We start from the raw sequence: 56,847 nt of genomic DNA on the forward strand, positions 1-56,847 counted from the left end.
TCCATTAGACCATGCTTTTTTAGAGCGCGAACAAAACTGCGTTTGACAATGATGCGCTACGGATCGAACCTGCCGGGGCGCATCCACGTTTGAACCGGGGGGAGTTCTTCATGCTTGCACGGACTTTTTTTGCCGCGATGCTCGCAACATTTGCCTGGCTGCCGCAAACATATGCCGGCAGCCAGACCGTTCCTGCAAACGCCGAGGGGCAGGTCGAGTTCAACACTCCGTCCGGCAATATCGGCTGCATCTATACGCCGAAGGGCGGCACCAGCACCTACGAGCCGCAGGATGGCGGACCGGAGCTGAGCTGTTCGCGTGTCGAGCCCAGCTACATCACCATCATCCTCGGGCCGAAACGCCCGGCGACGCTGATCAAGTATCCGGGCGAGCAAGGCTGCTGCGGCGACGTCACCAAGCTGGCCTACGGCAATAGCTGGAGCAAGGGGCCGTTTTCCTGCCAGTCATCCACCAAGGGATTGACCTGCACCGGCAAGCATGGCCATGGCTTTTTCGTCAGCAAGGCCAAGGTGACGGTGAAATAGTCCGGCTCAGTTGGCCGTTTCCAGCTCGCCGCGTGCCTTGGCCGCTGCAACCTGGCGGATCGCATCGGCAAGCGTATCGGCGTCCTGGGCTCCCATTACGGCATATTTGCCCTCAAGCAGAAAGCACGGCACGCCCGATATGCCCATGCGCGAAGCGGTGGCGATTTCGGTGCGCACCGCCTCGACATCAGCGTCGGTCGGCAGCAGCGTTTCGACCACGGAGGCATCCATGCCGGCCTCGCGGGCGGCTTCGATCAGCACGGCATGATCGCCGAGATTGGCGCCTTCCTCGAAATTCAGCTGGAACAGCCGGCGCACCAGCCGGTTCTGAACGGCCTCGCCGGCAGTCCCGGCCCAGCGAATGAGCCGGTGCGCATCCAGCGTATTGGGCGCGACCTTGATGGCGTCGAAGGCAAAGGAAATCCCTTCAGCCTCGCCCAACGGCTCGATCCGGGCATGGATTTCGCGGATGCGTTGCTCGCTGCCGAATTTCGCCACCATGTAGTCGCGGCGGTTCTTGCCTTCGGGCGGAATCGTCGGGTCGAGCTGGAAGGGCCGCCAGCGGATGTGAACGTCGATATCGACGGCGGCAATCGCCTTGTCGAGCCGTTTCTGGCCGATAAAGCACCAGGGGCAGACGACGTCGGAGACCACATCGACGGTAATCGAGTTCTCGTCGTTCATCTTGATCTCCTGTTCTGAAGAGGTCACTTCGGTTTGCGCCACCAGGTCGGCAACTGATAACCGTATATGGGCGTCTTTTGCGGATGTTCCAGATAGTTCCAATAAGCGAGCCATTGCCGGTTGTTGTGCTGCGTCGGCACCATGTAGTTACCGGAGATCAACAGCCGGTCGAGGACGCGGACGGCGGCGACATAGTCCTCCTTCGAGCGAGCTCTCAACATCGCCTCGATCGCCGCGTCCACCGCCGGATCGGCGACGCCGGCGAGGTTGAACGAGCCTTCGGCCTTGGCGGCAGCGGATCCCCAGCGCCCGGTTTGCTCGATACCGGGCGACAGCGAGTTGTTGAAACCGGTCGAGCCGACCAGCACCTCGAAATCGAAACGCTGCTTGCGCGACTGGATCTGATCACCGTCGAGGCTGCGGATACCGACATCGATGCCGAGCTTCTCAAGCGTGCGCTGATAGATAGCGGCAAGTCGCTCTTCGTCCTGCGAGGCGGTCAGGATCTCGAAACCGAACGGCTTTCCCTCGGGATCGAGCATCGCGCCGTCCTGCACCGTATAGCCTGCGCTCTTCAGCAGCTCGAATGCGGCCTTCAGCACCTTGCGGTCCTGGCCAGAGCCGTCGGTGACAGACGGCCTGTAGGTGCCGTCCATGACATCTGCAGGCACGCGGCCGGGGTAGGGGGCCAGCAGGGCCTTTTCCTTTTCGCTGGCCGGGTGGCCGAGCGCGGAGAGTTCGGAATTCTGCCAAAAGCTCATCGTTCGCGTGTATTTGCCGCCGAATAGATTCTTGTTGGCCCATTCGAAATCGTAGAGCATGCCGAGCGCACGCCGCACGACCGGATTGGAAAATTTCGGCAGCCGCGTGTTGAACAGAAAACCGTTGACCACCGGCGGAATGCCGGTGTCGAAAGTTTCGGCGATGACCTCGCCCCGGTGGAAGGCCGGAAAGTCGAGATCGCGCTCGCGTTTGACCGGGTCGCTGTCGTCGTCGATGGCGCAGATGCCTTTCTTGAACGCTTCCTGCTTGGCGTTGGCGTTGAGGAAATATTCGATGGTGATCTGGTCGTAATTGTCGAAGCCGCGCTTGGACGAAACGTCCTTGCCCCAATAGTCCGGATTGCGCTTGAACACGATGCGCTGGCCAGGCACGACTTGCGCCACCGTGTAAGGGCCGCTGCCGACCACCGGCTTCAGCGTGGTCCTGTCGAATGTGTCCTTGTTGAAAGCGTGTTTCGGGATGATCGGCGTCAGCGCAATGATCAGCGGAAATTCGCGGTCGGCCTTGTCGTTGAAGGTGAAGCGCACGCTGCGGTCGCCGGTCTTTTCGAGCTTGGCAATCGCTTTCATCCGCTGGCTGTAAGGTGGCCGGCCCTTCTCGGTGAAGACGTCATAGGTGAACAACACGTCTTCCGGCGTCACCGGTTCGCCGTCCGACCATTTGGCCCTGGGATCGAGGTGGAATTCGATGCCCTTGCGCTCGGGATCCATGTCGGCGGTATCGGCTAGCAGGCCGTAGAGACTGAAGGCCTCGTCGTAGTTGCGCTGCATCAACGGCTCGAAGACGAGATTGCCAAAGGCTTGATCCATCATGCCGCGCGCCGTGGTGCGCAGGCTTTTCATTATGACTGGATTCAGATTGGCGAAGCTTCCGACGACGCTTTAGGTAATGCTGCCGCCCTTCGGCGCGTCGGGGTTGACGTAGTTGAAATGCTTGTAGTCGGCCGGCAGCGCCGGCTCGCCCTGCATGGCAAGCGCGTGCTTCGGTTCCGACAGGGTCGGTTGCAGGGAAAGGCCGACAAACAACATTGTGGCGATCAGCCAAATGACAACGCGGCCCATGACCGTCTCCTTCCCGATTCGATGCGCAGCATACATGAGCCGGTCGTGCACCGGCCAACCCCCTGAGCCAATCCTTCGGCCAAGATTCGCGAGGCTCGGGCTGGATTCGGCATCGCTTGCAGTGTAACACGCCGTCCGAAGTCATTCTGTTGCCTCATTTCGGCAACAGGTAGCTGGACCACACGGCGCGAAAAAGCCGGTTCCGGGATCATTTGAGAGGAATGCACGACATGACCAGCCTGAACAGCAACGCGTACCGCCCGTCGGTCATGGCCGCTGGCGTGGTCGGCATTCTCGGCGCCGGGATTCCCGCTGCTTCCGCGCAGCAGCAACAGCAGATTCCGCAAGGCTGGTTCAAGGCCTGCACCAAGCAGGAAGACGTCGACATCTGCAATGTCCAGAACATCACCACCGCCGGCAACGGCCAGCTCATCACCGGCGTCAGCCTGATCGAATTGAAGGGCAAGGTGAACCGCAAGGTGTTCCAGGTGACGGTTCCGACCGGCCGGCTGGTTCCTCCCGGCATCGGCCTCCAGATCGACGGCGGCAAGGCGCAGAAGCTCGACTATGTGATCTGCTTCCCGGACCGCTGCGTGGCGGAAGTGCCGCTGACCGATCAGCTCGTCGCATCCTTCAAGAAGGGATCGGCGCTGACACTGACCTCGATCAATTTCCAGAACCAGCCGAATCCGATCAAGATTGCGCTGACCGGCTTCAGCGGCGCCTTCGACGGCCCGCCGCTGCAGCAGTCGGACATCGAGGACCGGCAGAAGAAGCTCCAGGAGTTCGTCGCCAAGAACAACCAGGATTTTGCCAAGAAGCTCAAGGAAGAGCAGGAAAAGGCGAAGGCCGCCAACTGATCGACTGCCGCCAACTGATCGACGGGTTTTCGAACAAACAAAAAGCGGGGTTCATGCCCCGCTTTTTTTGCTGAACCGGGTGATTGTCGGGTCCAGCCATGTCTCAAGCCGGCCAAGCCCTAGCTAAGTCATCAATGTCTCGATTGGTGCTTCGGTTCGTAGCGCCCGTCCGGCCTCTTCTCGAACATCTCACCTATCTGTGGATGCCGGACCGGTTCGCCCGACCGGTCCTCGAGCAAATTCTGCTCGGACACGTAGGCGATGTATTCCGTTTCCGAATTCTCGGCGAGCAGATGATAAAAGGGCTGGTCCTTGCGCGGCCGCACGTCAGCGGGGATCGCCTCGTACCATTCGTCGGTGTTGGCGAATTGCGGGTCGACATCGAAAATGACGCCGCGGAACGGAAACAGCCGGTGGCGAACCACCTGTCCGATCGAGAATTTGGCTGTCTTCATCGCACTCACCACTTGAACTTCTTGGACGCCACGCATCCTGGAACACGCAAGGAACGCTCCAAGACTTTAGACTCTAACGCATCGGTCCGGCAAAGATTGGTCCAGACCTTGCCGTCGACATGTTCGTTATTTGGCGCAGACTCTGCGTCAATTCAATCCCGAAGCGCGTGACGCCGGGTTGAGTTCGCAAGATGCGGAGCAAGGGCGGTACCCAAGATCGCTAGCGCTCAGCCGGTTTTCGCAATCCACCAAAAAATGCCGCAAAACCGCTGCCGGGTCGCAGACCCTCGCGCATAAAAAACGCCCGCAACGGCGCAAACCCTTCAAGCACGCCAAGACCAGCGCTGCGCGCCAACTGGGCCGGCAGCATGTCGGAAAGCAACGACATGTTGAGCAGGTTGACCGCGCTGCTGCGTGCCAGGATGTCCGGCCGCCGCTTGAAATCATAGGTCGCAAGCGCCTTGGCGGCGCCCGGGTCCGAGCGATTTCTGCTTGCGGTACCAATCAGGTCGTCGATGTCCCTGATGCCGAGATTAAGGCCTTGCGCGCCGATTGGGGGAAACACATGGGCGGCTTCGCCGACAAGCGCCACGCGGTGCTGCGCAAACCGCCACGGGCTCACGGCTGAAAGGGGGTAGACCTGTCGGCCGGGCTCAACCGACACGCGGCCCAGCATCGATTGCATCCGCTGTTCGACCCGCGTCGAAAGCTCGGCGTCGTCAAGTGCTGCAAGGTCCCTGGCGGTATCGGGCTTGAGCACCCAGACAAGGCTGGACCGGTTGCCGGGCAGGGGAACCTGTGTGAACGGACCGGTCTCGGTGTGGAATTCGGTCGAAGTAAAGGCATGGTCGCTGCGGTGACCGAAATTGAGCACCAGCGCCGCCTGCGGATAGGATCGGACCGATGTCCGGATGCCGGCTGCCTCGCGGGCCGGCGACTGACGGCCATCGGCGGCAACCGCCAACGACGCCTCAATCTCGCTGCCGTCGGCGAGAACGGCATGGGCATGGTCGGCATCGAGGCGCCATGCCTCCACCATCGACTTTCGCCACTCGATGCCCGCATGCGCGCCGACAGCCTCGGCTAGCGCGCGGTTGAGAACGCTGTTGGGCACGTTCAGTCCGAATTGCTCTTCGTCGATCTCGCTGGCGCGAAAGGTCACTGTCGGGCCGCGGATCAGCCGGCTTGTTGCATCGACGATGCGCATCACCTTGAGCGGCGCTGCGTGCGGCCTGATTCTATCCAGGATCCCGAGCCGTTCTAACATCTTCAGGGCAGGGTTCATCAAGGCTGTCGTCCGGGCATCGGGGCCGGCTGCCTCGGGTCCGACGAGCGTCACCGGAAAGCCGGTCTCGGCAAAGCCAAACGCCGCGATCAGCCCTGCGGGGCCGCTGCCGGCAACGAGTATCCGTGCTGTTTCCCGATGATCCAAATTCGGCTTCCCGATTGCGAGGTGAGGCCTATCCGACCTGCCGGTCCATATAGGTCAGGTGATGTCGCTTGATCAACGCGGCGATTCGGCCCATTCGGTTGCCATGACCGGCCAACAAGACGATTTCAGCCACCTGGACGGTATCGGCCGTGCGATGGCGAGCGTTGCGCGCAGCCCTCGACTGACGGTGAGCGTTGTTGCTGGCATGGGCATCGCCCTTGCATGGCTCCTTCTCGGCGCAATTGCAGTTCGTGGTGCCGTAAGCCGGCTCCCGGGCACCGATGCACCCGGTGACACTATGCTGAGATATCTGCCGCAACTGCCGCTGCCGGATTTCCTTGCGCGTTTCTTCGCCCTCTGCCTTGCGCCGGCGCCGCTTCACGCAAGCCTAGGCGCGCAAGGCGGGGCACTCACCGCGATGTGGCTGTTGATGGCCATCGCGACCATGCTGCCCTCCGCGGCGCCGATGATCCGGACCTATTGCGAGATCGCAGATACCGCCAGGATCAAGAGGGAGCCGGTCGCCCATCCGTTGGTCCTCGTCGCTGGATATTTAAGCGTCTGGCTTGCCGCCTCGGCAATGTTCGCAGCCCTGACGCTAGCAGTCGATGCATTCGCGTCACCCGGGCAGATGCTCGATCCGGCGGTTGGAATTGCCGGAGCAGCCGCGCTGTCGATCGCTGGTCTCTATCAGTTCAGCTGGCTGAAGGAAGCCTGTCTGGAGAAGTGCAGAAATCCGTTCTCGGTCCTGTTCGCCAACTGGAGCGCCAGGCCCATTCGCATTTTCCGGCTCGGCATGGAGCAGGGCCTGTGGTGCCTTGGATGCTGCTGGGCGCTGATGCTGGTAATGTTTGCCGTCGGCGTGATGAACGTGTTCTGGATGGCGCTCATCGGCCTGTTTAGCCTGGTCGAAAAACAGACGGCAGGCAATCTGCCGACGCGGCTGGCCGGCGCGATACTGCTTGTCTGGGCAGCCACGCTGCTAGTAGTCTCGACATGAGGGGGAGAATTCGATGACAGACCAAAACTGGGCAATGAAGGGAGAGCTCGTCCTCTCCTGCAATTGCACGGTTTTTTGCCCTTGCGTGCTGTCGCTCGGCAATCATCCGCCGACAGAAGGCTATTGCCAGACCTGGGCCGGATTCCGCATCGATGCCGGCCATTTCGGCGAGGTCGACCTGTCTGGTCTCAATCTTGGGCTGGTCATGGAAATCCCCGGCTATATGAGCCGCGGCAATTGGACTGCCGGCCTGTTCATCGACAAGCGCGCCTCGGTCTACGCTGTGAAGGCACTGACGAAGATATTCACCGGCAAGGCCGGCGGAACCACATCGCTGCTCTCGATCCTGGTCGGACAGTTCCTCGGCGCCGAGCAGGTGCCGATCACCTACGAGACGCGTGAGAAAACGCGCATCTTTCAGATACCGAAGATCATCGATGGCGCGGTGACGCCGATCACCGGCAAGGATCGCGACAAGGATACGGTCATCACCAATTCGGAATACTGGATCGCGCCGGAGATCATCGTCGCCAAATCCGACAGGAGCAAAATGCGGGCCTTTGGCCGCAACTGGAACTTTGCCGGCCGCTCGGCCGAAATCTGCAAGCTGGACTGGCGGGGACCGTGAGCAAGAAGACGACGGCCAGGAAAATCGCCGACCGGATTCCGCGGCCGAAGAAGAAAGTCACATGGCCGCAGGCGCGGGCGTTCTCGGTCCATCTCTTGACCGCGTCGGGCTCATTCCTGGCGTTTCTGTCGCTGGTCGCAGCAAGCGAGCAGCGCTGGACGGCGATGTTCTGGTGGCTAGGGCTGGCGCTGTTCGTCGACGGCATCGACGGGCCGATCGCCAGGAAGCTCGACGTCAAGGAAATCCTGCCGACATGGTCGGGCGAACTCCTCGACAACATCATCGACTACGTGACCTACGTGCTGATTCCAGCCTTCGCGCTCTATCAGCGCGGCTTCATGGGCGAGCGCCTGTCGTTCCTGTCGGCGGCGATCATCGTGGTGTCGAGCGCAATCTACTATGCCGATACCGGCATGAAGACGAAGGAGAATTTCTTCAAGGGCTTTCCAGTCGTCTGGAACATGGTGGTGTTCACGCTGTTCGTCATCGAACCCGGACAATGGGTTTCGTTCGCCGTGGTCGTGGTGGCCGGCATTCTCACCTTCGTGCCGATCAATTTCATCCATCCGGTGCGGGTGAAACGGCTGCGGCCCATCAATCTCGGCATGACGCTGCTTTGGTGTGCTTTCGGCGCGCTGGCGCTGGCGCAGGCCGCGCTTGCCTCCTTCTATGACAAGATCGGCGTGCTGGGCGAGCAGGTCAGCGATTTCATCAAGATCGGAATTACGGTCACCGGGCTTTACCTAGCTTGCATCGGCGCTATCATGCAGTTCTTTCCAAATCTCGGCGCCAAGCCGGACAAGAAAGCCTGATCCCAAGAGAGCTGGAAAATGTCCAAAGCGATCCGCATCCACGCCAATGGCGGTCCGGAGGTCCTGACGTATGAGGATACCGATCCCGGGCAGCCGGGCTCGGGGCAGATTCTGGTCAGGCACACCGCGATCGGTCTCAATTTCATCGACGTCTATTATCGCTCGGGCCTTTATCCGCCGCAGGGCGGATTTCCGCTGATCCCCGGCGGTGAGGCGGCCGGCGTGGTTTTGGAGGTCGGCACAGATGTCGACTGGCTGATGCCCGGGGATCGCGTCGCCTATGCGGTGACCACCGGCGCCTATGCCGGGCAGCGCGTGATCGCCGCCGACCGCGTGGTGACGGTGCCCGGCGGCATCAGCGACGAACAGGCCGCGGCTATGATGCTGAAGGGCATGACCGCCGAGTACCTGTTGCGCCGTACCTTCAAAGTGAAGGCCGGCGACACGATTCTGTTTCATGCGGCGGCAGGCGGTGTCGGGCTGATCCTCGGCCAATGGGCCAAGCATCTCGGCGCGACGGTGATCGGCACCGCGAGTTCCACCGACAAGATCGAGCTCGCCAAGGCCCACGGCTTCGACCACGTGATCAACTATCGCGAGCAGGATTTCGTCGCCGGTGTTGCCGCCATCACCGGTGGCAAGAAATGCGACGTGGTCTACGATTCCGTCGGCAACGATACATTCCCGGCCTCGCTCGATTGCCTGCGGCCGCTCGGCACGTTCGTCAGCTTCGGTCAATCATCTGGGCCGATCCCGCCCTTCAGCATCTCATTGCTGGCGCAGAAGGGCTCGTTGTTCGCAACGCGGCCGACGCTGTTCGTCTATAATGCCAAGCGCGAGGACCTCGAGGCTTCCGCCGCCGCCTTGTTCGATGTCGTGCTCAGCGGTGCAGTCAAGATCAAGATCAATCAGCGTTACGCGCTCAGCGATGCCGGCAAGGCGCATTCCGATCTCGAAGGGCGCAGGACGACCGGGACAACGATACTTATCCCTTGAGCGCCCGCAGTTTCGGCCCGCCGACGCCGCGGTTCTTGCGAACTGCGCTTTACCGCTTGAGTTTCCGCTGAAATTCTTGAAGCTCTTTCAAGTCGTGAGGCGCTTACCGTCGAGAGCAGGGCGCGCATACGATGCTTGCGGGAACACAGAACATATCTGGCAAACCGGATGGAGGCACCGTGAGTGCAGATCAAGACGGCGCAAACCTGCTGGAGGTTCGCGGCCTCACCAAGATATTCGGCACGCTGACGGCGTGCGACCATGTCGATCTCAACATCGCCAAGGGCGAGATCCATGCGTTGCTTGGCGAGAACGGCGCCGGCAAGTCGACGCTGGTGAAAATGTTGTTCGGATCGCTGGAACCGAATTCCGGCGAGATTTTCTGGAATGGCCAGGCAGTCCGGATCACCAGCCCCGGCACCGCAAAAAAGCTCGGCATCGGCATGGTTTTCCAGCATTTTTCGCTGTTCGAGGCGCTGACGGCGGCGGAGAACATCGCGCTGTCGCTGGATGACGGCTCGCCGATCAGCACGATCGCGGCCAAGGCGAGGGCGCTCTCCTACAGTTATGGCCTGCCTCTCGATCCGCTATCGCTGGTCGGTGATCTGTCGGTCGGCGAGCGTCAGCGTATCGAAACCATCCGCTGCCTGCTGCAGACGCCGCAACTCATCATCCTGGACGAGCCGACTTCGGTGCTGACGCCGCAGGAAGCCGATAAGCTGTTCGAGACGCTCGAGCGGCTGCGTTCGGAAGGAAAATCCATCCTCTACATTTCGCACCGGCTGGAAGAGGTCAAACGCATTTGCGACCGCGCCACCGTGCTGCGTCACGGCAAGGTGGTCGGCCATTGCAATCCGCGCCAGGAAACCGCGTCTTCGTTGGCGCGGATGATGGTGGGCAACGAGGTTCAGGCTGTGGTGCGGGCGCCGGCCGAAGATATCGAGACCGCGCCGGTGCTGCTTCAAATCCGCGAACTCACCCGCAAGCCGGCGACCCCGTTCTCGATCCCGCTCAGGAACATCAATCTCGAGGTCCGCGCCGGCGAGGTGATCGGCATTGCCGGTGTGGCCGGCAACGGCCAGGGCGAATTCTTCGAATCCGTTTCCGGCGAGGTGCTGCAGCAGGATGCCGGCTCGGTCCGCATCCGCGGCAAGGATGCCGGAGGCCTCACCATCACCGGCAGGCGCCTGATGGGCGCTGCCTTCGTCCCGGAAGAGCGGCTCGGCCATGGCGCAGCACCCCGCATGAAGCTTTCGGAGAACCTGCTCCTGTCGCGCCACGCCACCGACGGCAAGATGCTTGTCGGCGCTGGTGGAATGGTCAAGAGCGATGCAATCTATTCCGCTGCCCAGCGCATCATAAAGGCGATGGACGTGCGCAAGAGCGCGCCGGATCCGGAGGCTGCGGCTCTTTCGGGCGGCAATCTGCAGAAATTCATCGTCGGCCGCGAACTCGACCGCCGGCCAAGCGTCCTGGTGGTCAATCAGCCGACCTGGGGGGTCGACGCGGGTGCGGCGGCCCACATCCGGCAGGCGCTGATCGAGCTAGCGCGCAGCGGCTCGGCGGTGCTGGTGATCAGCCAGGACCTCGACGAGCTGTTCGAGATTTCCGATGCGATCACGGTCATGCACAATGGCGAACTGTCGAGGCCGCTGCCGATAACTGAAGCGACATTCGAGAAGATCGGGCTGCTGATGGGCGGCTCAGAACCCGGGCATGCCGAACATACGTTGGAGACGGCTTGATGCGCCTCGAACTTGTAAAACGCCCGCAGCGCTCGATGCTGTTTTCGGCACTCTCGCCGTTCATCGCTTTCGTTTTGACGATCATTGCTGGTGCTATCATGTTCGCGCTGCTCGGCGTCAACCCGTTGACGGCGTTCCGCATCTACTTCATTGAACCGATCAGCCAAGTCTGGCAGTTGCATGAGCTGGCGATCAAGGCCGCCCCCCTGATCCTGATCGCGGTCGGGCTGTCGGTCTGCTACAAGGCAAACATCTGGAACATCGGCGCCGAAGGCCAGTTCATCCTGGGCGGCATTGTCGGCTCGATCATTCCCGTGCTGTTTCCGCAGTTCGAAGGTCCATTGGTGCTGCCGCTGATGCTTCTGCTCGGCATGGTCGGCGGGGCCGCCTATGCCGCAATTCCGGCACTGCTGAAGACGCGCTTCAACACCAACGAGATCCTGACCAGCCTGATGCTGGTCTATGTCGCCCAGCTCTTCCTCGATTGGCTGGTGCGCGGGCCGTGGCGCGATCCGCAAGGCCACGGTTTCCCGCAGACCATCCAGTTCAACGACTCGGCCATACTGCCGGAACTCCTCCCGGAATCCGGCAGGGCGAACTGGGGATTTGTCTTCGCGCTGATCGCGGCAGTACTGATCTGGATCCTGATGAGCCGGATGCTGAAAGGCTTTGAGGTCCGCGTGCTCGGCTCGAGCCCGAGGGCAGGGCGCTTCGCCGGTTTCGGCCTGAGCCGCATGGTTTTCTTTGCCTTTCTGCTGTCGGGCGCGCTGGCCGGACTTGCCGGCATTTCGGAGGTCTCTGGCGCCATCGGCCAGCTGCAGCCGGTGATCTCGCCCGGCTACGGATTTACCGCCATCATCGTGGCATTCCTCGGCCGGCTCAATCCGCTCGGCATCGTTGCCGCCGGCCTTGTGCTGGCGCTGACCTATCTCGGCGGCGAGGCGGTGCAAAGCGCGCTCGGCATCTCCGACAAGGTGGCGCGCGTGTTCCAAGGCATGCTTTTGTTCTTCGTGCTCGGCTGCGACACGCTCATTCATTATCGCATCCGCCTAATCGGCTTTGCCGCGCCGAAACTCGAGGCAGCACCGAAGCTGGAGGAAGCCCGCTGATGGACATCACCGTCAACATCCTCTTGACCATCGCGACGGCGGCGACGCCGCTGCTGATAGCGGCGATCGGCGAACTGGTGGTCGAACGTTCCGGCGTGCTCAATCTCGGCGTCGAAGGAATGATGATCATGGGTGCGGTCGGCGGCTTCGGCGCCGGCTATCTGACCGGCTCGCCGTGGATAGGGCTGTTGGCGGCAATTGCCATGGGGGCAGTGTTCTCGCTTCTGTTCGCCCTCATGACCCTGTCGCTGGCCACCAATCAGGTGGCCACCGGCCTGTCGCTGACGCTGCTTGGCCTCGGCCTTTCCGGCATGATGGGGACGAATTTTGTCGGCCAGCCCGGTGAGAGATTGCCCAACCTCGATATTCCCGGCCTGACCGCAATCCCCATCGTCGGCAGGCTGCTGTTCGGTCAGGATCCGATCTTCTACATCTCGATCGCGCTGACCGCCGCCGTCATGTGGTTCCTGTTCAAGACCCGCACCGGGCTCACTCTGCGTTCGATCGGCGACAGCCATGCATCCGCCCATGCGCTTGGCATCCACGTCATCCGTTACCGCTATCTCTCAGTGATTTTCGGCGGCGCTTGTGCCGGCCTCGCCGGCGGTCATCTATCGCTGGTCTACACACCGCAATGGGTGGAGAACATGACCGCCGGCCGCGGCTGGATCGCGCTGGCTCTGGTCGTCTTCGCCTCCTGGCGGCCATGGCGGGTGTTGGCCGGCGCCTATATCTTCGGCGCGGTCTGGATCGGCCAGCTTCATGCACAGGCATTTGGCATTCCGGTCCCCTCGCAACTGCTTTCTTCGCTGCCCTATCTGGCAACCGTCGTGGTTCTCGTTCTAATCTCCCGCAACAAGCGTCTGACGATGATGAACACGCCGGCTTCCCTGGGGCAGCCATTCGTTCCGGATCGTTGACAACAAAAAGACGGAAGCTCCAAGGCTTAACTCAGAGAGGTAACACAATGAAAAAACTGCTTATTGCCCTGATGGCGACGACGGCCGCATTGTCACTGGCGGCGTCAGCCGAGGCGGCGGACAAGTTGAAGGCCTGCTGGGTCTATACCGGCCCGATAGGCGATTTCGGTTACTCCTACCAGCACGACCAAGGCCGCCTCGAGGTGGAAAAGGCACTCGGCGACAAGGTCGAGACCGCCTATCTCGAGAACGTCTCCGAAGGCCCCGACGCCGATCGCGCCTTCGAACGCCTGGCACGCGAAGGTTGCAAGATCATTTTCGGCACGTCCTTCGGTTTCATGGACCCGGAAGTGAAGATCGCCAAGAAATTCCCCAAGGTGATGTTCGAGCACGCCACCGGCTACAAGACGGCCGAAAATCTCGGCATCTACAATGCGCGTTTCTATGAAGGCCGCTACGTGCTTGGCCAGATCGCCGCCAAGCAATCGAAGTCGGGCGTCGCCGGCTACATCGTTTCCTTCCCGATCCCGGAAGTGGTGATGGGCATAAATTCCTTCATGCTCGGCGCGCAGTCGATCAACCCGAACTTCAAGGCGAAGATCGTCTGGGTGAACTCCTGGTTCGATCCGGGCAAGGAAGCCGACGCAGCCAAGGCATTGTTCGACCAAGGCGCCGACATCATCGTCCAGCACACCGACTCGACCGCTGCTTTGCAGGTGGCGGAGGAGCGCAAGCTGCACGGCTTCGGCCAGTCCTCCGACATGATCAAGTTCGCGCCGCACGCGCAGCTGACCTCGCTGACCGACGAGTGGGGCCCGTACTACATCAGCCGGGTCCAGGCGGCGCTCGACGGCACCTGGAAGCCCGACAATGTCTGGCTCGGCATCAAGGACGGCGCCGTCAAGCTGGCGCCGTTCACCAATATGCCCGACGACGTCAAGGCGATGGCCGAGGCCACCACCAAGAAGATAGCCGACGGCTGGAATCCCTTCACCGGGCCGATCGCCAAGCAGGACGGCACACCATGGCTGAAGGACGGCGAGGTCGCTGACGACGGCACGCTGCTTGGGATGAATTTCTACGTGAAGGGCGTCGACGACAAGCTGCCACAGTAAGCAACCGGAAACACATCGAACGAAAGGGCGCCACGCGGCGCCCTTTTTGTTTTGGATTGAGTGATATCAGACCGCCGAGCCGTAGAGGTCGTAAGCGTCGGCACGATCGATCTTGACCGTGACGATGTCGCCGGCGCGCAACGGCCGCCGCGATTGGATATGCACCGCACCGTCGATTTCGGGCGCATCGTATTTGGTCCGGCCCTTGGCCGAATTGCCATGTGCTTCGTCGATCAGTACCGGCAGGCGCTTGCCGATTTTCTTGGCGAGCTGCGTTGCCGAAATCTTCTGCTGGCGCTGCATAAAGCGGTGCCAGCGGGCTTCCTTGACCTCCTGCGGCACTTGCTTGAGGCCGAGCTCGTTGGAACGGGCGCCTCTGACCGGCTCGTATTTGAAGCAGCCGGCACGATCGATCCTGGCCTCGTCCAGCCAGTCGAGCAGCATCTCGAAATCGTCGTCCGTCTCGCCGGGGAAACCGACGATGAAGGTGGAGCGAATGGCGAGATCCGGACAGATCTCGCGCCAGCCGCGAATGCGCTCGAGCGTCTTCTCGCCATGGGCGGGCCGGCGCATGTTCTTCAGCACCTGCGGCGAGGCGTGCTGGAACGGGATATCGAGATAAGGAAGGATAGTGCCTTCGGCCATCAGTGGGATGACGTCGGCGACATGCGGATAGGGATAGACATAGTGCATGCGCACCCAGACACCGAGCTTACCCAGCTCTTCCGACAGATCGAGGAATTTCGCCCGCACTTCGCGATCGCCGAACATGCTGGTCTGGTATTTGATGTCGATGCCGTAGGCGCTGGTGTCCTGCGAGATGACGAGGATCTCCTTGACCCCGGCCTTGGCCAGCTTCTCGGCCTCGCGCAACACGTCGGCGGCCGGCCGCGATACGAGATCGCCGCGCAGCGCCGGGATGATGCAGAAGGTGCAGCGGTTGTTGCAGCCTTCCGAAATCTTGAGATAGGCATAGTGGCGCGGCGTGAGCTTGACGCCCTGCGGCGGCAAAAGGTCGATATAGGGATCGTGGCTCGGGGGAGCGGCCTCATGCACTGCCGCCATCACGCTTTCATAAGCTTGCGGGCCGGTGATGGCGAGGACGTTGGGATGTCTTTCACGGATGACGTCCGGTTCGGCGCCGAGGCAGCCGGTGACGATGACCTTGCCATTCTCCGAAAGTGCCGAGCCGATGGCGTTGAGCGATTCGTCGCGGGCCGAATCGAGGAAGCCACAGGTGTTGACGACGACCAGGTCGGCGCCGTCGTGCTTGCGGGCGATCTCGTAGCCTTCGGCGCGCAGGCGCGTGATGATGCGTTCCGAATCCACAAGGGCTTTCGGGCATCCAAGACTGACGAAGCTGACACGAGGGGCGGACATCAAAGCTTTTCCGGATTTTCAGGATTGGCGGCGCAGTACCACAGTTGTTGCCGCATTGGTATGGGCAGCGGCTGCAGCGAAACGCAAGCGCCCCCGAAGGCTGGCCGAAGTCGAAGTGCCGGCCGATGCGAATTCGAGTCGATGCGTCAGCTCACCGCACTGCTGACATGCGGCAAGACTTCCACCGCGCCTCGATAGATCATATCGAGTGCGACATAGAAGATGATCAAAAGGCCGATATAGGCGATCCAGCGATGGCGGTGCAGCAGCTTGGCGATGAAGCTCGCGGCAAGGCCCATCAGCGCGATCGACAGGACCAGGCCGATCACCAGCACCTGGAAGTGATCGCGCGCTGCGCCGGCGACTGCCAGCACGTTGTCGAGCGACATAGAGACGTCGGCGATGACGATCTGCAATGCAGCCTGACCCAGGGTCTTCTTACGCGCCTTCCCGGCCACCATATTATCGCTGTTGATATCGGAATTGGACAACGCCTCGGTCGCCTCCACTTCGTCGGCATGGGAGGTGCGCAGTTCGCGATACATCTTCCAGCACACCCACAGCAGCAGGATGCCGCCGGCCAGCAGCAGGCCGACAATCTGGAGCAGAGTGACAGTGATAGCTGCAAAACCGATGCGCAGCACCGTCGCCGCCACCACGCCGATAAGGATCGCTCTCTTGCGCTGCTCGACCGGCAGGCCGGCAGCGGCAAGGCCGATGACAATGGCGTTATCGCCTGCAAGCACGAGATCGATGGCGATGACCTGGAGCAGGGCAGAGAAGCCCGCGGCGGTGAAAATTTCCATCGACTGGGAGTTCCCTTGCTGGTTGGCCGGCCGTTCGCGTCGAATGCCTGGAGGCCCTAACGTGTATGGTTCCCGCGCGTCAAGGGACTGGTTGGAACAAGGTCGGCAAACCGCTCGTCACGGCGGCAACATACAGAGTTTGCGACGATCGGCCCGAAACACCGGCGAAAATGCGGCCAGAGGTCGCGAATGCCTAGTTGTAGAGATTGTATTTGGGCCATTCGCTTTCGGGAATTTCGTCGCCAATCCGGTAGCGGAGCTGCAGGACCTCCATATGGTCCGGCGCTGTCTCGCATTTAAATTTCAGCCGGTACCATTGTCCCTTGCTGCGAAACGCAGCGCCCAGGCTCCTGATCGCATCGGCGCCCATTTCGGGCGTCGCAAAGGCGTAAGCGACGACGCGATCGGCTCTGTATTGTGGTCGTCGCGGGTAATCCGGTCGAGAATTTCGGCGTCGCATCGCTGCTCCAGCCGGGTTTGCGGGTCGAGTTTAAGCAGGCCGGCGCGCAATGCGCTGTCCATCGCGGTGGCCGGCCAAGCCACTATCGTCCATGCGAAAACCGCAGAAAATAGTTTATTCATAGGCGGGAGAAGCATCATATTCGGACGGAGAAATCAACCCGATCGGGGGTCACTTCCCGGTCATCTCGACGCAAGCCCAGGAGATTGCTTTCGGGACAAGGCTTCAAATGGCGGAGGGAGTGGGATTCGAACCCACGGTGGGCTTGCACCCACGCCGGTTTTCAAGACCGGTGCCTTAAACCGCTCGGCCATCCCTCCAAGGTGATTTTTCAATCACTTAGGATATCGCGAGAGGGCGGGTTCGAGCAGTCGGTACCGGATTGGCACCAGGACGTTCCCCGACCGGTTCGCGCTTCATTCCTGTAAAGCCGCATTCAACACCAAGTCAACCATGGCGACCGCACCTTTGGGCGCGATTCAGGACGGTGAGCAGCCCGGCATGGCGACCTGTGTTTTGTGCTGAGTGTGGAAAATCGTTTTTAAAACCCGCACAGACTATTAATCGTTGTGCGCCGATATGTTGGGCGCATTAAACACATGTAAGTAAATCGTATTCCGGAGTTGATTTTGGCCGTACTTGGCGCTCTCCCGCCCGGTCTTCGCTGTAGACCAATTCGAGAAACCGACTGGGAGGGAGTGGTCGACTGTCTGTGCAGGGGCTTTCCGGCGCGTAACCGGAGTTACTGGATACAGGCTCTGACCCGTTTGTCGCAGCGGCCCGCAGTTGCCGAGTTCCCACAATATGGCTTTGTTTTGGAGCATGCCGGTCGGATCGTCGGCGTTGTGCTCACCCTTTATGCTCGCTACCAGGGGTCGGAGGGCGACGAAATCCGCTGCAATCTTTCAAGCTGGTCAGTCGACGCAGAATTCCGTCCCTACGGCGCCATGTTGGTTGCGGCGGTTCTCAAGCGAAGGGATGTGACCTACACGAACATTTCGCCGGCACAAGCGACATTGAAAGCCAACCGGGCGCTCGGCTTTCGGCTCTTCTCCAGCGGACAATTTACCTTCGTGCCGGCTTTAAGTTCGGCGCAGCGGTCATGTCGCGTGCTCGAAGCGCGTCCCGATCTTCCGGAATTGGCGATGCTGTCCGAGAGTGAGAGATACATACTCTCTGAACACTCCACGCTGGGCTGCCTGTCGTTGATCTGCATTTGCGACGGAGCAGCGTTTCCCTTGGTGTTGATGCCGCGCCGAATGTTGCACGGTCTTATCCGATGCCATCAGATCATCTATTGCCGCTCGCTCGCGGATTTAAGCCGGTGCGCCGGTGCCGTGGGGCGCTTTCTCTTGCGAAGGGGAATCCTGGTTTGCTTTGTCGACGCCAAGGAGCCGATTCCAGGTTTGTTGGGGTGGTACCGCGCCAACAAGGGGCTGAAATACTTCAAGGGCCCCAGACCACCCGCACTTGGAGATCTGACGTTCACCGAGCTTGTGATATTCGGTCCCTGAATCTGCGCTCGGAGACATGCCAACGCCGGGCAGCAAAGCGTGCGGGCACGAATGGCGCTGGTGATCGATACGCGATGATTTTCATGCCGATCGGCGAGACGGTCGTGCCACAATCTCGCCCGGTTCCGACCACAATCGGTTAATACGGTGATAAACAATTCCTGCGCACAAAAGGATTGGGGTTGGGAGTCGCCGGCGTTTCTGGAGTGGGTGCTTTGGCACCGCCAACGTTAAAGCTGCGGTGCCTTCGTCGAGACTGTAGGGGACAATCGAAAATGCAGACTACGGCGCGCCCGCGTCTTCGTCGCGCTTCCGCTTTCGCGCTGTTTGCCTTGTCGGCAGCCTTTCTTGCGGCATGTGCCGGGCCGCAGCAAAAGGCGATGGTCAACAAGAAACCACGCTCCAAGGAATATTTTTCCGAAGCCGAATACGGTGTGAAAGCCAGCCCGCGCGTGATGTTCAAGACGTCTCGCGGACGCGATCAGCTCGGCAGACCCTATCAGGTGCGCGGCAAGTGGTACTATCCAAAGGAAGACAAGCGTTACGCCAAGGTTGGCCTCGCATCCTGGTATGGTGAGGCCTTCCACGGCCGGTTGACCGCCAACGGCGAAGTCTACGACATGGCAGATCTGACGGCGGCGCATCCGACCATGCCGCTGCCGAGCTATGCGCGTGTCACCAACATGAAGACCGGCAGCTCGGTGATCGTGCGCGTCAACGATCGCGGACCCTATCATGATGGACGCATCATCGATGTGTCTAAGCGCGCTGCTGAAATGCTCGATTATGCCAATATCGGTACGGCCGAGGTGAAGGTCGAATATGTCGGCCGTGCGCCGCTCGAAGGCAATGACGGTCAATATCTGATGGCCTCGTACCATCCCGGCAACAAGGCACCGGATCCATCGGACGGTCTGCCCAGCGGTGTCATGGTCGCCATGAATGGGCCGTCGCCGAGCCTGCCGGTAAGCGCCGCGGTGGTGCCGTTCCCCGGTCAGCTGACGAATTCCGGGCAGGCATCGGAAGCTGTCGTTGCGACGCAGGCACCGGCCTCCGGCGATGTGACGCTGCCCGAATTTGGACCGATCGTGCCGGAGCGTCCGGAAATCAACCTGCCGGCGCAATCGCCATTCACTGTGGCGTCGCTGTCCTATGCCAATGAGCGCGTGCAGCGCGCCTCCAACGCCTTCGCCGCGCTGGATGGCGTCGGCATGTCGCCCGCCGAGATTCTTCAATCCTGGAAACGGCAAGCTCCTCCAGCCGGGTCGCCCACGGACTATGTCGCGGCGGGTTCGTTCGAGGATGCCGCCGAAGCCGAGCGGGTGGCGGCCAAACTTTCCAGCTTCGGCAAGACCGAGATCCAGCGCTCCGAACTCGACGGCAAAGGCTGGTACTCGGTCAACCTCTATGCCGACGGCCATGGCAGCCTGGACGAGATGCTGCAGGCCGCGTGGTCGCATGGTGCGCCGGATGCGCTTGCCGTACGCAACTGATGGCGGGTCGCCTGGCTTTCTCGTGCGCGATTGATCCGCCGTGGAAAAGCCTGCTAGCTTCGGCCAACTTGCAAAAGAGCGCCGGCTGACTGGTCGAACCCGATGAAATTTTTCCGTCCTTCCACCGGGCTCATGACGCTCGGCCTGCTGCTGCTCTCGCTTGTGCCGGTCTCAGCACAGCTTTTCGAGACCAAGGCCGCGCAGGCCTTCATGATCGACGCCGAAACCGGCACCGTGCTGTTTTCCAAGGATGCGGACAGGTTGATCCCGCCGGCCTCGCTGGCCAAGCTGATGACGATGGAAGTGGTCTTCGACGCCATCAAATCAGGGCGCATGACGCTCGACGACACTTTCGTGGTCAGCGAGAACGCCTGGCGCAAGGGCGGCGCTCCTTCGGGGACATCGACCATGTTCGCGAAACTCAAGTCGACGATCCGGCTGGAGGACCTGATCCAGGGCGTGACCGTGCAGGCGGCCAATGACGGCTGTATCGTCATCGCTGAAGGAATGGCCGGGTCCGAAGCGAATTTCGCGGCGCAGATGACCGAGCGCGCCCGCCAGATCGGCTTGCAGAAATCGACCTTCGTCAATTCCACCGGTCTGCCGGCCGACGGGCAGCAAACGAGCGTTCGCGAGCTTGCGCTTCTGGCCCTGCATATCTGGCGCAACTACCCGGATCTCTACCGCTATTATGGCCAGAAGGATTTTAGCTGGAACAAGATTTCCCAGAGGAATCGCAACCCGTTGCTGGCCATGGATATAGGCGCCGACGGCCTTGCAGTCGGCGCCAGCGAGCAATCCGGATTCGGCATAGTCGGCTCGGTCAGCCACAATGGAACAAGGATGATTGCGGCAATGAGCGGACTGGCAAACGACCGCGAGCGCGCCGAGGAAGCGCGAAAGCTGCTCGACTGGGGCGTTCGCTCGTTCGAGAAGACGGAGATATTCGCCAAGGACGAAGTGGTTGGCGAAGCCCAGGTCTTTGGCGGCTCCAAATCCGGCGTCGCGTTAAAGGCTAATGGACCCGTGGAGATCTTCCTACCGATCGCCAACCGCGACAAGCTCACCGCCAGGATTGTCTATGACGGACCGGTGGCAGCGCCGGTGGAGGAGGGGCAGCCGGTGGGTACGCTGCGCGTCTGGATCGGCGATACGCTGAGCCAGGAGACGCCGCTTTTTGCCGCCGAGTCGATCGGTGTCGGTTCGTTGCCGCAACGCGCGCTCGATGCCGCCAAGGAACTGGCCGTCGGCTGGCTGCGTTAGCACCGTCGCGGTGGACCTTTTTTCCCGCCGGGACTATACGGTCCCCGAAGTATGGACAAAGGCTTTGGCGCGCGGATTTTTCATCACTTTTGAAGGCGGCGAAGGAGCAGGCAAGTCGACGCAGATCGGGCGGCTGGCAAAGAAGATGCGCGCCAAGAAATACGATGTACTGGTGACGCGTGAGCCGGGTGGCTCGCCGGGCGCGGAGGCGGTTAGGCATGTCCTGCTTTCAGGCGCAGCCGAGCCGTTCGGCCCCAAGATGGAAGCGCTGCTTTTCGCCGCCGCGCGTTCCGACCATGTCGAACAGGTCATCCGGCCGGCAGTCGAGCGCGGCTCGGTCGTGCTTTGCGACCGTTTTATGGATTCCTCTCGCGTCTACCAGGGCGTCACCGGAGGCCTCGACCCGGCATTCATGGACGCGTTGGAGAAGGTCGCCATCAACGGCATGGTGCCGGACATGACGCTGATCTTCGACATCGACCCCGCCGAGGGACTGAGGCGCGCTACCGCCCGACGGGGCAGCAGTGACGGCCCGGACCGCTTCGAGAAGGAAACATTGGCCATCCACCAGCGCCGCCGCGAGGCGTTTCTGACCATCGCCGCGGCTGAACCCGAACGCTGCGTCGTCGTCGATGCATCAGCAGACCCGGACACGGTGGAGGATGTCGTTACCGCCACCGTCTTCGCGGCTCTCGAGAAGATGATGCCGGCGCAAAGCAGACAGGCGGCGCCGGCATGATTTTCGAACGCATCGCACCCGAACAGCACGATACGCTGGACGGGGTGCCGGAGCCATCCGAGACGCCGCGTCTCGTCGGACATCTTCAGGCCGCCGATATGCTTGCCGCCGCCTATCGCTCGGGAAAGCTGCCGCACGCGCTGATCTTTGCCGGGCCGGTCGGCATCGGCAAGGCGACGCTGGCCTTTCACCTGGCGCATCACCTGTTGAAGCACCCGGCCTTCGGGCAGGCGCCGGAAAGCCTTGCCGTTCCCGATCCGGCATCGTCGCTGTTTCGTCAGATCGCCACCGGCGCGCATCCTTCGGTGCTGCATCTTACGCGCCCCGCAAACGACAAGACCAAGAGCTTCAAGACCGTGGTCACCGTCGACGAGATCCGCAAGGTCAGCCGCTTTCTGTCGCTGACCTCGCATGACGGCAGCTACCGGGTGGTTATCGTCGATCCCGCCGACGACATGAACACCAATGCTGCCAATGCCTTGCTGAAGAATCTTGAAGAACCACCGGCGCGCACATTGTTCATCCTCATCGTCCATGCGCCGGGCAGCCTGCTGCCGACGATCCGGTCGCGCTGCCAGATGGTGCGGGTGGCGCCGCTCGATGCCGAGAGCTTGATGACGGTTCTGGAGGGCATCGAGCCACCGCCACCGGAGGATCCTGCGGCGCGCGCGGCGCTGGCGGAACGGGCAGGGGGCAGCGCCCGCAATGCGATCCTGCTGACGCAATATGGCGGGCTGGAAATCGCCGCCACCCTCGACGCCCTGGTGATGGCCAAAAAGACAGATGTCGCCGGCGCCTACCGTCTTGCCGAGGCGGTCGCCGGCCGCGACCAGGCGATCCCGTTCGAGATATTCAATCGCCGCGCACTTGATCTTCTGTCGGCCGGCGCCAGCCAGGCCGCGCTGGCCGGCGATTTGGCGCGGGCCAAAACGCTGTCGGATACTTGGCACGAGGCTTTGAACGCTATATCTGAAACCGAGACCTACAATCTCGACAAGAAGCAGCACGCCCTGACCATGATCGACCGCCTGAATTCTGCAATGCGAATGTGACGGCCGCTGGCATGGCTTTGAAGCCCCTGAGCATTGATCCCAATCAATCGCAGGAACTTCGAAGCCACCACATTGGCGTCGGATGGCAATTGCCGTTTCGATGCGATATCTCACCGCGACATCTTTCATTCAGACATTCATGACGGCTCATCCATGGCACGCGAAAAATACTACGTCACGACGCCGATTTTCTATCCGAACGGCAAGCCGCATATCGGCCATGCCTACAATGTCATCGCCAGCGACACGCTGGCCCGATTCCAGCGGCTCGACGGCAAGGACGTCTTCTTCGTCTCGGGAACCGACGAGCACGGTTTGAAGATGCAGCAGACGGCGGACGCCGAAGGCCTAACGCCGAAAGCGCTTGCCGATCGCAACTCGGCGATCTTCCGCTCGATGCTCGAAGCGACCGGTTGCTCGAACGACGTTTTCATCCGCACCACCGAGGAGCGTCATTACAAGGCCTGCCAGGCGATCTGGACGCGAATGGCTGAGAATGGCGACATCTACCTCGACCGCTACAGCGGCTGGTATTCGGTGCGGCAGGAAGCCTATTTCGACGAGGCCGAAACCAAGGTCGGTGACGACGGCGTGCGCCGCGAACCACTCGGCTCGCCCGTCGAATGGACCGAGGAAGAGAGCTATTTCTTCCGCCTTTCCGCCTATCAGGACAGACTGCTCGCGCTCTACGAGAACAGCCCCGAATTCGTTGGACCGGCGGAGCGGCGCAACGAAATCATCAGCTTTGTCAAATCCGGCCTGAAGGATCTGTCGATCTCGCGCACCACATTCAAATGGGGCGTGCCGGTGCCCGGCGATGAGAAGCATGTGATGTATGTCTGGGTCGATGCACTAACCAACTACATCACCGCCGCCGGTTATCCGGATCCGGCCAATGAGAGATGGTCTTTCTGGCCGGCAAACGTACACGTCATCGGCAAGGACATCATCCGCTTCCACGCGGTCTACTGGCCGGCATTCCTGATGTCGGCTGGCATCGAATTGCCGAAGCGCGTGTTCGCGCATGGTTTTCTGTTCAACCGTGGCGAGAAAATGTCGAAGTCGGTCGGCAATGTCGTCGATCCGTTCGCGATGATCGAGCGCTACGGCCTTGACCAGGTGCGCTATTTCTTCATGCGCGAAGTGCCGTTTGGCCAGGACGGCAGCTACAGTCACGATGCCATCGTCAACCGCACCAATGCCGATCTTGCCAACGATCTCGGCAATCTGGCGCAGCGCTCGCTGTCGATGATCGCCAAGAACTGCGGCGGCGTGGTGCCTAAGCGCGGCGAATTGAGCAATGCCGACAAGGCGATCCTCGATCAGGCCAATGCCGCCCTTGTCACGGCGCGCAGGACGATGGCCGACCAGGGCATCCATCTGGCGCTGGCGGCGATCTTTGGCGTGGTGGCGGAAGCCAACCGCTATTTCGCCGGCCAGGAGCCATGGGCGCTGAAGAAGACCGATCCGGCACGCATGGAAACGGTGCTGTGGACGACGGCTGAAGTGATCCGGCGTGTCGGGCTGCTGTGCCAGCCCTTCATTCCGGAGTCGGCGGCAAAGCTGCTCGACCTTTTGGCGGTGCCGGCGGACAGCCGCGATTTCGCGAATGTCGCCGAGGATCACGCACTGGTATCCGGTACGGCGTTGCCGGCGCCGGAACCGGTATTTCCACGCTATGTCGAGCAAACGGAAACAAGCGCCTGATGCTGGTCGACAGTCACTGCCATCTCGACTTTCCGGATTTCGCCGAGGAGCGGGCGGCCATCGTCGCCCGCGCCCTCGCGGCCGGCATCGGCCGCATGGTGACGATCTCGACGCGGGTGAAGCGGTTTCAACAAGTGCTTGAGATTGCGGAGACTTTCGATGAGGTCTATTGCTCGGTCGGTACCCATCCGCACAATGCGGCCGAAGAGCTTGATGTGACTGTCGAGGATCTGGTGCGGCTGTCCGATCATCACAAGGTGGTGGCGATCGGCGAGGCCGGGCTCGATTATTTCTACGATCATGCGCCGCGCGATGCACAGGGGCAGGGCTTTCGCACCCACATCGCCGCGGCTCGTGAGACCGGTCTGCCGCTGGTCATCCATTCACGCGACGCCGACGACAACATGGCTGATATCCTCGAAGAAGAAACAGGGAAGGGCGCCTTCCCCTTCATCTTGCACTGTTTTTCATCGGGGCGCCGGCTGGCCGAGATCGGCGTGGCGCTCGGCGGCTACGTTTCGTTTTCCGGCATCCTGACTTTCAAGAACTCCGCCGAGCTGCGCGCCGTCGCCGCCGATGTGCCGCGCGACCGTCTGCTGGTCGAAACCGACGCGCCATACCTTGCGCCGATCCCGTTTCGCGGCAAGCGCAACGAGCCTGCCTATGTCGCGCATACAGCCAAGGTGCTGGCCGACACGATCGGCGTCAGCGAGGCCGAGATCGCTGCTATCACCACCGACAATTTCTTCCGGTTGTTCAGGAAAATGCCGCGCCCGAGCGCGCCGGGCGCCTGACGCATGAGCGATCGGTTGCGTCTTACCGTCCTCGGCTGCGGCTCATCGCCGGGCACGCCACGCATCACCGGCGACTGGGGCAATTGTGATCCGACCAACCCAAAGAACCGGCGCATGCGCACCGCAGCGCTCGTCGAGCGGATCGCGGCGAATGGCGCCAGGACCACGGTCGTCATCGACACCGGCCCGGATTTTCGCGAGCAGATGCTGCTGGCATCGGTCAGGCGCATCGATGCGGTCGTCTATACGCATCCGCATGCCGACCACATCCACGGCATCGACGATTTGCGCGGCTTCGTGCTCGAGCAGCGCCACCTGATCGACATCCATGCCGATCAGGTTACCATGCTGCGGCTGAGGGAAGCGTTCCGCTACTGTTTCGAAACACCGAAAGGCAGTTCGTATCCGCCGATCGTCAACGCCCATATCATCGACCACAACAGGCCGGTGGTGATCGAAGGCGAGGGCGGCGCCCTCACCCTCGAACCGCTGCCGCAAATCCACGGCGACATCATCTCGCTGGGTTTTCGTATCGGCAATCTCGCTTATTGCCCTGACATCAGCGACTTTCCGGGAGCGACAGCCGAGCGTATGCGCGGGCTGGACATGCTGGTTATCGATGCGCTGCAATACACCTTCCATCCGAGCCATCTGTCGCTTGGCCAGGCGCTCGGCTGGATCGAAAGACTGGCGCCGAAGAACGCGGTGCTGACGCATATGCATGTGCCGCTCGACTACGCCACGGTAATGGCCGAGACGCCGGCCAACGTCGAGCCTGCCTATGACGGCATGACGATCGAAATCCCTTACAAATCAGCGTAAAGGACCAAGGTTTTCATAGCTGGTTACAGAGTTCGCTCCAAACCGCCCAGCGGCTCGCTTATGCTATCTTCGCCACGTCCTATCGGCCATGTCAGTTCCATAATCTATCTTATGCGACTGAAGCCTGTAGCGTCCACTGAAGCCTGTAGCGTCCGTTGGCAGCGAGACAGCCAAAAGTTCGACGCCACCTGCGACTGCGGATGGCGCGAAGGCACGACGAAGCGTTTCCGTTTCAAGACGATCAGGGCGGTCAAGGCTGAATTGAAGCGCTTGGCTATTAGCCGCCGGCGAGAGCTCGCTTGCCGGATGCTGCCCCCGCCTACCCGGTGACCGGCAATCGTCACGAGCGCCGGCACAGGCTGGGTCGCTCGTCAGAATTCCATATCCCCGAAGTCACCGCCGTTATCGGAGCTGGCATCGTCTGCCTGGTCGGCTTCGTCCGGCTGCGGTGCCGGCCGTTCGGCTGCCTGCGCTTCGCTGCCGCCAAACATGCCGGCGATCGCATTGCCGAGCAGCACGCCGCCTGCCACCCCCATCGCGGTCTGCGCGGCGCCGGCAAGGAACCCGCCGCCGGCCCGCTGTGACTGGTCTTGTGGCTCCTCCGCGGCAGCAGAGGCGGTGCGCCCTACCCGCGGAACCGAGCCTGAGCGCCTGCCGCCGCTGCGGCCGAAGAAGCCACTGAGCGGTCCACCGCCGGCAGGCTGCCACGCCTGCTCCTCCAGCTCTTCGATGCGCGCCTGCGCTGCGTTCAGGGCCCGCTCCTGCACCACGATCGTCTGTGCCATGTAGTATGGCGCCCCAGGCTGCTGGGTGATCTGGTCCTGGATCAAGCGTTCCGCTTCGGCATCGCGCGGCGGCGCCTGGCGCTCGACATTTGCGAGCTTCTCGAAGAGCTGTCCGATCGCCTGCTGGTCGTTTCTGTCCATGATGTACTATTCCGGTCTCGGTCCGACGCGGCTATTCGCGCTCGCCGGTGAAGTTCAGCAACAGCTGGAAGATGTTGACGAAGTTCAGATAGAGCGAGAATGCACCAAAAACGGCGAGCTTTTGCTGTGTTTCGGCGCCGAAGTTTTCGGCGTACTGCTCCTTGATCGTCTGCGTGTCCCAGGCCGTGAGCCCGACGAAGACGGCGATGCCGATCACCGAGATCGCAAACTGCAGCGCTGTCGAACCCAGGAAGATATTGACAATGCTGGCGATCACCACGCCGATCAGGCCCATGATCAGGAAGGACGAGAACTGCGTCAGGTCGCGACTGGTCGTATAGCCATAAAGGCTGGTGGCGCCGAACATGGTGGCGGCGATGAAGAAGGTGCGGGCGATGCTGGTGCCGGTAAAGACCAGGAACACGGAAGCCAGCGACAGACCCATGACCGCGCAGAACGCCCAGAACATTGCCTGGGCCCCGGCCGCCGACATCGTCTGCATACGGAACGAGAACAGCAGCACAAAGGCCAGCGGCGCCAGCATCACCACCCATTTCAGCGGGGTGGAGAAGATCGGCACGTAAAGGGCGGGCGTGGAGGCCACCACGAGGGCGATCACGCCCGTAACGACGAGGCCAAGGCCCATGTAGTTATAGACGCGCAGCATGTGCCGGCGCAGGCCTTCGTCGTAGACGGCTCCGGCTCGGGCTCTGGTCCCAATGTATCCCAGATTGTTCATTTGGTTCTCCTTCTTAGAGGTAGTCGATCAGTAGAGTGTTTTGGCGAGCGCTTCGGCCGTGCGATCGAGGCCGCGGACATCGCTACGTGCGACGACTGCGTAGGCGACCTCGCCGATCTGGAAATAGGCCGAGGAAACCTCGCCCGACGGAACGACAGTCGGCTTGACGACGTCGAATGTTCCGGGCCGGATGGCGAACAGCGAGAGCAGCCCCATCTCTTTTGTCTCGACAGCCATCTCGACGCTCGGGCCGAACTGCGATGGGTAGATCTGCACGTCACGGACCGTCCAGTCCGTTGGCAGCGATGGCATGACGATCGCCGTGGCGGCGCGGATTTCGTCGGCATTGTAGCCGGGCGCCTCGAGTTGTGACGACATCGCCTCGCGCACGAGCGTCGTCCGATGCGCCCGGACTGCGTCCTCCACATAGGCGGGCGGATGGGTCGAAGCGACGACTTCCGTCACCGATATCGGTCCGATGAGCCCGTTCGCAAGCCAGCCGGCGGCGACGAAAACAGCGACAGCCGCCGCGCGCTGCAAAGCACCAAGGACACGGCCGCGCGCTAACCCCCGCTCCAGCCGCCGTGCCGCATCAGCCGTCGCCGGCCGCGCCATGCCTTTCGATCCGGCAAGCGCCACGCGCAGCTCGTCACGCGTCCTCAGATCAGTCATCACCCGCGCGGCCGCTTCCGGGCGAGCCGAAAGAAACGCCTCGACCTCGATGCGACGAGCAACGTCCAGCTGATCGTCGACATAGGCGTCGAGATCGGTGTCGGTGACGGGATCGCGCAGTTGGTTCATGATCCACCTCCGACGATCTTCAGATGGCTTTTCGTGCGTGCCGGTGCCGCGTCCTCCATCTCGCGGAGTGCCGCACGCGCCCTGCCGATGCGCGACATCAGCGTGCCAAGCGGCACGCCGCTAACCTCGGCCGCCTCGCTGTAGCTAAGCCCCTCGATGGCGACGAGATGCAGCGCGCAACGTTGCTCTTCCGGCAATGTGAAAAAAGCGTCGCGCACCTGTGCCAGCCGGACGGAATGTTCCTGCGGAGCCTGGACGCTGGCCTCGGTGAGATGGCCGGCCTGTTCGATGCGCACCGCTTCGGATTTGCGGGATCGCAAGCCGTCGATGAACGCATTGTGGACGATTGACAGCAGCCATACGCGAAGATTTCCGCCTGAGCGGAAGCTGCCGCGTCGCTCATAGGCACGCACCAGCGCATCATGCACCAGATCCTCTGCATCGGCGCTGTCGCGCGTCAGCGAGCGTGCGTAGCGGCGCAGCGAACCGAGCTGTCCCAGAATATCGAAGCGTGGCATCGGCCGTTTCATGTCCTGTTTACGGAGCAGGTCGGGGTTTTAATCCCGCTCTCCCCGAATTTTTTCGGCTCGCCGCGCTCTCGTCCTGGGAGATCTCGGGCCTGCCCTCGACCGGCAGATAGTATCGGCCGCCCTCGAGGCAAACCGGCGCCGAGTTGGCGCATATGAAACCGCTGGCAAAGCACGGCCGGTTTGCGTATCACTCCGCCGCCAACGGAACCTTGTCGATGTTCGAAAATCTCCAGCCCGCGCCCGCCGACAAGATCCTTGCCTTGATCGGGCTCTATCGCGCCGACCCGCGTCCCGACAAGGTCGATCTTGGGGTCGGCGTCTATAAGGATCGCGACGGCAAGACGCCGGTGATGCGCGCGGTGCGCGAAGCCGAAAAGCGGCTGCTGCGAGGCCAGGACACCAAGACCTATCTCGGCCTTGCCGGCGATACCGCCTTCAACGCGGCAATGGCTAGGTTGGTGTTCGGCCCAACCGCCGACATGACGCGCATTCGTGCGGCACAGGCGCCCGGCGGCTCCGGCGCGCTGCGGCTGGTGGCAGAGCTGCTGAAAAGGACCCGCGCCGACGCGACGGTCTGGCTATCGGATCCGACATGGCCGAACCACATGCCGGTGATGCGCGCCGCTGGCCTGCAGATACGCGAGTACCCCTATTTCGACGTTGCTTCTGGTGCGGTTCGCTTCGACGACATGCTGGATGCGTTGAGAACCGCGAATCCCGGCGACGTCGTGCTGTTGCATGGCTGTTGCCATAACCCGACGGGCGCCAATCTAGACATCTCGCAATGGGCTGCCGTTGCCGATCTCGTCGTTGAGCGTGGTCTGCTGCCCTTTGTCGACATCGCCTATCAAGGCTTTGGCGAGGGGCTTGATGCGGATGCCGCCGGCTTGCGCCTGCTGGCGGCGAAAGTTCCGGAAATGGTCGTTGCCTCGAGCTGCTCGAAGAACTTTGCCGTCTATCGCGACCGCGTTGGTGCAGCGCTGATCATGGCGAAAGACGGTGCGCAGGCGGATATGGCGATGGGCCAGATGCTGTCGGCGGCGCGCGCCATGTATTCGATGCCGCCGGACCATGGCGCGGCTGCGGTGCGCATGGTGCTCGAGGACGCTACGTTGCGGGCCGACTGGGAAGCAGAGCTTGAAGAGATGCGCCTGCGCATGCTGCGGCTGCGCGTCCAGTTCGCCGAAGCGCTGCGGCGGCAGTCCAACTCCGACCGTTTCGATTTCGTCGCCAGCCATCGCGGCATGTTTTCCCGGCTTGGCCTGTCGGAAGCGCAAGTCGAGCGGCTGCGCGCCGAGCATGGCATCTACATGGTCGGCGACAGCCGCATCAACGTTGCCGGCCTGCCCGAGGACGGCATGGACGCGCTCGCCAAGGCGATTGTCTCCGTGCTCGACTGATACTTTTTGCTTGACCATGATCTTTTCCGAAAACCGGCTTCCACGATCATGGTCTGGCCGCCGATCTGTGGACAAGGCGCCCTCACCGGCTGAAGCCGTTGGCCGCACAGCCGTGTACAGGATAGCGTTTCCCAGATGAAACCCTCGAAAGACATTTCCCGGCTGATCGAGATCATGGCAGCGCTGCGGGCGCCGGAAACCGGCTGCCCGTGGGATATCGAGCAGGACTTTTCGACAATCGCGCCATACACGGTAGAGGAAGCCTACGAAGTGGCGGACGCCATCGCGCGGGGCGACCTGGACGATCTGCGCGATGAACTCGGCGATCTCCTGTTGCAAGTGGTCTACCACGCGCAAATGGCCGAGGAGGCCGGCGAATTCTCATTCGGCGATGTGGTCGAGGCCATCACCACAAAAATGATCCGCCGCCACCCGCATGTTTTCGGCGACGAAAAGGCGCGCAGCGCCGGCATGGCGAAGGGCATGTGGGAAAAGATCAAAGCGGAGGAAAAAGCGGAGAAGCGCAGCGCCCGCCTCGTCCGAGGGCTCGACCCCGAGGACCATGGCAAGGGCTTTCTCGACAGCGTGCCGGTCGCCCTGCCCGCGCTGACCCGGGCCCTCAAACTGCAGGAAAAGGCCGCCCGCGTCGGCTTCGACTGGAGCGAGGCGGCACCGATCCTCGAAAAGATCGAGGAGGAGATCGGCGAATTACGCGAAGCGCTGGCCAAAGGCGACAGCGCACCGATCAAGGACGAGTTCGGCGACATGCTGTTTGCGATCGTCAATCTCGGCCGGCACCTCAAAATCGATTCCGAAGCGGCACTCAGCGGCACCAACGAAAAATTCCGGTCGCGCTTCCACCATGTCGAGCAGGCGCTGCAAGCGTCGGGAAACAACCTCGAAGAGGCGACGCTGGACGAGATGGAAGCGCTCTGGCAGCAGGCAAAAAGCGCGAAATAAACGCCCTACCCATTGTTTTGACGTCGCAATCGGCTTTCTATCTCTTGTCGAGCACTGTGTGTGGCCTTGAGCGCGATGGTCACGCTGCCATCCTCATTGTCATCACGCGAGACGATGTCGCCGTTGCGGTAAAGCCAGTCGACGACGCCGAGTTGGTCGGCCTTGAGCGTGACCGTGAACGTCTCCAGTTCGCCCGACATCATCGTCTCGATGATCGCCTTCAGCGCATCGATGCCTTCGCCGGTAACCGCCGATATTGCGATAGGCGGCGCCTTCCTGCCGTCAGCACCATCGGCAAGCAGCCGCGCGCGGTTGCCCTCGTCGAGCCGGTCGATCTTGTTCCACACTTCGATGACGCGCTTGCTATCGCGGGCATCAACGCCGAGATCGGCAAGGATGCGCTCGACATCTTCGGCCTGTGCGGCCGTATCGGGGTCGGAGATATCGCGCAGATGAATGACGAGGTCTGCCTCGACCACTTCCTCCAGTGTCGCCCTGAAGGCCGCGACCAGATGCGTTGGCAGGTCGGAAATGAAGCCGACCGTATCGGAAAGGATGACCGGCGTTCCGTGCCGCAGGCGCACGCGGCGCAGCGTCGGGTCGAGCGTGGCAAACAGCATGTCTTCCGCCAGCACCCCTGCTCCGGTCAGCCGGTTGAACAGCGTCGACTTGCCGGCATTGGTGTAGCCGACGATCGCCACCACCGGAAACGGCACCTTCTTGCGCTTGGCGCGGTGCAGGTCGCGGGTGCGGCGCACCGTTTCGAGCTCATGCTTCAGCTTGGTGATCTTGTCCTGCAACACACGCCGATCCGACTCGATCTGCGTCTCGCCAGGGCCGCCGAGAAAGCCGGCGCCGCCGCGCTGGCGCTCAAGGTGGGTCCAGCTCCGCACAAGGCGGCCCTTCTGGTAGTTGAGATGGGCAAGGTCGACCTGCAGCGTGCCTTCCTTGGTGCGGGCGCGCTCGCCGAAAATCTCCAGGATCAGCCCGGTCCGGTCGAGCACCTTGGCGTTCAACTCTTTTTCGAGATTGCGCTGCTGTACCGGTGTCAGCGGATGATCGACAATGACCACTTCCGCGTGCCCCTCTTTGACGATCTCGGCGAACTCCGCGACCTTGCCGCTGCCGAGCAAGGTCGCCGGGCGTGGATCGTTGACGGTCACCACTGCCGTGTGGACCAGGTCAAGGTCGATGGCGCTGGCGAGGCCGACCGCCTCGTCGCGACGGGCCTCGGCGGAACGGGTCAGGCGCGGGCGATTGGTGTCGTCGTTGCCACGCGGCTGCCGGGTAAGCACCGGCACGATGACCACCGCCCGGGTCGGACCGTTGGCCTCTGTCCCGGTCTGATGTGCTGGTTTTCCGCGAACGCTGCGGTCCGCGTCTTTCTCACGTGCCAATCAGGCGCCCTGGCTTTCCTCACCATCGAACATCTGAACCGGCTGGCTCGGCATGATCGTGGAAATGGCGTGCTTGTAGACGAGCTGGGAATGGCCGTCGCGACGCAGCAGAACGCAGAAATTGTCGAACGAAGTGACCACGCCGGTCAGCTTCACGCCGTTGATGAGAAAGATGGTGAGTGGGTTTTTGCTCTTGCGAACTGAATTCAGGAACAGGTCCTGAAGATTTTGCGATCGTTCCGCCATTGTTCTTGTCTTTCGCCGATCCCCTTCGGTTTGCAAGCCAATGCGCCAAATTAGCTGGCACATGTCAAGCACGCAAACACCATCTTGCCGTCAGTAACGACAAGCAGAACGAGATATATTGATGTTCATTCCATCTGTGCGGTTATCAGGCTGGACTTTTTTCCGCAACGTCAAAAAAGGCCCGCCGTAGTGAAACTGTTATCGAGCCCGGGTGGCCGTTGGCGACGGGAGCGCCATCGATTGCCACCACCGGCATGGCGATCGTGGTCGCGGAGCTGATGAAAACCTCGCGCGCGGCCTTGGCCTCGGCAACCGAAAAGCCGCGCTCCTCGATCTTCAGGCCGAGCTTGGCGGCGACATCGAACAGTGTCGTGCGGGTGATACCGCGCAGGATGCCATGCTCGGCCGGCCGCGTCACCAGCACGCCGTCCCTGGTGATGATCCAGGCGTTCGACGATCCACCTTCCTTGACGGTGCCGTCAACATCGACGAACCACGCCTCCTGGGCGCCTGCTTCCTTGGCTTTCTGTTTGGCCAGCACGTTCGGCAACAGGCCGACCGACTTGATATCGACCCGATCCCACCGGTTCTCCGGCACCGTGATAACCCGGATCCCGCTCTCGGCCCGCTTCGCGGCAGCTGCAGGATCGGCTTTTTTGGCGGTCACCACCAGCGACGGCTTCGTGCCCGCCGGCGGGAAGAAAAACTCACGGCTGGCGACACCGCGTGTCACCTGGACATAGACCAGGCCGTCGACGACATGGTTGCGGCGCACCACCTCACCCATGACGAGCGGCAGCACGCCGCGCGTGATCGGCCAGTCGATCGAGAGTTCGGTGAGCGAGCGGTTCAATCGGGCGAGATGGCGCGGCATGTCGACGATGAAGCCCCGCGCCACCTCGCAGACCTCGTAGACGCCGTCGGCGAATTGATAGCCACGGTCCTCGATGTGCACGGAAGCTTCGGCGTGAGCGACATAGCGTCCGTTCACATAGGCAATGCGCGGCATGGATAACCCTTGGAGAAGTCAGCGCATGAGCCCGAAAATCGGAATCGATTTCGGAAAGGATCATGCGCAAAAATCAAAATGCTACAGCCTCCTTTGTGCGTCCCAAAGACGCGCGGCGCTGCAGTGCTCTTATGCGATTCCACGACCGCCGTAACCGGTAATTGCGTGGGCCACGGCTGGTTTGGCTCTCAGACGCCCAGCGACTTCAGCTTGCGGTGCAGTGCAGAGCGTTCCATGCCGATAAACTCTGCCGTCTTCGAGATGTTGCCGCCAAAACGGTTGATCTGGGCGATCAGATAGTCCTTCTCGAATTGTTCGCGTGCTTCACGCAGCGGCAGTGCCATTATGTGCTGATCGGACTTGGTTGGAGTGCGCGGCATGACGTCGCCGATCTCGGCTGGCAGGAGGTCGGCGGTGATCGGCGCATCGACATCGTCGCCGCGTGCCAGGATCATCAGGCGCTCGACATTGTTGCGCAACTGCCGAACGTTGCCCGGCCAGTTGTGCGCCTGCAGCACCGCCAGCGCGTCGTCGCCGATGCGGCGCGGCTTGATGCCGGCCTGGCGCGCGATCTGCTTCATGAAATTGTCGACCAGATAAGGAATGTCCTCGCGACGCTCGGCCAGTCCCGGCACCATGACCGGAACCACGGCCAGGCGATGATAAAGGTCCTCACGGAAACGGCCGTCGGCGATCATGGCTTCCAGGTTCTGCGAGGTCGACGAGATGATGCGTACGTCGACCTTGACCCGCTTGGTGCCCCCTACCCGCTCGAACTGCTGTTCGACCAGCACGCGCAGGATCTTGTTTTGCGTCTCACGCGGCATGTCGGCCACTTCATCGATGTAGAGAATGCCGCGATGGGCCTCCTCCAGCGCACCGACCTTGCGTTCGACGCCGTTCGATTCGGTGCCGAACAACTCGATCTCCATACGCTCAGGCGTGATGTTGGCGGCACTCAGCGTCACAAACGGTGCACTCTTGCGCGCCGACAGTGCGTGGATGGCGCGCGCCGCCAGTTCCTTGCCCGAGCCGGAGGGGCCGATAATCATGACGCGGCTGTTGGTCGGCGCGACGCGCTCGATGGTCTGGCGCAATTGGCTCATTGCCGACGACATGCCGATGAGGTCAAAAGTCTCGCCGCTGCGCAGCTTGAGATCCGAAACCTCGCGTCTCAATTTGGACGTTTCAAGCGCCCGTTCGGCAATAAGGATCAGCCTGTCGGCCTTGAACGGCTTTTCGATAAAATCATAGGCGCCGCGGCGGATGGCCGAGACTGCCGTTTCGATATTGCCGTGGCCCGAGATCATCACCACCGGCAGGTTCGGGTGCATCGTCTTGATCTCGTCCAGCAAAGCGAGGCCATCGAGCCGCGAACCCTGCAGCCAGATGTCGAGGAAGATCAGCCTGGGTGCCCGGTCGGCAACCACCGCCAGCGCGCTGTCGGCGTCAAACGCCGTGCGGGTTTCGTGACCTTCGTCGCTCAGGATACCGGCGACGAGTTCGCGGATGTCTTCCTCGTCGTCGACGATGAGAATATCAGACGCCATTACCGACCTTTTCAGTTTCTTTTTCGTGTTCCGTCTTGCTTTCGCCGCGTATCGGAACGGTGGCGGCAACCGGCAGGATGATGCTGATCATCGCACCCCGCCCATCGTGGAATTCCGCTGGTGCATCGTGCAATTCGAGTCGCCCGCCATGGTCCTCCACGATCTTCTTGACGATAGCGAGGCCAAGCCCGGTGCCTTTCTCGCGTGTCGTCATGTAAGGCTCGAGCAAGCGCTGCCGGTTTTCGCGCGGCAAGCCCCTGCCGTTGTCAATGACGTCGATTCGAATCGCGCCATTCTGACGCCCGGCTTGAATCCGGATTATGCCGTGCGGACGATCCTCTGCATCAAGTCCGTCGATAGCTTCGGCAGCATTCTTGATGACGTTGCCGAAAGCCTGCGCCATCAGGCGGCTGTCGAACGTGCCTTTGAGCGGCTCATTGCCGAAGACGCGCTCGAAGATGATGTCGGCGCGGCTCACTTCGACCAGGAACGAGGCCTCCCGCAACGAATCGCGCAGATCGATGGCCTTCATTTCTGGTTTCGGCATGCGGGCGAACGCCGAGAACTCGTCGACCATGCGGCCGATGTCCTCCACTTGCCGGATGATGGTGTCGGTGCATTGATCGAAAACCTCACGGTCCTCGGTGATGACCTTGCCGTAACGGCGCTTGATACGCTCGGCCGAAAGCTGGATCGGCGTCAGCGGGTTCTTGATCTCGTGGGCGATGCGCCGCGCCACGTCGGCCCATGCAGAGGAACGCTGTGCCTGGACCAGATCGGTAATGTCGTCGACTGTCACGACGTAGGATTTATCCTCCGAACCGTCGTCGCCGGCTTCAATCGTGATCTGCACGTTGAAGGTCCGTTCGGTGCCGGCACGATAGAAGGTGACCTGTTCGCGATAGACCGGCTTGCCCGACTTGCGGCCGATCTCGAAGACGCGGCCGACATGCGGTAGCACGGCGGAAAGGTTCTGCCCAAGCGCCGCGGTGGCGGATATGGCCAGCATCGTTTCGGCGGAACGATTGACGATGGTGACGATGCCATATGGATCGACGCCGATGACCCCGGCGGTGACGCCGGCAAGCACAGCCTCCGAAAAGCGCCGCCGCTCGTCGATCAGATCCTTGGCCGACAGGATCTCGTTGCGCTGCGATTTCAGCTCCATCAGCATCTTGTTGAAGGTGTCGCCGAGCGAGGCGACGTCGCCATCGGAGGGGCGGACTGGCACGGCCACATCGAGATTGCCGGTAGCGACCTCGTCGGCCGCGCCGATGAGCTGACGAATCGGCCGCACCAGGCGGTCGGCCACCGCAATGCCGGTCCAGATGGCGGACAGGATGATGATCAGCGTCAGCGACAGATAGGGAAGCGCGAAAGCCACTTGCGAGGTGCGGCGATTGTCTTCGAGACCGCGATATTCTGCGGTGTTGGATTTGACGATCTGTCGTGCCTTGATCACCTCGGGATCGACGAGGCGAATGGTGTAGAGATAGAGCCCGTCGATCTCGCGCAGCTTGACGATGGCCCCCATGATGTTACGGGTGCGCGGCTCGATCAGCACCGGCTTGCCGTTGGCAGCGCTTGCCACAGCGCCCTCCGGCGGCTCCGGCATGGCAAAGTCCGCGTCGGTCTTGGCGCTCATGACGAAGGAACCATCGGGCTTGATGAGTGCTGCGTGTGCCAGGGAGCGTCCAACCGCCTCCTTGTTCATGAGGTCAAGGAAGCCGGTCCGATCGAGGCCGTAAAGCGTGCGCGAAGCGTCGAGGTCGTAAGCCATCGACAACGTCGTGCCCTGAAGATTTCGTGCGTTTTCCTGCACATAGGCGTCGGCGATCGACAACGACGAATTGACGATCGTCTTGGTGCGGATCTCGAACCAGCGGTCGAGGCCGATGTCGAGCGTGATCGACGCGATGATCGCCACCATGATCGCGGGGATGGCGGCGACCAGCGCAAACATCGCCACGATGCGCACATGCAGGCGCGACGCAGCCTTGCCGTGCCGGCGTGCCATCAGGATGCGATGCACTTCGCGGCCGACCAGCAAGATCAGAAACAGCACGAACGCGGCGTTAAGCGCGATCAGCGCCAGCGTCGTCCGCGCGTCGGGCGTGATCGGCGTGGCGCCAACCAGAATGGCGAAGGAGATCGCCGCCGTCACCAGCGCACCGGCAATGGCGACCACGCCGGGCAGCGCAAGCAGCCGGCGACCGTCTCGCGCGCCGGAAGTGCTGAAAAGCGGTTTGCTCAGTGTCGGTGCGTGCAGAGCCATGTCGCCGTCTAGAGCCAGTGATTGCGTCGGATGTATGCAACGCATTGTGGCGATTATGCAACAAGTGTGGCCGAGACGGAAATCTTTCGGCGATCGATCCCCTGGAAAGCGCTCGTAAGGGGTTCGTCTAGACCTGCCTGGAGGACTTGTAGACGTTGACGCCGAGTTCGCGAATCTTCTTGCGCAGCGTGTTGCGGTTGAGTCCTAGCAGTTCGGCGGCCTTGATCTGGTTGCCGCGCGTTGCAGTCATAGAGGCGAGGACCAGTGGATACTCGACCTCGGAGAGGATTCGCTGATAGAGGCCGGCCGGCGGCAAGTCGCCGGCAAACGAGGCAAAATAGCGTTGCAGGAAATGCTCCACCGCCTGGCCGATGGAAAGGTCGTCGGGAATGAGGTTGCCGCCACCTGGAACGACAGGCCTTTCGCCAGTCTTCAACTCCGCCTCGATGATCTCGGCGGATATCTCGTCCTGCGAATACAGTGCAGCCAGCCTGCGGATGAGGTTTTCGAGTTCGCGCACGTTGCCAGGCCATGGGTAGCGCTTCATCAGCTCGATGCCGCCGGTGGAAATGCGCTTGGTCTGCAGGCCTTCACTGGCGCCGAGCTTGAAGAAGTGCCGGACGAGGTCCGGAATGTCCTCCGATCGCTCGCGCAGCGCCGGCAGCCTGAGCGGCACAACGTTCAAGCGGTAGAACAGGTCCTCGCGGAAAAGCCCCTGATTGATCAGCGTGCGCAGGTCCTTGTTGGTGGCAGCGACGATGCGCACGTCGGTCTTGATCGGCGTGCGGCCGCCGACCGTGGTGTATTCGCCCTGCTGCAACACACGCAGAAGCCGCGTCTGCGCTTCCATCGGCATATCGCCGATCTCGTCGAGGAACAGCGTGCCGCCTTCGGCCTGCTCGAAACGGCCAGTGGAGCGGCTCTGTGCGCCGGTAAAGGCGCCCTTCTCGTGCCCGAATAGTTCCGATTCGATCAGGTCGCGCGGGATCGCCGCCATGTTGATCGCGACGAAGGGGCCACCACGACGACGGCCATATTCATGCAGCGCGCGCGCCACCAGTTCCTTGCCGGTACCCGATTCGCCTGAGATCATCACCGTCAGGTCGGTCTGCATCATTCGCGCCAGCATGCGGTAGATGTCCTGCATGGCCGCCGAGCGGCCGACCAGCGGCATCGTTTCAGGCGGCTCGTCGGCACGCGTATCGATCTTGGGCCGCCGCGGCTCGGAAAGCGCCCGATTGACGATGTTGAGCAGCTCCGTCAGGTCGAACGGTTTTGGCAGATATTCATAGGCTCCGGTTTCGGAGGCCCGGATCGCCGTCATGAACGTGTTCTGCGCACTCATGACGATGACCGGCAGTTCCGGTCGCGCCTTCTTGATGCGCGGTAGCATGTCGAAGGCGTTCTCGTCAGGCATGACAACGTCGGTGATGACCAGATCCCCCTCGCCCGCGGCCACCCAGCGCCACAGCGTCGAGGCATTGGAGGTGACGCGCACGTCGTGACCGACGCGCGAAAGCGCCTGGTTGAGGACAGTGCGGATGGCCGCATCGTCGTCGGCGACGAGAATATTGCCGCGAATGGTCATTTGCGGTCTCCTTCACCGTCGTCGTCGGCAAACTGGGTTTCTTTCCACGCCGGCATCAGGATGCGGAAGGTGGTCCCGCGCGGCGTCGATTCGCATTCAATGATGCCGCCATGCTCGCCGACGATCTTTGCGACCAGCGCCAGACCGAGACCGGAGCCGTTCGGCTTGGTGGTGATGAAGGGATCGAACAGGATCGGCAGGATATCCTCGGAGACACCCGAACCGTTGTCGCGCACGCAGAATTCCAATGGCAGCGACACCCGGTCCTGCGTTCCGGGCACGGAAACACGGATGCCCGGGCGGAAGGCGGTCGACAGCATGATCTCGCCCTGCGGATCGCTGCCGATCGCCTCGGCGGCATTTTTTACCAGATTGAGGAACACCTGGATGAGCTGGTCGCGATTGGCAAAAACCGGAGGCAATGATGGATCATAGTCCTCTAATATCTTGATCCGCTTGGCAAAACCGTTCTTGGCGATTGCTTTGACATGGTCGAGCACGACATGGATGTTGACGGGGTAGCGGTCGATCGGCCGCTCGTCCGAAAACACCTCCATGCGGTCGACCAGCGAGACAATGCGGTCGGTCTCGTCGGTGATCAAACGCGTCAGCGCGCGATCCTCATCGGACGCCGACAGTTCTAGCAGCTGCGCGGCGCCACGAATGCCGGACAGCGGGTTCTTGATCTCATGGGCAAGCATCGCGGCAAGGCCGGTGACCGAGCGCGCCGCACCGCGATGCGTCATCTGCCGGTCGATCTTGTCGGCCATTGAGCGTTCCTGGAACATCACCACGACGGAGCCTGGAAATTCCGTCACCGGCGCGACGTAGAGATCGACCACCTTCTCGATGCCGAGACGCGGCGACGACACGTCCACCCGGTATTCGTTCACCGGCGCACGGCGCTCGCGCACCTGGTCGACAAGCGTCAGCAGCGGACTGCCGAAAGGAATGAGCTTGTGCAGCGTGTTGCGGGCGAGCATCGTGGCGCTCGAGCGGAAAAAATCCTCGGCATCGGCATTGGCGAAGGTGATGAAGCCTTGCGGATCGACCATGATCACCGGCCGACGAATTGTGTTGAGCACAATATGCGCGGCGTCCGCCATGTCCGTGCTCTGTGTGACGGTGGCGTTCATGCCGCACTCCGCAGATTCGGCGCTTCGGGAGCGCTTGAAAACATGTCGCGCAGCAAGGCAATGACCCGCCCAGGCTCGAAAGACGTGAGGATGGCCTTGCGCCAGTCATCGCTTGTGACGGCATGGCGGTCGAGATACCAGCCGAGATGCTTGCGCGCCTGGCGCAATCCGCTTTCGGCGCCATAGAGCGTCAGCATGTCTTCGTAATGGGCAATGACGTAGTCGGTCAGCGCTTGCGGGCTGTCCGGCATGCCGGATACTGGCTCGGCCAGCGCGGCCGCTACAATGCTGCCGGCAGTCCACGGCGCGCCATAGTGCGCACGGCCGATCATCACCGCGTCGGCGCCGGACTGGTCGAGGATCAAGGCTGCCTCTGCCGGCGAGCCGACATCGCCATTGGCAACCACAGGGATGGAGACGGCCTGCTTGACGCGTGCGATGGCACGCCAGTCGGCCGTGCCCTGATAGAACTGGCAACGTGTGCGGCCGTGCACCGTCACCATCCTGACGCCGGCCTGCTCGGCGCGTCGCGCCAGCATCGGCGCGTTGAGCGCGCTCTCGTCCCAGCCAAGCCGCATCTTGACCGTGACCGGCACGTCGACCGCGCCGACTACCGCTTCGATCAGCGACAGCGCGTGGTCGAGGTCTCGCATCAGTGCCGAACCGGCATAGCCGCCCGTCACCTTCTTGGCCGGACAGCCCATGTTGATGTCGATGATGTCGGCGCCTTCGCCGGCTGCGATTCGTGCGCCCTCGGCCATGTGCACCGCGTCGCGGCCGGCAAGCTGGACCATGTGGACAGGCAGCCCGGAATGACGGATGCGCAGGCCCGAGCCAGCCCTGCCCTTTGCAAGCTCGCCGCTCGCCACCATTTCCGATACAACCAGCCCGGCGCCATGCGCATGGGCGCGCTGCCGGAACGGTTCGTCGGTAATGCCCGACATCGGCGCGAGAAACACGCGGTTGCGGATTCTCACGCCACCCACCTCCAGCGGCGAAGCCAATTTGGTCACATCAGGCATGCACAAAAACCAAGCACCTTCGATTGCTGCACATTCTCTAGCCAGAACGACGGCAATGTGCAACGCGCAATGTCGTGACATTAAGGCGCATTTGGGAAAAATATGGATCGCCGGACGGCATCAATCCTAGGTCTTGTGAAAGCGATACCACTTTTCAGGATCATGCGCTAAGCGTCTCGGCATGAGACATGTCAGCGAAAAGCCAGCTGCCGACGACAAGGTCGCCGTGGTCATCGTTGCTGCCGGGCGCGGCGCGCGCGCGGGGCAGGCCAATGGGCCGAAGCAGTACCAGCAGATTGGCGGCGGCGCCGTTATCGCACGCACGCTCGACGCCTTTCTGACGCATCCGAAAATTGGACCTGTCGTCGTTGCTATCCATGCCGAAGACGGCGCGCTTTTCCGCCGCGCCGCCGGCGCGAACGCCGACCGTGTCGTCGCTGTGATCGGCGGTACGTCACGGCAGGAGTCCGTCCGGCTTGGACTGCTGGCGTTGAGAAGCCATGCGCCGGGCCGGGTCCTGATCCATGATGCGGCTCGGCCGTTTGTCGATGCGGAACTGATAGATCGCACGATCGCCGCCATTGAAGAGCGCCAGGGAGCGCTGCCTGCTTTGCCCGTTGCCGATACGCTGAAGCGCGAAACGGCCGAAGGCATGAGCGGCGAAACAGTGTCCAGGGCCGGGCTCCATGCCGCACAGACACCACAAGGCTTTCCGTTCTGGCCGATCCTGGCCGCGCACGAAAAGGCTCATCAATTGGGCAAGGCGGATTTCACCGACGATGCGGCAATCGCCGAATGGGCGCATATTCCGGTGAAGATCGTTCCCGGCTCGCCGGACAATGTCAAACTGACCTGGGCACGGGATATTGCGATGGCGGATCAGCGGCTTTCCAGCGCCTCACGTTTTCCGGACATCCGAACCGGCAACGGCTACGACGTCCATGCCTTCGAGCCCGGCGACCATGTCACCCTGTGCGGTGTCGCTATTCCGCACGACAGGAAATTGTCCGGCCATTCGGATGCCGATGTCGGCCTGCATGCGTTGACCGACGCGCTGCTCGCCACCTGCGGCGCCGGTGACATCGGCACGCATTTCCCGCCCTCCGACCCGCAGTGGAAAGGGGCCGCTTCACGCATCTTCGTCGAACACGCAGCGAAGCTGGTGCGCGAGCGCGGCGGGCGCATCGCCAACGCCGACATCACATTGGTTTGCGAGGCGCCGCGCGTCGGCCCGCATCGCGAGGCCATGACCGAAACGCTTTCCGCAATGTTGCGAATTTCGCGCGACCGCATCTCGATCAAGGCGACAACCAATGAGAAGCTCGGCTTCGTCGGCCGTGAGGAAGGCATAGCGGCCATCGCGACCGCCAGCGTTGTGTTTCCAGGGGATGTCCCCGAATGAGCAATAGCGATCTCGCAGATGCCCTGCTTCAGGCCTGCCAGCAGCGCGGCATCATGCTGGCGACGGCGGAGAGCTGCACCGGCGGCATGATCATCGCCACGCTGACCGACATTGCCGGCTCTTCCACTGTGGTCGATCGCGGCTTCATCACCTATTCCAACCACGCCAAGACCGAGATGCTCGGCGTCTCGGCCGTTACACTCGAGGCGAACGGGGCGGTCTCGCGCGAGACTGCGGTGGAGATGGCGGCCGGCGCCTTGGCCCGTTCGCCCGCCGGGCTTGCGCTCGCGGTGACCGGCATCGCCGGTCCGGGCGGTGGCTCAGCGGAAAAACCTGTCGGCCTGGTCTGGTTCGGCGTTGCCGTGGCTGGCCGGCCGGTGGTCAGCGAATGCCAGCTGTTCGCCGACAAGGGCCGTGATTTCATCCGCCGGGAAACGGTCCGGCATGCGCTTGAACTGGGTCTGCGCGCGCTCGCTGCGGATCAGGCCGCCGATGGCGTGCCGTAGATGATTTCGGCGCGTTTCTCGAACGCCTCGGAGAACATGCGGAAGGCGCGGTCGAACATGGTTCCCATGAGCGCACCCAAAATGCGGCTCTTGAACTCATAGTCGATAAAGAAGCAGACGTTGCAACCACCGCCGTCCGCCGGGTCGAAGCGCCAGACATTGCTCAGATATTTGAACGGGCCGTCGATATATTTGACGTCGATGGCGTTCTCGTCAGGCTTCAGCAGCACCTGCGTGGTGAAAGTCTCGCGGATCGCCTTGTAGCCAATGCTCATGTCGGCGATGAGCAGCGTGCGTCCGTCGCGTTCCTTGCGCGAACGAACCGTAAGTGCCTCGCAAAGCGGCAGGAATTGCGGATAGGATTCGATATCCGCGACCAGAGCGAACATCTGTTCAGGCGTATGCGCGACGCGGCGATGGGCTTCGAATTGTGGCATGAAACCAGTTTGTTAGGCGGACTTCCTGAGAAACGCTTCGCGCGCCGCGCGCAACCTGGCGAAATCGTCGCCGGCATGGTGCGACGAGCGCGTCAGCGGGCTCGACGCCACCAGCAGGAAGCCCTTGGTCCGGCCGATCGTCTCGAAAGACTTGAACTCCTCCGGTGTGACAAAGCGGATCACCGGATGGTGCTTCTTCGACGGCTGAAGATATTGGCCGATGGTCATGAAGTCGACATTGGCCGAACGCAGATCGTCCATCAGTTGCAGGATTTCGTTCCGCTCCTCGCCAAGGCCAACCATGATGCCGGACTTGGTGAAGATCGAGGGGTCGAGTTCCTTGACTCGCTGCAAGAGCCTGATCGAGTGGAAATAGCGCGCACCCGGCCGAACCGTCAGATAGTTCGACGGCACGGTCTCGAGATTATGGTTGAAAACGTCGGGCTTGGCCGCCACGACGATCTCCAGTGCGCCGTCCTTGCGCAGGAAGTCGGGCGTCAGGATTTCGATCGTCGTCAGAGGCGTTGCCGCCCGGATGGCGCGGATGACCTCGGCAAAGTGCTGAGCTCCGCCATCGGCGAGATCGTCGCGGTCGACTGAGGTGATGACGACATGGCTTAGGCCCATTTGCTTGACGGCGTGTGCGACGCGCGCCGGCTCGTCGGGATCGAGTGCGGTCGGTATACCGGTAGCCACGTTGCAGAACGCGCAGGCGCGCGTGCAGATCTCGCCCATGATCATGAAGGTGGCGTGCTTCTTTTCCCAGCACTCGCCGATGTTGGGGCAACCGGCCTCTTCGCACACCGTCACCAGCTTATGCGACTTCACGATCTCGCGCGTCTCGGCATAGCCTTTCGACATCGGCGCCTTGACGCGGATCCAGTCGGGCTTGCGCAGCACATCCTGGTCGGGCTTGTGCGCCTTTTCGGGATGCCGCAGGCGCGGCGCATTGGCGATCGTGTCGAGGACGGTGACCATATGAAATCCGGTTCATTCGCGATCGCCTGTCCGACGTTCGCTTTCCCAAGTCATCTAGGACTTTTCGCTGCAAAGAAAAAGGCCGCGGCGGCGCATGCCGCCACAGCCGTTTTCGCATGGCATGAGTTCAGCAATTAACGGCGCACCATGCGTCCTACCCAGATCAGCAGGCAGGCACCAATGAAACCGGTGATCAGATAGGCGATCCAGCCGGCGCCGAAGGCGCCGATGTTGAGCGCCTGCAGGATGGCATTCAGCACGATCGCGCCGACGATGCCAAGAATGATGTTCATCAAGATGCCGGTGTTGCTCTTCATGAACATCTCGGCAAACCAGCCTGCCAAACCGCCGATGATGATGGCTGCTACCCAGCCCACGCCGTTCACGTCCATATGCCCTCTCCTGTGGTGATGAATGCATCCGGAAACGAATTACCTTGCCGTCGAGTTCCTTGACATACATGTGTGAGTCTCGCGCAGCCAATTTATCATGCGTTCAGCGCACGGCCATAGGCGTCGAGAACACTCTCCTTCATCATCTCCGACAGCGTCGGGTGCGGGAAGATTGTGTGCATCAGCTCTTCCTCGGTGGTTTCCAGGTTCATAGCCACGACGAAGCCCTGGATCAGTTCGGTTACTTCTGCGCCAACCATGTGGGCACCCAGCAACTGGCCGGTCTTCTTGTCGAAAATGGTCTTGACGAAGCCTTGGTCTTCGCCCAGCGCAATCGCCTTGCCGTTTGCGGCGAACTGGAAGCGGCCGACGCGGATGTCCTTGCCATCGGCTTTCGCTTTGGCTTCCGTCAGTCCGACCGAGGCGACTTGCGGATTGCAATAGGTGCAGCCCGGGATCTTCAGCTTGTCGATGGCATGCACGCCGGCGAAATTGGCAATCTTTTCCACACACACCACGCCCTCATGCTCGGCCTTGTGGGCGAGCATCGGCGGTCCGGCGACATCGCCGATGGCATAGATGCCGGGCACGTTGGTCTTGCCGTAGCCGTCGACGACGATGCAACCGCGTTCGGTCTTCACGCCGAGCGCCTCGAGGCCGAGATTTTCGATATTGCCCTGTACCCCGACGGCTGAAATCATGCGGTCGGCGGTGATCTTCTCGACCTTGCCGTCCTTCATCTCGACATGCGCGGTGACCGAATTGGCGCCCTTCTCGACCTTGGTCACCTTGGCATCGAGGATGATCTTCATGCCCTGCTTCTCGAACTGCTTTTGCGCAAACTTCGACACTTCGGCGTCCTCGACCGGCATCACAGCCGGCAGCAGTTCAACCACCGTCACCTCTGCGCCCATAGTGCGGTAAAACGAGGCGAACTCGATGCCGATGGCGCCCGAGCCCATCACCAGCAGCGACTTCGGCATCTCTTTCGGCACCATCGCCTCGAAATAGGTCCAGATCAACTTGCCGTCCGGCTCGATGCCGGGCAATGCGCGCGGCCTGGCTCCGGTCGCCAGGATGATGTGCTTGGCGGTGTAGGTGCCCTCGCCTTTGACGCCCTTGGGCGCCGGCGGCTGCGGCTCCATCGGCTTCTTCGACGATTTCGACACGACGATCTCGCCGGGTTTCGTCAGTTTGGCTTCGCCCCAGATGACGTCGACCTTGTTCTTCTTCATCAGGAAGCCGACGCCGCCGTTGAGCCGCAGCGAGACCTTTCGCGAGCGATCGACGACGGCGGCGGTGTCGACGCTGACCTTGCCGTCGATCTTCAGGCCGTAATCCTTCAGATGATCCGAATAGTGCATGATCTCGGCCGAGCGCAGCAGCGCTTTGGTCGGAATGCAGCCCCAGTTGAGGCAGATGCCGCCCAAGTGCTCGCGCTCGACAATCGCCGTCTTGAAGCCAAGCTGCGCCGAACGCACTGCAGTGACATAGCCGCCGGGGCCGGAGCCGATGATGATAACGTCGTAGTTCTCAGCCACGGCTTTTCTCCTTCACAATTCCAGCATGACGCGCACGAGCGGCGTCAGCGCTTGCCCGATGCTCCGCGTGTTTTCCGCGTCAAGGTGGACGCCGTCCAGCGGCGTCGTTTCGGCCACCGTGCCCGCATTGAAGAAGCCGCAGCCGGCCTCGTTGGCAAGGGCGGAATATTGCGGCGCCAGCCGCTTTGACGCGTCATCTCCGCCGGCGAACATTTCTTTGAACTCGGCGTTTTCCGTGCGGCTGACTACGGGCGGCGCGACGATCAGGATCTGCGGCGCCGGCCAATCGAACGGGTAATCATGACCGCGCACAATATCGATCAGGCGTTGCACGCCTTGTTTGGCCGCGACCGGATTGCCGTGAATCCACGGCTTCATATCGTTGGCGCCGAGCATGATGACGATCAAATCGATCGGCGCATGAGTCGTCAGGATCGTTGGCAACAGCCTTGCGCCATTGCGGTCCGCTCCGGCCAAGTGATCGTCGAAGGCGGTGGTTCGGCCATTCAGGCCTTCGGCGATGACCTCGACGCCGCTGCCCAATGCCGCCTGCAGCACGCTCGGCCAGCGATCTTCCAGCGGATGTCGGCCGAGGTTTGCCGCGTCATAGCCCCAAGTAAGCGAATCGCCGTAGCAGAGGACCGTCTTCATGTGCCTGCCCCGCCGAAACCTGGTTGCGAGCGCGCCAATCGCCAGCGCACGAAAAGCCACTGGACCAGCACCGTAGCGATGCCCGGCAGGACGAGACCCGCGACTATGGGAAGATCGCCCGACCATTGGCTCTTGCCTGGGGGCTGGGAGAAAGTCCAGCCGATCAGGGAAACTCCAACGAGCACAAAAAACGCTACCCCTATGGTCGCCGTCAGCTTTGTTGCCCGTCGTGGGTCCGACATGAATTGTGCGATGAAGAACGCGACCGTCACGAGGACGGTGACGAGAGCCGAGATCATAAACACAAGGATGTACTCTACGTCGGCATTGGTTGCGACGGCGAGCCACTGCGCCACCAATCCGCCGGCCAAACCGGAAAGAAAGAAGGCAAAAAGGCTGGTGAAGAATTTCCGCACCGCCCTGTTCCCTTCTCTTAGACCAGCATGCCCATCGGGTTTTCGACCATGCGTTTGAAGGCGACGAGCAGCTCGGCGCCGAGCGCACCGTCGACGGCGCGGTGATCGGTCGACAACGTCACCGACATGATCGTGGCGATCTTGATCTCGCCGTTCTTGACCACCGCGCGTTGCTCTCCGGCGCCGACCGCCAGGATCGTCGCATGCGGTGGGTTGATGACGGCAGAAAAATCCTTGATGCCGAACATGCCGAGATTGGACACTGCCGTGGTGCCGCCCTGATATTCTTCCGGCTTCAGCTTGCGGCTGCGGGCGCGGCCGGCAAGATCCTTCATCTCGTTGGAGATAACGGACAGCGTCTTTTCGTCGGCACGCCGGATGATTGGCGTGATCAAGCCGCCGGGGATCGACACTGCAACACCGACATCGGCATGCTTGTGCTTGACCATGGCGTTTTCTGTCCACGACGCATTGGCATCCGGCACCGCCATCAGCGCCATGGCCAGAGCCTTGATGACCATGTCATTGACGGAAAGCTTATAGGCCGGCGTTTCCCCCTTCTCGGTCTTCTTCACCGGGGCGGCCGCATTGATCTGCGTGCGCAGGGCCAGAAGTGCGTCGAGCTCGCAGTCGAGCGTCAGATAGAAATGCGGGATGGTGGTCTTGGCCTCGACCAGCCGCCGCGCAATTGTCTTGCGCATATTGTCGTGGGGGACCAGCTCGTAGGAGCCTTCGGCAAACAGTTTGAGCACCTGCTCGTCGGACATTGGCTTGGGTGCTGCTGCCGCAGGTGCCGGAGCACCGGCGGCCGCTGCTTTTGCTGCTGGTGCCGCCTTGGCGCCGCCACTGGAAATTGCGGCCTCGACATCGGCCCTGACCACGCGACCATGCGGGCCGGAGCCCGTCACCGCCGACACATCGACACCGGCTTCCTTGGCGATGCGGCGGGCCAGCGGCGAGGCGAAGATGCGGCCGTTCGCGGATTGGCTGATCTCCCCCCGTGTGGGGGAGATGGCCGGCAGGCCAGAGGGGGGCGCCTCGCTCCCTGCGGCAGGAGGGACAGCGCCCCCCTCTGTCGACTTCGTCGACATCTCCCCCACGGGTGGGGAGATTGGCGCTTTTTCCTGCTTCGCCTCAGCCTTTGCCGGCGCAGCGCCATCACCGCTTTTGGCGGCAGAAGCAGCATCCTCGCCCTCCGCCGCCAGCACCGCGATCAGCGCATTGACCTTGACGCCTTCAGTGCCGGCCGGAACCACCAGCTTGGCAACCGTGCCTTCGTCGACGGCTTCGACTTCCATCGTTGCCTTGTCGGTCTCGATTTCGGCAATCACGTCGCCCGGCGAAACCTTGTCGCCTTCCTTGACCAACCACTTGGAAAGATTGCCCTCTTCCATCGTGGGCGACAGCGCCGGCATGGTGATGTTGATCGGCATTTTGTCCTCCCGCCCTGCTCAGCGATACGTGACGGCTTTGACCGCCTCGACGACCTCGCCGACATTGGGCAGCGCCAGCTTTTCGAGGTTCGCCGCATAGGGCATCGGCACGTCCTTGCCGGCAATGGTAATGACCGGTGCGTCGAGGAAATCGAAGGCGCGCTGTGAGACCTGATTGGCGATATGGTCGCCGACCGAGTTCTGCGGAAAGCCTTCCTCGACCACCACCAGGCGATTGGTCTTTTTGACCGAGGCGATGATCGTGTCGAAGTCGAGCGGGCGGATAGTGCGCAAGTCGATGATCTCGGCATCGATGCCCATGCCGCGCAACTCCGCCTCCGCCTTGATCGCGTAGGTCATGCCGATGCCGAACGAGACGATGGTCACGTCCTTGCCGGATTTGTGAATGCGCGCCTTGCCGATCGGCAACACGAAATCGTCCATCTTCGGCACGTCGAAGGAGTGGCCGTAAAGGATTTCGTTTTCGAGGAAGATGACCGGGTTCGGATCGCGGATCGCCGCCTTGAGCAGACCCTTGGCGTCGGCGGCGGTATAAGGCATCACCACCTTCAATCCAGGAATATGGCTGTACCAGGCGGCATAGCACTGCGAATGCTGCGCGGCGACGCGGGCAGCAGCGCCGTTCGGGCCGCGAAAGACGATCGGGGCGCCCATCTGGCCGCCGGACATGTAGAGCGTCTTGGCGGCTGAATTGATGATCTGGTCGATCGCCTGCATGGCGAAGTTGAAGGTCATGAATTCGACGATCGGCTTCAGGCCGGCCATCGCCGCGCCAACACCAACGCCGGCAAAGCCGTGCTCGGTGATCGGCGTGTCGACCACGCGTCTCGGACCGAATTCCTGCAACAGGCCTTGTGTGATCTTGTAGGCGCCCTGGTACTCGGCGACTTCCTCGCCCATGACGAAGACGTCGCCGTCGCGGCGCATTTCCTCCGCCATTGCGTCGCGCAACGCTTCACGCACCGTGGTCGAGACCATTTCGGTGCCGGCCGGGATGTCCGGATCGGCGGCAATTTCCAGCTTGGGCGCGGCGGCAACAGGTGTTGCCGCTTCGCTCTTGGCCGGAGCAGCAGCGGGGGCCGGAGCAGCCGCGGGGGCCGGAGCAGCCGCGGGCGCTGCCGCTTGCGACTCGACAGCCTCCTCGCCAATGCCTTCGCCCGCCTCGTCGATGTCTTCGCCATCGAGGGCCAGCACAGCGATCAGCGTGTTGACCTTGACGCCTTCGGTGCCGGCAGGAACCACGATCTTGGCAAGTGTGCCTTCATCGACGGCTTCGACTTCCATCGTTGCCTTGTCGGTTTCGATCTCGGCAATGGCGTCACCGGCTGCGACTTTGTCGCCTTCTTTCTTCAACCACTTGGAAACATTACCCTCTTCCATGGTCGGCGAGAGGGCGGGCATGAGAATTTCGATCGGCATGTCCTTGCCCTCTCGTTAAAGTACGATATCGGTCCAGAGCTCGGACGGATCCGGCTCCGCGTCGTTCTGGGCAAATTCTGCAGCGTCGGCGACAACGTCGCGGACTTCCTTGTCGATGGCCTTGAGCTCGTCCTCGCTTGCCCATTTCTTGTCGAGCAACCGTGCCTTGACCTGTTCGATCGGGTCACGTTCGGAGCGCATTTTCTGCACTTCTTCCTTGGAGCGGTATTTTGCTGGATCCGACATCGAATGGCCGCGGTAGCGGTAGGTCTGCATTTCGAGAATGAGCGGCCCGTTGCCGGCGCGGCACCATTCGGCGGCGAGGTCGCCGGCGGCCTTGACGGCGCGCACATCCATGCCGTCGACCTGGATGCCTGGAATCTTGAAGGAGGCGCCGCGATGCGAAAAATCCGTCTCGGCCGACGAGCGCGAGACCGAGGTGCCCATGGCGTAGCGGTTGTTCTCGATGATGTAGACCACCGGAAGCTTCCATAGCGAGGCCATATTGAAGCTTTCGTAGACCTGGCCCTGATTCGCGGCGCCATCGCCGAAATAGGTCAGCGTCATATTGTTGTTGCCGCGATAGCGGTTGGCGAAGGCAATGCCGGTGCCGAGCGACACTTGCGCGCCGACGATGCCGTGGCCGCCGTAAAAATGCTTCTCCTTGGAGAACATGTGCATGGAGCCGCCCTTGCCTCTCGACAGGCCGCTACGGCGCCCGGTCAGTTCGGCCATGACGCCGCGCGGCGACAACTCCATGGCCAGCATATGGCCATGGTCGCGATAGGCGGTGATCATCTGGTCGCCATCGATCAGCGCCATCTTCATGCCGGTAACGACCGCCTCCTGGCCGATGTAGAGATGGCAGAAACCGCCGATGAAGCCCATGCCGTAAAGCTGGCCGGCCTTTTCCTCGAAGCGGCGGATGAGCAGCATGTGCCGGTAGGCGGCAAGCTCCTGGTCTTTGGTGAATTCAACAGGCTTTGGGGTGGAAAGGCCCATCGTTTTGCCGTCGGATTTGGATTTGGCAGGCGCTTTTCTGGCGGCGGTGGCCATGCATCACTCCCTGTTGGCGTCTCTTGGCGGACAGCGAGGGAGATCAGTTCTCCCACCGATTTGAGGCAGGCTAACATGCAGGGAAGGCTTTCGCCATGCCGAAAACGCATGGCTGTCATGCATCTAAGCGCCTAAAATCATTGCAAATATCGCCGATTAACTGAAATTGCGTTATCTTGCGACCGGCAGCATGATGGTGATCTCGTCGGCATGGGACAGATTGAGCGCCTTGCGCGCCTGCTCGTCCAGCATGTCCTTCTCGAGCGTGCCCTCATGCATCAGCTGGACGCGGCGCTCCAGGTCGATCCGGCGTGCCTTGACGGCATCAAGCCTGCCCTGCAATGCGACAGTCTCGGCTTCGAGCCGATACTTGGAATAGATGCCGAACTCGCCATGATAGGCATGGAAGCCGAAATAGGTCAGGAACACCACGCAGAGCGAGGGGATGATCAGCCGGCCGGTGTTTCTTTGCTTGTGCTGGCGTGTCCACATGGTCCGAATCCTCTGCGCCGCCTTTGTCGCCCGATTGTGCTTAATGGACGGTTACGGATTGCTGGATTCGGAGCCCTGAAAGCAAAAGGGCGGGAATGTCCCCGCCCTCGCTCGCTCGGATTTTCTGTCGAAAATCAGCTTTTAACGATCGACTTGCCGGCATACCGCGCCTGCTTGCCGAGCTCCTCTTCGATGCGGATGAGCTGGTTGTACTTGGCCATGCGGTCCGAGCGTGACAGCGAGCCAGTCTTGATCTGCCCGCAATTGGTGGCAACGGCGAGGTCGGCGATGGTCGAATCCTCGGTCTCGCCCGAGCGGTGCGACATCACCGCGGTATAGCCGGCCTTGTGCGCGGTCTCGACGGCGTCGAGCGTTTCGGTAAGCGAGCCGATCTGGTTGACCTTGACCAGGATCGAATTGGCGACACCCATGCGGATGCCGTCGCGCAACCGCGCCGTGTTGGTGACGAACAGATCGTCGCCAACCAGCTGCGTTTGCTTGCCGATGAGGTCGGTCAGCATTTTCCAGCCGTCCCAGTCGTCCTCGGCCAGGCCGTCCTCGATGGTGATGATCGGGTAGTCGGCAGCGAGCTTGGCCAGATATTTGGCTTGCGCCTTCGGGTCGCGGGTCTTCTTCTCGCCTTCATAGACGTAGTTGCCGTCCTTGAAGAACTCGGTCGCCGCGCAGTCGAGTCCGAGTGCGACCTCCTCGCCTGGCCTGAAGCCGGCCTTCTCGATCGATTCCATGATGAAGTCGAGCGCGGCCGGCGCGCTTTTCAGGTTGGGGGCAAAGCCGCCCTCGTCGCCGACATTGGTGTTATGGCCGGCATCCTTCAGCCTCTTCCGCAGCGTGTGGAATATCTCCGAGCCCCAGCGCACGCCATCGCGCAGCGTCGGCGCGCCGATCGGCAGAATCATGAATTCCTGGAAATCGATCGGGTTGTCGGCATGCGCACCGCCGTTGATGATGTTCATCATCGGCACCGGCAGCACATGCGCCTTGGTGCCGCCGACATAACGGTAGAGCGGCAGGCCGGCCGCTTCGGCCGCGGCCTTGGCCACGGCCAGCGACACACCGAGAATGGCATTGGCGCCGAGCCGGCTCTTGTTGGGCGTACCATCGAGCTCGATCATGGTTTGGTCGATGTGGATCTGATTCTCGGCCTCCATGCCGCCGATCGCCTCGAACAGCTCGCCGTTCACTGCCTCAACCGCCCTGAGCACGCCCTTGCCGAGATAGCGGGGGCCGCCGTCGCGCAGTTCGACCGCCTCATGCGCGCCGGTCGATGCGCCGGACGGCACCGCGGCGCGGCCCATTGAGCCGTCTTCGAGCACGACGTCGACCTCGACGGTCGGATTTCCGCGGCTGTCCAGGATTTCACGCCCGACAATGTCGATGATGGCCGTCATTGCGATGTCCCCGATTGATCGATTGAAGCGTCGCGCACCTCTTAGCCAAAGCGCTGCAAAACGCAATCGGGGCACTTGCAAATATTGCCCGTGCGCCCATTGCCGCTCTTGGGATTCACGAAGCACAAAGCGCTGTCATCATTTGTCATGCGCGGCATGCCGGTTTCTGGTTTATGGCTGTTGTCGCGCGGGGCGAAACAGGAGGAGTTTCGCCATGTCCCAGTTGAGCGGTATTGTGAGTTTGTTCCTGATTGCGGCTGCGTTCCTGACGTCGTGCGACAATCAGCAACCCCCGCAGGGATCGTCGCCTTTGCCGGCCCTGCAAATTGCGCAGTAGCATCCCGCCACATCGAAAGGCCCCCGATTTCCCGGGGGCCTTTTTGATTCCAGGAGACTTAGTCAGTGCCAGTAAGGCTCGACCTTGTAGTAGTTGTATGAGGCGTCACGTGCAGCCTCGCCGTCGGCGCCGGTCAGCTCGTTGATCGAGTAGGAAGGAGCGGCCATCAGCTGGTCTTTGGTGAACGGCACGACATAGCCACCCCTGTTCTCATCATAATCAAGGCTCGCCCACGGAATGGCGTGGTATTTCTCGCCAATGCCGAGAAATCCGCCAAAACCGATCACGGCGAACATGATTCCGTTCGACAATTTGTCGAGCATGACGTCCTCAATGTCGCCGATATGAGTGCCTTCCGTGTTGTAGACCGATGTGCCGATAACCCGCGAAGCGGCAATGGCTTCGGTGTGTCCCGTCTGGGTCGTCATGGTGTGCTCCTCGTCGTCGTTGACATTAGATTTTGACAATGAGGGCCGCGGGCTAAGGTTCCAGACAGGTTCGAAATTCTTCAAAGTTTTCTTGGCGACGCTGCTGTGGCGCAACTGCTGGTTCAACCCACGCTCTTGGCGATGCGATCGAACGCCATCAGCCGTTCAAGCAATGCGGGAAGATCCTTTAGCGGCACCATGTTGGGGCCGTCGGAAGGCGCGTTGTCGGGGTCCTGGTGCGTCTCGATGAAGACGCCGGCGACGCCAACCGCGACAGCCGCGCGCGCCAGCGTCTCGACAAAGCGCCGGTCGCCCCCAGACGAACCGCCCTGCCCGCCCGGCTGCTGCACCGAATGAGTGGCATCGAAAATGACCGGCGCGCCGATCTCGGCCATGATCGGCAGCGCCCTCATGTCGGACACCAAGGTGTTGTAACCAAAGGATGCGCCGCGCTCGGTCACCAAGACATTGGCGTTGCCGGAGCCGGTGATCTTGGCGACGACGTTCTTCATGTCCCATGGCGCGAGGAATTGGCCCTTCTTTACATTGACCACCTTGCCGGTTCTTGCCGCAGCAATCAGCAAATCGGTCTGCCGGCTGAGGAAGGCAGGAATCTGCAGAATGTCGACATGCGGCGCGACGATCGCGCATTGTTCCTCAGTGTGGACGTCGGTCAGGATCGGCAGCGAAAAATTCTTGCGCAAATCGTCGAAGATCGGCATTGCCGCTTCAAGTCCCGCACCGCGCGTGCCGCCAAGCGAGGTGCGATTGGCCTTGTCGTAGCTGGTCTTGTAGACGAGCCCGATGCCGAGCCGTTCGGTCAATTCCTTCAGCGCACCGGCCATGTCGAAAGCGTGCTGCCGCGATTCCAGCTGGCATGGACCGGCGATCAGCGATAGGGGCGCGCTGTTGCCGAAAATGACCTTTCCGATCGCAACGGAAGAATTTGGCATCAGAGGATTGAGCTTGTTCATGCGATCTCCCGGAAAATGAAGGCCGCGCCCTGCCCTGGCGCCGGCGACACGATGATATCACCGCCGCGTATGTCGTGTTCGACGGAATTGGCTGCAAGCAGCTTTGCGACGGTGTCGCAGTGCCTAATCGAAAAGACGATCCCAGCAAAGCGGAGTTCAGACGGCGCGCCGGCGGGAATGCCGAAGCGTGCCGCAAAGGCTGCAGGATCCAGAACGGTCACAGCGGCATTCGGCAGCTTATAGACAGTGCCGCTCTGCGCCTCCATCCCGGCTGCGATCGAAATCACATGGCCTTGTTCGGAAGGTTCGCGGCTGACTGCCACGACTTCGACAATGCCGGTTGCGCCATTAGCGTGGGCCTGCAAAGCGGTGCGGTCGACCTTCGGCGCATTGATCCGTTCGCAGGCGAAGAGAAAAGCGTCCGTTGCCTTGCCTAGAGCCGCGAAGGCAAGCTTGAATGATGCGGTGTCGCTCTTTCCTGTCGCATCAGCGAAGGCGCGCGAAAAGCTGAGCATGTCTCCCGCCGACAGTCCGGCTTCGATGAAGCGCGCGTGGTCCGCGGCAGCGCTTTCGGTGCCCAGCACCACGGCAGAAAATCCTTCATCACCGTTTCTTTCGCGATAGGTGTGATCCCGCGCGACAAAGACATTGCGGTTCGCGATCGCCGTTGCCACGGCCTGTCGGTCGGCGACCGCGAGCGGCTCGAGATAGGTACCGTCGGTGAGGAAGACACAACAGTTTTCCGTTCCGAAGGGATGGATACCCGTCGGCGCAACGGTAAAGCCGAGCAAGGTCAAGCGCGCCCGCGCAACATCGAGGCTCGCGGTTGGCAACACCAGGTGATCGAGCGGATGAGGGCTTGCGGGGGTGTTCTCGGTCATGTCCCGCGCGGTGTGCCTCATTCCTGAAAATGGTTCAAGGGCTTAGCCGGCACCTCGGCGGCGATCGCAGTGCCCGGCCGCGAGGAGCCGACTTGCCGCCGTCAAAAATCATCCTAGCTCATTGCCAGGGGAAGAGACCTTTTCATTGCCCTGGCCGTTATTGCCTAGCAGTTATCGCCGTGCTGATCTGGAACGCGCCAAAGCGGCCGGGCGTCGATCCGACCGAGACCTCCGCGGCTCAGACGGAATGAATCGGGCTGCGGCGCGGCCCCGCTCCGCGACGTGAAATCTGCCTTAGGGCGGTCAACTTGCCACTATAT

54 protein-coding genes, 1 tRNA gene and 2 pseudogenes (1 of these 57 cut by a window edge) are annotated in these 56,847 nt (G+C 61.7%); 22 read left to right on the top strand and 35 right to left on the bottom strand.

Features of this window, described 5'->3' with window-relative positions; all coding sequences use genetic code 11:
• Positions 1 to 110: 110 nt before the first annotated feature.
• Positions 111 to 545, top strand: coding sequence for a hypothetical protein (locus tag NKI01_RS08610; protein ID WP_023717610.1), 435 nt, complete (start codon positions 111 to 113; stop codon positions 543 to 545).
• Between the two features lie 6 nt (positions 546 to 551).
• On the opposite strand, the gene NKI01_RS08615 is transcribed toward NKI01_RS08610, so the two are convergent.
• Both NKI01_RS08615 and NKI01_RS08620 read right to left on the bottom strand, forming a co-directional pair.
• Entirely contained in the window at positions 552 to 1,229 is a 678-nt protein-coding gene (locus tag NKI01_RS08615) for a DsbA family oxidoreductase (RefSeq protein WP_023717609.1), read from the bottom strand.
• A gap of 23 nt (positions 1,230 to 1,252) precedes the next feature.
• Positions 1,253 to 3,073, bottom strand: a pseudogene (locus NKI01_RS08620) (extracellular solute-binding protein).
• A gap of 230 nt (positions 3,074 to 3,303) precedes the next feature.
• Here NKI01_RS08620 and NKI01_RS08625 point away from each other — a divergent pair.
• Positions 3,304 to 3,933 (top strand): invasion associated locus B family protein, encoded by a 630-nt coding sequence (locus tag NKI01_RS08625; protein WP_352962803.1) that lies wholly within the window; start codon positions 3,304 to 3,306, stop codon positions 3,931 to 3,933.
• A gap of 131 nt (positions 3,934 to 4,064) precedes the next feature.
• On the opposite strand, the gene hspQ is transcribed toward NKI01_RS08625, so the two are convergent.
• Both hspQ and NKI01_RS08635 read right to left on the bottom strand, forming a co-directional pair.
• On the bottom strand, positions 4,065 to 4,388 hold the full coding sequence (hspQ, locus tag NKI01_RS08630) for a heat shock protein HspQ (protein ID WP_352482577.1): 324 nt from the start codon (positions 4,386 to 4,388) through the stop codon (positions 4,065 to 4,067).
• Positions 4,389 to 4,608: 220 nt separating this feature from the next.
• Positions 4,609 to 5,820 carry a UbiH/UbiF family hydroxylase gene (locus NKI01_RS08635; RefSeq protein WP_352962806.1) on the bottom strand — a complete coding sequence of 404 codons (1,212 nt, stop codon included), beginning with the start codon at positions 5,818 to 5,820 and terminating at the stop codon, positions 4,609 to 4,611.
• 61 nt (positions 5,821 to 5,881) lie between these two features.
• Between NKI01_RS08635 and NKI01_RS08640 the strand changes: the two genes are divergently transcribed.
• The 8 genes from NKI01_RS08640 (at position 5,882) to NKI01_RS08675 (ending at position 14,145) form a co-directional block, all read left to right on the top strand.
• Positions 5,882 to 6,820: a DUF2182 domain-containing protein gene (locus NKI01_RS08640; protein WP_352962809.1), complete on the top strand. Its 939-nt coding sequence runs from the start codon at positions 5,882 to 5,884 to the stop codon at positions 6,818 to 6,820.
• Positions 6,821 to 6,833: 13 nt separating this feature from the next.
• A complete protein-coding gene (locus tag NKI01_RS08645) occupies positions 6,834 to 7,448 on the top strand; it encodes a DUF1326 domain-containing protein (RefSeq protein ID WP_352962812.1) in 615 nt (204 codons plus the stop codon).
• Between the two features lie 35 nt (positions 7,449 to 7,483).
• Positions 7,484 to 8,260, top strand: a complete 777-nt coding sequence (gene pcsA, locus NKI01_RS08650; protein WP_502898973.1) for a phosphatidylcholine synthase — start codon at positions 7,484 to 7,486, stop codon at positions 8,258 to 8,260.
• A gap of 18 nt (positions 8,261 to 8,278) precedes the next feature.
• Positions 8,279 to 9,256: a quinone oxidoreductase family protein gene (locus tag NKI01_RS08655; protein WP_352962815.1), complete on the top strand. Its 978-nt coding sequence runs from the start codon at positions 8,279 to 8,281 to the stop codon at positions 9,254 to 9,256.
• A gap of 179 nt (positions 9,257 to 9,435) precedes the next feature.
• Positions 9,436 to 11,001 carry an ABC transporter ATP-binding protein gene (locus tag NKI01_RS08660; RefSeq protein WP_352962818.1) on the top strand — a complete coding sequence of 522 codons (1,566 nt, stop codon included), beginning with the start codon at positions 9,436 to 9,438 and terminating at the stop codon, positions 10,999 to 11,001.
• Complete coding sequence (locus NKI01_RS08665) at positions 10,998 to 12,110, top strand: ABC transporter permease (RefSeq protein ID WP_352847942.1); 1,113 nt, start codon at positions 10,998 to 11,000, stop codon at positions 12,108 to 12,110. The genes NKI01_RS08660 and NKI01_RS08665 overlap by 4 nt, the downstream gene beginning before the upstream one ends.
• Positions 12,110 to 13,030, top strand: a complete 921-nt coding sequence (locus NKI01_RS08670; RefSeq protein WP_352482567.1) for an ABC transporter permease — start codon at positions 12,110 to 12,112, stop codon at positions 13,028 to 13,030. The genes NKI01_RS08665 and NKI01_RS08670 overlap by 1 nt, the downstream gene beginning before the upstream one ends.
• Positions 13,031 to 13,077: 47 nt before the next feature.
• Positions 13,078 to 14,145, top strand: a complete 1,068-nt coding sequence (locus NKI01_RS08675) for a BMP family ABC transporter substrate-binding protein (protein WP_352482565.1) — start codon at positions 13,078 to 13,080, stop codon at positions 14,143 to 14,145.
• A 66-nt stretch (positions 14,146 to 14,211) separates the two neighbouring features.
• On the opposite strand, the gene rimO is transcribed toward NKI01_RS08675, so the two are convergent.
• The 4 genes and pseudogenes from rimO to NKI01_RS08695 all read right to left on the bottom strand — a co-directional run bounded on the left by rimO (position 14,212) and on the right by NKI01_RS08695 (position 17,111).
• Positions 14,212 to 15,525: a 30S ribosomal protein S12 methylthiotransferase RimO gene (rimO, locus tag NKI01_RS08680; RefSeq protein WP_352641841.1), complete on the bottom strand. Its 1,314-nt coding sequence runs from the start codon at positions 15,523 to 15,525 to the stop codon at positions 14,212 to 14,214.
• A 146-nt stretch (positions 15,526 to 15,671) separates the two neighbouring features.
• Positions 15,672 to 16,331: a TerC family protein gene (locus NKI01_RS08685; RefSeq protein ID WP_023717595.1), complete on the bottom strand. Its 660-nt coding sequence runs from the start codon at positions 16,329 to 16,331 to the stop codon at positions 15,672 to 15,674.
• Positions 16,332 to 16,524: 193 nt separating this feature from the next.
• Positions 16,525 to 16,931, bottom strand: a pseudogene (locus tag NKI01_RS08690) (DUF930 domain-containing protein).
• A gap of 90 nt (positions 16,932 to 17,021) precedes the next feature.
• Positions 17,022 to 17,111 (bottom strand) — tRNA-Ser (locus NKI01_RS08695).
• Between the two features lie 447 nt (positions 17,112 to 17,558).
• On the opposite strand from NKI01_RS08695, the gene NKI01_RS08700 reads away from it, so the two are divergent.
• The 8 genes from NKI01_RS08700 to NKI01_RS08735 all read left to right on the top strand — a co-directional run bounded on the left by NKI01_RS08700 (position 17,559) and on the right by NKI01_RS08735 (position 26,175).
• Positions 17,559 to 18,305, top strand: a complete 747-nt coding sequence (locus NKI01_RS08700) for a hypothetical protein (protein ID WP_245278523.1) — start codon at positions 17,559 to 17,561, stop codon at positions 18,303 to 18,305.
• 275 nt (positions 18,306 to 18,580) lie between these two features.
• Positions 18,581 to 19,798, top strand: coding sequence for a septal ring lytic transglycosylase RlpA family protein (locus NKI01_RS08705; RefSeq protein ID WP_352587519.1), 1,218 nt, complete (start codon positions 18,581 to 18,583; stop codon positions 19,796 to 19,798).
• A gap of 132 nt (positions 19,799 to 19,930) precedes the next feature.
• A complete protein-coding gene (locus tag NKI01_RS08710) occupies positions 19,931 to 21,061 on the top strand; it encodes a D-alanyl-D-alanine carboxypeptidase family protein (RefSeq protein ID WP_036244342.1) in 1,131 nt (376 codons plus the stop codon).
• 64 nt (positions 21,062 to 21,125) lie between these two features.
• Complete coding sequence (tmk, locus tag NKI01_RS08715) at positions 21,126 to 21,800, top strand: dTMP kinase (RefSeq protein WP_352482558.1); 675 nt, start codon at positions 21,126 to 21,128, stop codon at positions 21,798 to 21,800.
• Positions 21,797 to 22,852, top strand: a complete 1,056-nt coding sequence (locus NKI01_RS08720) for a DNA polymerase III subunit delta' (protein WP_352962822.1) — start codon at positions 21,797 to 21,799, stop codon at positions 22,850 to 22,852. The genes tmk and NKI01_RS08720 overlap by 4 nt, the downstream gene beginning before the upstream one ends.
• Positions 22,853 to 22,972: 120 nt before the next feature.
• Positions 22,973 to 24,559 (top strand): methionine--tRNA ligase, encoded by a 1,587-nt coding sequence (gene metG, locus NKI01_RS08725; protein ID WP_352962906.1) that lies wholly within the window; start codon positions 22,973 to 22,975, stop codon positions 24,557 to 24,559.
• Entirely contained in the window at positions 24,559 to 25,353 is a 795-nt protein-coding gene (locus NKI01_RS08730; RefSeq protein ID WP_352962823.1) for a TatD family hydrolase, read from the top strand. Before metG ends, NKI01_RS08730 begins: the two co-directional genes overlap by 1 nt.
• Positions 25,354 to 25,356: 3 nt before the next feature.
• Positions 25,357 to 26,175 carry an MBL fold metallo-hydrolase gene (locus NKI01_RS08735; RefSeq protein WP_352482553.1) on the top strand — a complete coding sequence of 273 codons (819 nt, stop codon included), beginning with the start codon at positions 25,357 to 25,359 and terminating at the stop codon, positions 26,173 to 26,175.
• A gap of 371 nt (positions 26,176 to 26,546) precedes the next feature.
• Here NKI01_RS08735 and NKI01_RS08740 read toward each other — a convergent pair whose 3' ends face one another.
• From NKI01_RS08740 to NKI01_RS08755, 4 genes are read right to left on the bottom strand one after another with little or no spacing between them, the layout of a single operon-like run.
• Positions 26,547 to 27,101: a DUF2076 domain-containing protein gene (locus NKI01_RS08740; RefSeq protein WP_352962825.1), complete on the bottom strand. Its 555-nt coding sequence runs from the start codon at positions 27,099 to 27,101 to the stop codon at positions 26,547 to 26,549.
• A 31-nt stretch (positions 27,102 to 27,132) separates the two neighbouring features.
• On the bottom strand, positions 27,133 to 27,840 hold the full coding sequence (locus tag NKI01_RS08745) for a Bax inhibitor-1/YccA family protein (protein ID WP_023717585.1): 708 nt from the start codon (positions 27,838 to 27,840) through the stop codon (positions 27,133 to 27,135).
• Positions 27,841 to 27,867: 27 nt separating this feature from the next.
• A complete protein-coding gene (locus tag NKI01_RS08750) occupies positions 27,868 to 28,641 on the bottom strand; it encodes an anti-sigma factor family protein (protein WP_023717584.1) in 774 nt (257 codons plus the stop codon).
• The gene (locus NKI01_RS08755; RefSeq protein WP_023717583.1) at positions 28,638 to 29,171 is read right to left on the bottom strand and encodes a sigma-70 family RNA polymerase sigma factor; all 534 of its coding nucleotides are present in this window, start codon (positions 29,169 to 29,171) and stop codon (positions 28,638 to 28,640) included. The genes NKI01_RS08750 and NKI01_RS08755 overlap by 4 nt, the downstream gene beginning before the upstream one ends.
• A gap of 215 nt (positions 29,172 to 29,386) precedes the next feature.
• On the opposite strand from NKI01_RS08755, the gene NKI01_RS08760 reads away from it, so the two are divergent.
• Together NKI01_RS08760 and mazG are read left to right on the top strand one after the other, a co-directional pair.
• Positions 29,387 to 30,571, top strand: a complete 1,185-nt coding sequence (locus NKI01_RS08760; RefSeq protein ID WP_352587530.1) for an amino acid aminotransferase — start codon at positions 29,387 to 29,389, stop codon at positions 30,569 to 30,571.
• A gap of 135 nt (positions 30,572 to 30,706) precedes the next feature.
• Positions 30,707 to 31,531 carry a nucleoside triphosphate pyrophosphohydrolase gene (gene mazG, locus NKI01_RS08765; RefSeq protein WP_023717581.1) on the top strand — a complete coding sequence of 275 codons (825 nt, stop codon included), beginning with the start codon at positions 30,707 to 30,709 and terminating at the stop codon, positions 31,529 to 31,531.
• A 5-nt stretch (positions 31,532 to 31,536) separates the two neighbouring features.
• Here mazG and hflX read toward each other — a convergent pair whose 3' ends face one another.
• From hflX to dusB, 8 genes are all read right to left on the bottom strand, one after another.
• Positions 31,537 to 32,928: a GTPase HflX gene (hflX, locus tag NKI01_RS08770; protein ID WP_023717580.1), complete on the bottom strand. Its 1,392-nt coding sequence runs from the start codon at positions 32,926 to 32,928 to the stop codon at positions 31,537 to 31,539.
• Complete coding sequence (gene hfq / locus NKI01_RS08775) at positions 32,929 to 33,174, bottom strand: RNA chaperone Hfq (RefSeq protein WP_006202172.1); 246 nt, start codon at positions 33,172 to 33,174, stop codon at positions 32,929 to 32,931.
• Positions 33,175 to 33,319: 145 nt separating this feature from the next.
• Complete coding sequence (locus NKI01_RS08780) at positions 33,320 to 34,183, bottom strand: D-amino-acid transaminase (protein WP_023717579.1); 864 nt, start codon at positions 34,181 to 34,183, stop codon at positions 33,320 to 33,322.
• 188 nt (positions 34,184 to 34,371) lie between these two features.
• Positions 34,372 to 35,733, bottom strand: coding sequence for a nitrogen assimilation response regulator NtrX (ntrX, locus tag NKI01_RS08785; RefSeq protein ID WP_352482545.1), 1,362 nt, complete (start codon positions 35,731 to 35,733; stop codon positions 34,372 to 34,374).
• On the bottom strand, positions 35,723 to 38,008 hold the full coding sequence (locus NKI01_RS08790; protein WP_352496545.1) for a sensor histidine kinase NtrY-like: 2,286 nt from the start codon (positions 38,006 to 38,008) through the stop codon (positions 35,723 to 35,725). Before NKI01_RS08790 ends, ntrX begins: the two co-directional genes overlap by 11 nt.
• Positions 38,009 to 38,135: 127 nt before the next feature.
• Complete coding sequence (gene ntrC, locus NKI01_RS08795; protein ID WP_023717576.1) at positions 38,136 to 39,596, bottom strand: nitrogen regulation protein NR(I); 1,461 nt, start codon at positions 39,594 to 39,596, stop codon at positions 38,136 to 38,138.
• Complete coding sequence (locus tag NKI01_RS08800) at positions 39,593 to 40,732, bottom strand: two-component system sensor histidine kinase NtrB (RefSeq protein ID WP_352496544.1); 1,140 nt, start codon at positions 40,730 to 40,732, stop codon at positions 39,593 to 39,595. Before NKI01_RS08800 ends, ntrC begins: the two co-directional genes overlap by 4 nt.
• Positions 40,729 to 41,754 (bottom strand): tRNA dihydrouridine synthase DusB, encoded by a 1,026-nt coding sequence (dusB, locus tag NKI01_RS08805; RefSeq protein ID WP_023717574.1) that lies wholly within the window; start codon positions 41,752 to 41,754, stop codon positions 40,729 to 40,731. The genes NKI01_RS08800 and dusB overlap by 4 nt, the downstream gene beginning before the upstream one ends.
• A 181-nt stretch (positions 41,755 to 41,935) precedes the next feature.
• On the opposite strand from dusB, the gene NKI01_RS08810 reads away from it, so the two are divergent.
• Entirely contained in the window at positions 41,936 to 43,156 is a 1,221-nt protein-coding gene (locus NKI01_RS08810; protein WP_023717573.1) for a bifunctional 2-C-methyl-D-erythritol 4-phosphate cytidylyltransferase/2-C-methyl-D-erythritol 2,4-cyclodiphosphate synthase, read from the top strand.
• On the top strand, positions 43,153 to 43,662 hold the full coding sequence (locus tag NKI01_RS08815) for a CinA family protein (protein WP_352962828.1): 510 nt from the start codon (positions 43,153 to 43,155) through the stop codon (positions 43,660 to 43,662). The genes NKI01_RS08810 and NKI01_RS08815 overlap by 4 nt, the downstream gene beginning before the upstream one ends.
• Here the strand turns inward: NKI01_RS08815 and NKI01_RS08820 are convergent.
• The 15 genes from NKI01_RS08820 to NKI01_RS08890 form a co-directional block, all read right to left on the bottom strand.
• On the bottom strand, positions 43,638 to 44,099 hold the full coding sequence (locus NKI01_RS08820) for a type II toxin-antitoxin system RatA family toxin (RefSeq protein WP_023717571.1): 462 nt from the start codon (positions 44,097 to 44,099) through the stop codon (positions 43,638 to 43,640). The genes NKI01_RS08815 and NKI01_RS08820 overlap by 25 nt on opposite strands.
• Positions 44,100 to 44,111: 12 nt before the next feature.
• On the bottom strand, positions 44,112 to 45,077 hold the full coding sequence (lipA, locus tag NKI01_RS08825) for a lipoyl synthase (protein ID WP_023717570.1): 966 nt from the start codon (positions 45,075 to 45,077) through the stop codon (positions 44,112 to 44,114).
• 134 nt (positions 45,078 to 45,211) lie between these two features.
• Positions 45,212 to 45,469: a GlsB/YeaQ/YmgE family stress response membrane protein gene (locus tag NKI01_RS08830; RefSeq protein WP_023717568.1), complete on the bottom strand. Its 258-nt coding sequence runs from the start codon at positions 45,467 to 45,469 to the stop codon at positions 45,212 to 45,214.
• 95 nt (positions 45,470 to 45,564) lie between these two features.
• Positions 45,565 to 47,010 (bottom strand): dihydrolipoyl dehydrogenase, encoded by a 1,446-nt coding sequence (gene lpdA / locus NKI01_RS08835; RefSeq protein WP_352496542.1) that lies wholly within the window; start codon positions 47,008 to 47,010, stop codon positions 45,565 to 45,567.
• Between the two features lie 12 nt (positions 47,011 to 47,022).
• Positions 47,023 to 47,661 (bottom strand): SGNH/GDSL hydrolase family protein, encoded by a 639-nt coding sequence (locus NKI01_RS08840; protein ID WP_352962830.1) that lies wholly within the window; start codon positions 47,659 to 47,661, stop codon positions 47,023 to 47,025.
• Complete coding sequence (locus NKI01_RS08845) at positions 47,658 to 48,077, bottom strand: hypothetical protein (protein WP_023717565.1); 420 nt, start codon at positions 48,075 to 48,077, stop codon at positions 47,658 to 47,660. The genes NKI01_RS08840 and NKI01_RS08845 overlap by 4 nt, the downstream gene beginning before the upstream one ends.
• Before the next feature lie 17 nt (positions 48,078 to 48,094).
• Complete coding sequence (locus tag NKI01_RS08850) at positions 48,095 to 49,510, bottom strand: pyruvate dehydrogenase complex dihydrolipoamide acetyltransferase (RefSeq protein WP_023717564.1); 1,416 nt, start codon at positions 49,508 to 49,510, stop codon at positions 48,095 to 48,097.
• 18 nt (positions 49,511 to 49,528) lie between these two features.
• Complete coding sequence (locus NKI01_RS08855) at positions 49,529 to 50,950, bottom strand: pyruvate dehydrogenase complex E1 component subunit beta (RefSeq protein ID WP_352482537.1); 1,422 nt, start codon at positions 50,948 to 50,950, stop codon at positions 49,529 to 49,531.
• Between the two features lie 15 nt (positions 50,951 to 50,965).
• Entirely contained in the window at positions 50,966 to 52,006 is a 1,041-nt protein-coding gene (gene pdhA, locus NKI01_RS08860) for a pyruvate dehydrogenase (acetyl-transferring) E1 component subunit alpha (RefSeq protein WP_502895946.1), read from the bottom strand.
• 171 nt (positions 52,007 to 52,177) lie between these two features.
• Entirely contained in the window at positions 52,178 to 52,498 is a 321-nt protein-coding gene (locus NKI01_RS08865) for an FtsB family cell division protein (protein ID WP_352482536.1), read from the bottom strand.
• A 134-nt stretch (positions 52,499 to 52,632) separates the two neighbouring features.
• Positions 52,633 to 53,907 (bottom strand): phosphopyruvate hydratase, encoded by a 1,275-nt coding sequence (gene eno, locus NKI01_RS08870; RefSeq protein ID WP_023717560.1) that lies wholly within the window; start codon positions 53,905 to 53,907, stop codon positions 52,633 to 52,635.
• A gap of 399 nt (positions 53,908 to 54,306) precedes the next feature.
• A complete protein-coding gene (locus tag NKI01_RS08875) occupies positions 54,307 to 54,672 on the bottom strand; it encodes a PRC-barrel domain-containing protein (RefSeq protein ID WP_023717559.1) in 366 nt (121 codons plus the stop codon).
• A gap of 122 nt (positions 54,673 to 54,794) precedes the next feature.
• Positions 54,795 to 55,646: a 3-deoxy-8-phosphooctulonate synthase gene (gene kdsA, locus NKI01_RS08880; RefSeq protein WP_031193559.1), complete on the bottom strand. Its 852-nt coding sequence runs from the start codon at positions 55,644 to 55,646 to the stop codon at positions 54,795 to 54,797.
• Entirely contained in the window at positions 55,643 to 56,527 is an 885-nt protein-coding gene (locus NKI01_RS08885; RefSeq protein WP_023717557.1) for a VOC family protein, read from the bottom strand. The genes kdsA and NKI01_RS08885 overlap by 4 nt, the downstream gene beginning before the upstream one ends.
• Positions 56,528 to 56,830: 303 nt before the next feature.
• On the bottom strand, positions 56,831 to 56,847 hold the 3' end of the coding sequence (locus NKI01_RS08890; protein WP_023717556.1) for a Dabb family protein. It continues 271 nt past the right edge of the window; 17 of the gene's 288 nt are visible here — the last part of the coding sequence; its start codon lies beyond the right edge, outside the window — the gene reads right to left on this strand; its stop codon occupies positions 56,831 to 56,833.

It is taken from the genome of Mesorhizobium sp. M0815, assembly GCF_040319995.1.
In the GTDB taxonomy this organism is placed as follows: Bacteria; Pseudomonadota; Alphaproteobacteria; order Rhizobiales; family Rhizobiaceae; genus Mesorhizobium.

Coding starts and splice junctions, on each gene's coding strand:
- NKI01_RS08610 (WP_023717610.1), top strand. CDS start 111: ATGCTTGCACGGACTTTTTTTGCCGCGATGCTCGCAACATTTGCCTGG.
- NKI01_RS08615 (WP_023717609.1), bottom strand. CDS start 1,229: ATGAACGACGAGAACTCGATTACCGTCGATGTGGTCTCCGACGTCGTC.
- NKI01_RS08625 (WP_352962803.1), top strand. CDS start 3,304: ATGACCAGCCTGAACAGCAACGCGTACCGCCCGTCGGTCATGGCCGCT.
- hspQ (WP_352482577.1), bottom strand. CDS start 4,388: ATGAAGACAGCCAAATTCTCGATCGGACAGGTGGTTCGCCACCGGCTG.
- NKI01_RS08640 (WP_352962809.1), top strand. CDS start 5,882: ATGTCGCTTGATCAACGCGGCGATTCGGCCCATTCGGTTGCCATGACC.
- NKI01_RS08645 (WP_352962812.1), top strand. CDS start 6,834: ATGACAGACCAAAACTGGGCAATGAAGGGAGAGCTCGTCCTCTCCTGC.
- NKI01_RS08655 (WP_352962815.1), top strand. CDS start 8,279: ATGTCCAAAGCGATCCGCATCCACGCCAATGGCGGTCCGGAGGTCCTG.
- NKI01_RS08670 (WP_352482567.1), top strand. CDS start 12,110: ATGGACATCACCGTCAACATCCTCTTGACCATCGCGACGGCGGCGACG.
- NKI01_RS08675 (WP_352482565.1), top strand. CDS start 13,078: ATGAAAAAACTGCTTATTGCCCTGATGGCGACGACGGCCGCATTGTCA.
- rimO (WP_352641841.1), bottom strand. CDS start 15,525: ATGTCCGCCCCTCGTGTCAGCTTCGTCAGTCTTGGATGCCCGAAAGCC.
- NKI01_RS08685 (WP_023717595.1), bottom strand. CDS start 16,331: ATGGAAATTTTCACCGCCGCGGGCTTCTCTGCCCTGCTCCAGGTCATC.
- NKI01_RS08705 (WP_352587519.1), top strand. CDS start 18,581: ATGCAGACTACGGCGCGCCCGCGTCTTCGTCGCGCTTCCGCTTTCGCG.
- NKI01_RS08710 (WP_036244342.1), top strand. CDS start 19,931: ATGACGCTCGGCCTGCTGCTGCTCTCGCTTGTGCCGGTCTCAGCACAG.
- NKI01_RS08720 (WP_352962822.1), top strand. CDS start 21,797: ATGATTTTCGAACGCATCGCACCCGAACAGCACGATACGCTGGACGGG.
- NKI01_RS08730 (WP_352962823.1), top strand. CDS start 24,559: ATGCTGGTCGACAGTCACTGCCATCTCGACTTTCCGGATTTCGCCGAG.
- NKI01_RS08735 (WP_352482553.1), top strand. CDS start 25,357: ATGAGCGATCGGTTGCGTCTTACCGTCCTCGGCTGCGGCTCATCGCCG.
- NKI01_RS08740 (WP_352962825.1), bottom strand. CDS start 27,101: ATGGACAGAAACGACCAGCAGGCGATCGGACAGCTCTTCGAGAAGCTC.
- NKI01_RS08745 (WP_023717585.1), bottom strand. CDS start 27,840: ATGAACAATCTGGGATACATTGGGACCAGAGCCCGAGCCGGAGCCGTC.
- NKI01_RS08750 (WP_023717584.1), bottom strand. CDS start 28,641: ATGAACCAACTGCGCGATCCCGTCACCGACACCGATCTCGACGCCTAT.
- NKI01_RS08755 (WP_023717583.1), bottom strand. CDS start 29,171: ATGAAACGGCCGATGCCACGCTTCGATATTCTGGGACAGCTCGGTTCG.
- NKI01_RS08760 (WP_352587530.1), top strand. CDS start 29,387: ATGTTCGAAAATCTCCAGCCCGCGCCCGCCGACAAGATCCTTGCCTTG.
- mazG (WP_023717581.1), top strand. CDS start 30,707: ATGAAACCCTCGAAAGACATTTCCCGGCTGATCGAGATCATGGCAGCG.
- hfq (WP_006202172.1), bottom strand. CDS start 33,174: ATGGCGGAACGATCGCAAAATCTTCAGGACCTGTTCCTGAATTCAGTT.
- NKI01_RS08780 (WP_023717579.1), bottom strand. CDS start 34,183: ATGCCGCGCATTGCCTATGTGAACGGACGCTATGTCGCTCACGCCGAA.
- ntrX (WP_352482545.1), bottom strand. CDS start 35,733: ATGGCGTCTGATATTCTCATCGTCGACGACGAGGAAGACATCCGCGAA.
- NKI01_RS08790 (WP_352496545.1), bottom strand. CDS start 38,008: ATGGCTCTGCACGCACCGACACTGAGCAAACCGCTTTTCAGCACTTCC.
- ntrC (WP_023717576.1), bottom strand. CDS start 39,596: ATGACCATTCGCGGCAATATTCTCGTCGCCGACGACGATGCGGCCATC.
- NKI01_RS08800 (WP_352496544.1), bottom strand. CDS start 40,732: ATGAACGCCACCGTCACACAGAGCACGGACATGGCGGACGCCGCGCAT.
- dusB (WP_023717574.1), bottom strand. CDS start 41,754: ATGCCTGATGTGACCAAATTGGCTTCGCCGCTGGAGGTGGGTGGCGTG.
- NKI01_RS08810 (WP_023717573.1), top strand. CDS start 41,936: ATGAGACATGTCAGCGAAAAGCCAGCTGCCGACGACAAGGTCGCCGTG.
- NKI01_RS08815 (WP_352962828.1), top strand. CDS start 43,153: ATGAGCAATAGCGATCTCGCAGATGCCCTGCTTCAGGCCTGCCAGCAG.
- NKI01_RS08820 (WP_023717571.1), bottom strand. CDS start 44,099: ATGCCACAATTCGAAGCCCATCGCCGCGTCGCGCATACGCCTGAACAG.
- lipA (WP_023717570.1), bottom strand. CDS start 45,077: ATGGTCACCGTCCTCGACACGATCGCCAATGCGCCGCGCCTGCGGCAT.
- NKI01_RS08830 (WP_023717568.1), bottom strand. CDS start 45,469: ATGGACGTGAACGGCGTGGGCTGGGTAGCAGCCATCATCATCGGCGGT.
- NKI01_RS08840 (WP_352962830.1), bottom strand. CDS start 47,661: ATGAAGACGGTCCTCTGCTACGGCGATTCGCTTACTTGGGGCTATGAC.
- NKI01_RS08850 (WP_023717564.1), bottom strand. CDS start 49,510: ATGCCGATCAACATCACCATGCCGGCGCTGTCGCCCACGATGGAAGAG.
- NKI01_RS08855 (WP_352482537.1), bottom strand. CDS start 50,950: ATGCCGATCGAAATTCTCATGCCCGCCCTCTCGCCGACCATGGAAGAG.
- pdhA (WP_502895946.1), bottom strand. CDS start 52,006: ATGGCCACCGCCGCCAGAAAAGCGCCTGCCAAATCCAAATCCGACGGC.
- NKI01_RS08865 (WP_352482536.1), bottom strand. CDS start 52,498: ATGTGGACACGCCAGCACAAGCAAAGAAACACCGGCCGGCTGATCATC.
- eno (WP_023717560.1), bottom strand. CDS start 53,907: ATGACGGCCATCATCGACATTGTCGGGCGTGAAATCCTGGACAGCCGC.
- NKI01_RS08875 (WP_023717559.1), bottom strand. CDS start 54,672: ATGACGACCCAGACGGGACACACCGAAGCCATTGCCGCTTCGCGGGTT.
- kdsA (WP_031193559.1), bottom strand. CDS start 55,646: ATGAACAAGCTCAATCCTCTGATGCCAAATTCTTCCGTTGCGATCGGA.
- NKI01_RS08885 (WP_023717557.1), bottom strand. CDS start 56,527: ATGACCGAGAACACCCCCGCAAGCCCTCATCCGCTCGATCACCTGGTG.